The organism is Actinocatenispora rupis, from assembly GCF_016861975.1.
Taxonomy (GTDB): Bacteria; Actinomycetota; Actinomycetes; order Mycobacteriales; family Micromonosporaceae; genus Actinocatenispora; species Actinocatenispora rupis.
In genome coordinates, this window is the sequence record NZ_BOMB01000008.1 from 57272 (window position 1) to 113679 (window position 56408).

A 56408-nucleotide genomic window follows, 5' to 3' on the forward strand; every position below is an offset into this window, starting at 1 on the left:
AGTGCGGGCAGCGCTCCCGCATCAGGGCGGGATCGAGATTCGAGCCGTACGCGGCGTAGAGCGACACGGGAAAGCACGATAGTCGGGCGAAGCCCGCCGGCGCGGAAACTGGCCGCAACATCACCCGCACATCCCATCTTTCGGTACGTGGACGGGGCGTTCCGGGAACCCCGGCGTGGCTGTGGCACCCCTCGCAGGAGGAGAATGCGGAGGTCTTCCCACACGTCAGCGGATCGGAGTTCGTGGTGGCACGCATCGTCATCGTCGGGGGCGGCCCGGCCGGGTACGAGGCGGCCCTCGTCGCCGCGCAGCTCGGCGCCGACGTCACGCTGGTCGAGCGGGACGGCGTCGGCGGGGCGTGCGTACTGTCGGACTGCGTGCCCAGCAAGACGTTCATCGCCTCGTCGGACGTGGTGACCGCGTTCCGCGGGGCCGGCACGCTCGGCGTCCGGACCGAGGCCGCGCACGTGGACGCGCCGGCCGTGCACGGTCGGGTGAAGCGGCTGGCCGCGGCGCAGTCCGAGGACATCCACGACAAGGTGGCCAAGTCGGGCGTCGAGGTCGTCACCGGTACGGCCCGGCTCGCCGAGGACACCCTCGGCCACACCCACCGGGTACGGATCACGCCGCGGGACGGCGGGGAGTACTTCGTGGACACCGACGTGGTGCTGCTCGCCACCGGGGCCACCCCGCGGGTGCTGCCCGACGCGCGCCCCGACGGGGAACGGATCCTCACCTGGCGCCAGGTGTACGACCTGGACGAACTGCCCGAGAAGCTCATCGTCGTCGGCTCCGGCGTGACCGGCGCCGAGTTCGCCTCCGCGTACCTGGCGATGGGGGTGGACGTGACGCTCGTGTCCAGCCGCGACCGCGTGCTGCCGACCGAGGACGCCGACGCCGCCGCCGCCCTGGAGGCGGTGTGGCGGGAGCGCGGCATGACCGTGCTGAACCGGTCCCGCGCGGCGAGCGTGCGCCGCGACGGCGACGGCGTACGGGTGGAGCTGACCGACGGGCGCGTCGTACACGGCAGCCACGCGCTGATGACCGTCGGCTCGGTGCCGAACACCGCCGGCCTCGGGCTGGAGGAGTACGGGGTGGAGCTGGGGCGCGGCGGCTTCGTCGCCGTCGACCGCGTCTCCCGTACCAACGTGCCGGGGATCTACGCGGCGGGCGACTGCACCGGCCTGATGATGCTCGCCTCGGTCGCCGGCATGCAGGGCCGCATCGCCATGTGGCACGCGCTCGGCGAGGCCGTGCAGCCGCTGCGGATGTCCACCGTCTCGGCGAACGTGTTCACCGCCCCCGAGATCGCCACCGTCGGCGCCTCGCAGGCGGCCGTCGACTCCGGCAAGGTACCGGCGCGGACCGTCACGCTGCCGCTGCGTACGAACCCGCGGGCGAAGATGACAGGCATCCGGGACGGCTTCGTGAAGCTGTTCTGCCGGCCCGCGTCCGGCCTGGTCGTCGGCGGGGTGGTCGTCGCGCCGCAGGCCAGCGAACTGATCCTGCCGATCGCGCTGGCCATCGAGCACCACCTGTCCGTACAGCAGCTCGCGCAGACCATCACCATCTACCCGTCGCTGTCCGGCTCTCTCGCCGAGGCCGCCCGCCAGCTCATGCAGCACGAGTTCGACTGACCCACCGCCGAACCGTTGTCGCGCAACGGTTTCCCGCGTCGCCGATGCCGCGGCTCCCTGTTGGGCGTGTGCCGGTACCCGAGGTCGATGTCGTTGCCGCGCAACGATGTTGGCGTGCGGGTGTGTGATGTCCGCTCGGTGTGTGGCGTCGAGGTGGGCGCGTGGCGGTGGGTTCTTGGGGGTGACTGTCGAGGCGCACGGTGACCGTACGGTTCGGATTGTTGTCGTTGCGGAGCGTTCGATTGTCCCATTGTTGAACAGTTGGTGCCGTGCAACGGTTCCCCGGGGTACGCGGAAGGGCGCCGAACCGTTGGCGCGCAACGGTTTCCGGAAAGGGCGCACCGTAACGTCAGGTGTCGGCGCCCCACTGCCACATCGCGTGCAGGACGGGGACGAGGGCGGCGCCGCGGTCGGTGAGGTCGTAGCGCACGCGCGCCGGCCACCCGGGCGTACGGTGCCGGGAGAGTACGCCGGCGGCGGTGAGCTGGGCGAGCCGGTCGGCGAGGACCTTGTCGGACAGGGCCGGCAGTGCCGCCGCGACCTCGCCGAACGTACGCGGGCCGGCGCGGAACTGGTCGATCACCAGCGGCGTCCACCGCCCGCGGAGTACGCCGAGGGTGACCTCGACGGGGCAGTCGGGCTCGGGGCGCGGATCGGTGCCGGTGCACAGCATGTCACTGACCGTTTGGTGAGCCACGGGGGCGCCTCCTAGCGTCGGGATGCACGCGCCGGCACCGCTGTCGGGCCGTCCGCGCGTCCACTCCTACCAGGGGGAACCCATGCGCATCCACCATCTCGACTGCGGCACGATGCGGACGCTGCCGGCGCCCGCGGGGCTGGACCCGCTGCCGGCCGTCGCGCACTGCCTGCTCGTCGAGACCGACACCGACCTGGTACTCGTCGACACCGGGTTCGGTCTCCTCGACGTACGCGAGCCGGATGTGCTCGGCGCGGAGTTCCGCGGCTGGGCGCAGCCCCGGCTCGACCCCGACCGCACCGCGGTACGCCAGCTCGCGCGGCTCGGCCTCGACCCGGCCGACGTACGGCACGTGGTGCCGACGCATCTGCACGTGGACCACTCCGGCGGGCTGCCGGACTTCCCGTACGCGACCGTGCACGTGGCCGCCGCCGAACTCGCGTCCGCGGGTGAGCACCCGCACTGGGCGCACGGCCCGCGGTGGCAGCCGTACGAGGAGGGTGGTGAGCCCTGGTTCGGCTTCGCTACGGCGAAGCAGCCCGCGGGCCTGCCCGACGGGATCCGGCTGGTGCCGCTCGCCGGGCACACCCCGGGCCACACCGCCGTGGCGGTACGCGACGGCGACGGCTGGCTGCTGCACGCCGGCGACGCGTACTTCTTCCACGGGGAGCTGCGCCGGCCGGCCGTACCCGGACCGCCGGAACTGGACGCGCTCCAGTCCCGCGCCGAGCACGACCGGGCGCGGCGCCTCGCGTACAACGAGCGGCTGGCCGCGCTGGTCGCCGACGAGCCGGGCGTCACCGTGGTCTGCGCACACGACCCGTGGGAGTACGCGGGGCTCAGCGGTAGCCGGTGACGTCGGCGGGCTTGCCGGCCCACTCGACCTCCGCGATGTAGCGCCACGCGTCCGGCTGCGACCCGTCCACGTCGGTGAACCCGTACTCCCGGGCGAGCTGGCCGCTGGACAGCGATTGGCCGTGCCAGCGCGCCACGTCCGGGTCGGTGGCGAGCGCGGCGACGGCGCGCCCCACGTACCGGGGGGACTCGGAGATGGCGAAGTGCGGCTGGTCGACCGTCGCGTCCCGCCACGTCTCCTCGGTGACGCCGAACCCGGCGAGCATCGCCTCGGAGCGCAGCCAGCCCGGCGTCAACGCCACCACCGTCGTCGCGTACTCCCGCAGCTCGTACGCCTGGGCGACGGCGAGCCGGAGCACCGACCACTTGGCGAGGTCGTAGTAGAGGGAGGTGCCCCGGCGGAAGTCGGCGTTCGACTCGGCGGTGCCGTCGGTCATCTCGACGACGAGGCCGCCCGGGTGCCGGATCATCAGCGGCAGCGCGAAATGGCTGGTCACGATGTGCGTGTCGACGCCGTTGTGCAGCTGGCGCAGCCCGTCCGCCAGGGAGTGCTGCCACACCGGGGCGTCCCAGTCGAGGAGATGGTCGCCGCCCCAGACGTCGTTCACGAGTACGTCGAGGCGGCCGTGGTCGGCGTCGATGCGTTCGACGAGCGCACGTACCTGGTCGGGGTCGGTGTGGTCGACGCGGACCGGGATCCCGTGCCCGCCGGCCGCGTCGACCAGCGCGGCGGTCTCCTCGATCGTCTCCGGCCGGTCCACCTCGGAACGGTGCCCGCCGTCCCGCGCGCTGGACCGGCCGGTCACGTACACGGTGGCGCCGGTGGTGCCGAGTTCCGTCGCGATGCCCCGGCCCGCGCCCCGGGTCGCCCCCGCGACCAGCGCCACCCTGCCGGTGTTCTGCTCCGTTGTCATGCCGACCAGCGTGCCCGGCCGGCATGACAACCCGTGTCAGCTTCCGAAACCTTCCTTGACCTCGGTCAGCCGGAAGTGGTTGCCCGACGGGTCGCGGAACCCGGCGTCGATCCCGTACAACCGGTCCTCGGGCTTCTCGACGAACTCGACGCCCTTCGCGCTCAGCGCCTCGTACTCGGCGCGGCAGTCGTCGGTGGTGAGGAAGATCGTGCCGGCGAAGCCCTTCGCCATCAGCTCCTCCACCTTCGCCTTCGTGGCGGCGTCGAGTACCGGCTCGCCCGGGATCGCCATCAGCGTGATCGCGATCTCCGGCTGGCTCGGCGGTCCGACGGTCAGCCACCGGAAGTTGCCCATCTCCGGCACCGTCACGTCGGCGCGGACCTCCATCCCCAGCTTCCCGGTGTAGAAGTCCAGCGCGACGTCCTGGTCGTGCACCCACAGCTGCGCGTTCGCGATCTTGTACATGGCGTCCTCCGTACGGTCTCCGTCTCGCGATTCACGCTACGGAGCCGTCCGGTGCGCCGTCTTCTCGAAACGTGCGGTGTCGCGGCCGCCCGTACGCCCGGAGCAGGCAGGCCGGAATCGGCGCCATCGCCGCCGCCGGCGGGTACGCCGCGCGGTACGCCACCGGGGACCTGCCGTACATCCGGGTGAAGCTGGTCGTGAACGACCCCAGACTGGACAGGCCCACCGACAGGCAGATGTCCGCCACCGGATGATCCGTGTACCGCAGCATCGCCGCGGCCCGCTCCAGCCGCCGCGTCAACAGGTACGCGTGCGGCGACACCCCGAACGCCCGCCGGAACTCGCGGCTGAAGTGCGCCCGGGACAGCCCCGCCGCCCGCGCCAGGTCCGCGACACCGAGCGGCTCCGCGTACCGCGCGTCGGCGAGGTCACGGGCGCGCGTCAGGTGCCGCGCCACCGGTAGCGACGTCACCCGTCGAGTATCGCCCACTCGGGCGCCGCACCGTCCCGGCCCGGCCGAGCACCACCCTGACGGACGGGGGGCGCGTCGGCCGATCCGGTCCCGCCGAGCATCACCCCGACGGGGCGTCGACCGGTGAGCACCAGCCGACGGGGAGTGCCTCACCCGGCTCGGTACGGCCGAGCGTCGACGGGCCTCAGCCGGTTCGCTCGGGTCGGGCGTCGACGGGCCTCAGCTGCGTCCGGTCCGGGCGAGCGTCGACGGGCCTCAGCCGAGGAGTTCGGCGAGAGCGGCGCGGTGCTCGGCGACCCGTTCGCGGTGGTGCTCGTCGCTCGACCGGGTCGACCGGAACGCCTCGGTCTGCGCCTCCACCGACCGGTCCATGTCCGCCCGTTCCCGCGCCGACGCCGCCTTGTACTGCCCGGACTCGCGCCAGCCGACGATGGCCACGATGCCGCCGACCACCAGGACGATCAGCCCGACCACGGCCAGCCCGACGCCGACACCGGCGAACCCGGCGACCGTCGCCGCCAGGCCGACCACCGCCGTCACGAGGCCGCCGATCAGCTTCGCCGGGCGTACCTGGTAGCCGGCGTCGATGTCGTTGCGCAGCGCGGCCAGCCCGGCCGGGTCGGCGCCGTCCGCGGTGACCCGGATGTCCCGGCCGCGGACGCGTACCGACACGGACTCCGGCGGCGCGCTCAGATGCCCGGCGATCGTCTCCACGCAGGCGGACAGCCACGGCGCCGCCGCCCGTACGGCGACCGGCCGGGTGCCGGGGGTGTCGGTGCCGAAGATGTCCCCGCGTACCAGGTCGGCGACGGAGCCGACCGCCGCGTCCCACGACTGGAACTCCGGCCGCGGCAGCCCGGACTCGACCACCGAACGCAGCTGCTCCGCCTTACGCAGCAACGGACGCTCCGGCGCGTGCCCCTCGTCGACCAGCGCGCGCAGCAGGTCGCGCAGCGGCGTCAGTACGGGGTCGTCGCCGTCGTCCGCCGGTACGTCCGCGGGTGGCTCGGCCGGGGTCAGCCGCTGGCGCAACGAACCGAGTGTGGTCGCCGCGGCGGCCGGACGTACCGAGGTGACGCCGGCGGAACCGGTGATCGCGGCCAGCCACGGGTCGATCGGGTTGTCCACCCCGGGCTGCCCCAGCGCCGACTCCAGCGACGTGGCCAGCAACGCCTGCCCCGGGCGGCCGAACGCGCCGGCCGCGGTGGCGCGCCACAACGCCCGCGCCGCGTACGTGACGGGGCGGCCCTCGGTGGGCAGCAGGCCGGCCAACTGCACAGCGCTCAGGTCGACGGGGCCGGCCAGCCGCAGCGCCGCGGTCAGGAAGTACTTGGCGTGCCCGGCATCCAGCTCCGTCGCCTGCTCGGTGTGCTTCGCCGCGGCGGCGTGGTCGTCGACGAGCTGCGCGTACAGCGCGCGGGCCGCGGGGACCAGCCAGTAGCCGCCGACCTCCGGCAACTCGGGTGGGTCGACGGGACCGCCGCCGGTGACCGCGGCAAGCAGCAGTCGTACCTGATGGCGGACGATCGCCGGGTCGGTGTAGACGGCCAGCTCGGCGCGCACGTCGGACAGCTCGACGAACGCGTCGAACGCCGCGGCGATCCGGTTCACCTTGCTCTGCAGGTCGCCCTCGATGCGGGCGAGCCGGCTCCGCAGCTGCGACGACTGCCGGTAGGCGCCGTCGACCGCGGAGTTCAGCTCCTCGATCTGCGCCTTCTGCCGCCGGTCGTACCAGTCGCCGTCGCCGAGCCACCAGGCGAAGTCCTCGTTCACACGTACCTCCACGCGTCCCGGTGCATCGTGCCCGGCGGTGGCCGCCGCCGTCGACGTGGGTCAGTCGATCGGGCGGTACAGCCCGCGGGTGTGGTCCACGACGGCGGCGGAACGCAACGATGCGGTGATCGGCAGCGCGTCCAGGCAGAGCCCGACCGCGCGGGCCAGGCCGGCCCACGGTACCTGCTGGGACACGGTGCAGTGGGGCACCCACACGCCGGGCCGGTACACCCCGGCCACCTCGACACCCGCCGCCGACAACCGTTCGTGCACGGCCAGGTGCAGCGCGAGCAGATCCGGCCGTACCGTCGGGCCCAGCCACAACACCCGCCCCGGGAACTGCCCGACCGTGGTGAACTCCACGGTCAGCCCGTCCGGCGGCAGCAGCCCGCGTACGGCGTCGGCGACCGGCTCCGGGTCGAGCCGGCGGGCCACCGCCAGCGACAGGTGCGGGCGGTGCCGGCGGTGCGTGTGTTCGCGCAGGCTCGGCACGCCCGCCGACTCCAGCGCGTCCCACAGCCGCCGGAGCCGGGCCTGCGCGTCACCGTCGAAGTACAGCTCGATGGCGGCGACCATGGCCGGTCAGTCGGTGATCTCGCAGATGACGGAGCCGGCGGTGAGGACGGCGCCGACCGCCGCGGACAGCCCGGCGACCGTACCGGCGCGGTGCGCGGTGATCGGCTGCTCCATCTTCATCGCTTCGAGTACGAGCACCAGGTCGCCCGCCGCGACGGTGTCGCCGTCGGCCACGGCGAGCTTCACCACGGTGCCCTGCATCGGACTGGCCAGCGCGGTACCGCCGGCGGTGGCGGCGTGTTGCGCGCGGGACCGCTTCGGCGCGGCGGCGCGTTTCGCCGGGGCCGCGACCGCGCCGAGCGAACCGGGCAGGCTGACCTCCAGCCGCTTGCCGCCGACCTCCACCACGACCGTCTGCCGCTCCTCGGGCTCGGCCACGTCCGCGGCCGCCTGGTACGGCTCGACGGTGTTGGTCCACTCCGTCTCGATCCACCGGGTGTGCACGGTGAACGGTGCGCCCACCTCCGCCGGCCGGAACGCCGGATCGCGTACCACCGCACGGTGGAACGGCAGCGCCGTGGCCATGCCCTCCACGACCATCTCGTCCAGCGCCCGCGCCGCCCGTTCCAGCGCCTCCTCGCGGGTCTCGCCGGTGACGACCAGCTTCGCCAGCAGCGAGTCGAAGTTGCCGCCGACCACGGAACCGGCCTCGACCCCGGCATCCAGTCGTACTCCCGGGCCGGCCGGCGCGACGAAGCGGGTGACAGTACCGGGGGCGGGGAGGAAGTTGCGCCCCGGGTCCTCGCCGTTGATGCGGAACTCGATGGAGTGCCCGCGCGGTACCGGATCCTCCTGGTGCCGCAGCTTCCCGCCGTCCGCGATCCGGAACTGCTCGCGGACCAGGTCGATGCCGGCGGTCTCCTCGGTGACCGGGTGCTCGACCTGCAGCCGGGTGTTGACCTCCAGGAACGAGATCGTCCCGTCCTGCCCGACCAGGAACTCGACCGTGCCGGCGCCGTGGTAGCCGGCCTCCCGGCAGATCGCCTTCGCGGACTCGTGGATCGTGCGCCGCTGCTCGTCCGTCAGGTACGGCGCGGGCGCCTCCTCGACGAGCTTTTGGTGCCGGCGCTGGAGCGAGCAGTCGCGCGTGCCGACGACGATCACGTTGCCGTGGGTGTCGGCGAGGACCTGCGCCTCCACGTGCCGCGGCCGGTCCAGGTACCGCTCGACGAAGCACTCGCCGCGGCCGAAGCTGGACTCCGCCTCGCGGACGGCGCTGGCGTACAGCTCGGGGATCTCGGCCAGGGTGCGGGCCACCTTGAGGCCGCGCCCGCCACCGCCGAACGCGGCCTTGATCGCCACCGGCAGCCCGTACTCCTCGGCGAACGCGACGACCTCGTCCGGGCCGTCCACCGGGTCGGGCGTACCGGGGGTCATGGGGGCTCCGGCGCGGCCGGCGATGTGCCGGGCGGTGACCTTGTCGCCGAGGTCGCGGATTGCCTGCGGGGTCGGCCCGATCCAGGTCAGCCCGGCGGCGAGGACCGCCTCGGCGAAGTCGCCGTTCTCCGACAGGAACCCGTACCCGGGGTGCACGGCGTCCGCGCCCGACCGGGCCGCCACGTCCAGCAACGCCGGGATCGACAGGTACGTCTCCGCGGCGGTCACCCCGCCCAGCGCGTACGCCTCGTCGGCGAGGCGCGCGTGCGGCGCGTCCCGGTCCTCGTCGGCGTACACGGCGACGCTGGCCAGGCCGGCGTCCCGGCAGGCCCGTACCACCCGGACGGCGATCTCACCGCGGTTCGCGATCAGTACCTTGCGCACTGGACGGCTCCCTCCGACATCCACCGCGGAGTCTATGTCCGCCGCCCCCGGCCGCCCGGTGCCCGCCCGGCCCGCGGGGTGGGGTTGTCCCCAGGCCGCCGGCTGACGGCACCGCCAGGCGGATGATGCCGGGCCGCCGGATTCTGGCCGGGCCGTCCGGCGGCGAGGCTGGGGCGGTACCCCTTCCCAGCGCCGGAGGCAGCCGTGACCACGCTCGTAACCCCCGCCGTGCCGCGGCAGGCGACCCGCCGCGGGGCCCCGCGTACCGCCGGCTCGCCCGTCGCGGGCCGGGACCGCTTCGTGGACGCGGTACGCGCCTTCGGCACCCTCGCCGTCCTCGTCCTGCACTGGCTGATCCCGGTCGTGGCCTGGGACGGGCACCGGCTCGACATCGGCAACGCCCTGTCCGGCGGGTACGGCTGGGTGGTGACCTGGCCGCTCCAGGTGATCCCGCTGATGTTCTTCGCGGCCGGCGCCGGCGCCTGGTGGTCCCGGCGGCACGCGACGGAGGTGGTGCCGTTCCTGCGGCGCCGGCTGGGCCGGCTGATGCCGCCGGTCGTGGTGTTCCTGGCGACCTGGGCGGTGGTAATCGCGCCGGCCTGCCTGGCCCTCGGCGTACCGCTGGACGCGGTGCGGCGGGCCGCCGGGCTGGCGCCGCAGCTGCTCTGGTTCGTCGCCGTGTACCTGCTGCTGCTCGTGGTCACGCCGGCGCTGCTGCGGGCGTACTCCCGGTGGGGGCTGCGGGTGGCGGTGGTGCTGGCCGGCGCGGCGGTCGCGGTGGACCTGGCCCGGTTCGCGGTCGGCGGGCCGTCCTGGCTCGGGTACCTGAACGTGCTGTGCGTGTGGCTGGTGCCGTACCTGCTGGGTTTCGCGTACGCGGACGGCACGCTGGGCACGCTGCGCCGCCGTACGTTGGCGCTCGTCGGTGCGGGCGCGGTGGCCACGCTGGCCGCGCTCGTCGCCGCCGGCCCGTACCCGCCGAGCATGGTGGGGTTGCCCGGTGACGCCATGTCCAACATGAACCCGCCGACCGTGTGCCTGCTGCTCGTCACGGTGTACCAGGTGGCGGCGGTGCTGCTGCTGCGCGGTGCGGTGCTGCGGGCGCTGGACCGGCCGGTCGTGTCGCGGGTCGTCGGGTACGTCCAGGCCCGCAGCATGACGCTCTACCTGTGGCACCTGACCGCGATGTTCGTGGTCGTCGGGGTGGTGCTGTTCGGGCTGCACCGGGCGCTGCCGGCGGCGTGGACGGCGCAGTGGTGGCTGACCCGCCCCCTCTGGTACGCCGGGCTGCTCGCGGTGCTCGCCGTCCTGGTACGGCTGTTCGCCCGGGTCGAGACCGTCGGCGTACCGGCGCGGCTGGCCGTGCACGCCCGCACCGCCGCCGGGTACGCCGGGGTGGCGTGCCTGCTCGCCGCGGTGCTGATCGCGATCACCAAGGGCACGCTGGCGACCGCCACGTTCGGCCCGCAGGCGCTGGCGGCCGCGCTGCTCGCCCTGGGCCTGGCCCTCACCGCGCTGTCCCGTACCGGCCGGGCCGCGGTCGCCGCACGCGACGCCGCCTGACGCGACACGCCCCGGGAACCGTCTCCCGGGGCGTGTCGCGCGTACGTCAGGCGAGGAAGCGTTCGGTCTCGGTGGTGAGCGCCAGCGGCGTCTCGTCCATCGGGTAGTGGCCGGCGTTGGCGAGTACCGTCAGCTCCGCCTTCGGGTACCACTGCTGGAACGTGGCGCGCATGACGTCGGCGGACAGCGCCGGGTCGTGCTCGCCGACGATCACCTTGACCGGTACGTCCGCGCCCGCGATGTCCGCGTGGAAGTCCTCGTACGCCCACGACCGCAGGTATCCGGCGAACGCCTCCGGGGTGGACGTGGCGACCGAGCGGGCCACCATCGCGTCCAGCCACGTGCCGGTGAGCCGGCCGCCGGTGGTGAAGTCGATGATGGCGCGGCGGTTCGCCGGATCGGCCGCGGCGCCGGTGAACAGCGCCTCCGTCGGCTCGTCGAACGGCACGCCGGACGCCGGCACCGGGCAGACGCCGACGAGGGCGCGCACCCGCTCCGGCGCCAGCGCGTACACCCGCTGCACGGCCTTGCCGCCCATCGAGTGCCCCACCAGCGAGAACGTGTCCCAGCCGAGCTCGTCGGCCAGCGCGAGGACGTCCGCCGCGATCTCGTCCACCGTGTACGCGCCGGCCTCGTCGCGGCGCGTCCCGTACCCGCGGTAGTCGGGGAACGCGTAGCTGAACGTGGCGGTGTCGAGGTGCGGCCACACCGGCGACCAGGACTCGGCCGGGCCGAGCCAGCCGTGCAGCGCGATCACGTGGTGCTCGCCAGTACCGATGCGGTGCGTCATGTCCGGCCTCCGTCTGTCCGTTGTGGACGGTCGGGCACCATGCTGGCACACCGGGCCCGGCGGTACGAAACGGCGTCGGCACCGACAAACGACCGTCAGGGCGCATCCGGGTACGGACCGGATCAGTACACTGCGGGCGGCAGATTCCTTCCAGTAGTGGAGCTGCGATGAAGGTTCTCGCGCGGTATCTGGCGGCTCTCGCAGTCGCCGCCTCCGTCCTGGTCGGCACGGCGCCCGCGCACGCCGCCGTCACCACCCAGGCAATCTTCAACGACCCCACCGGTACCGCGGCGCAGCAGGCCGCGATCGTCACGAAGATCGTCGAGCTGATCGACGGCGCCCCGGCCGGTTCCCGGATCCGGATGTCGATGTTCTACGCCGACGACAGCACGATCCCCGACGCGCTCGTCGCCGCCAAGAACCGCGGCGTGAACGTGCAGGTCGTCTTCTCGTACAAGGAGACCGGCGAGGCGCTGTGGCCCGGCCTCACCGCGGCACTCGGTACCGACAGGACCAAGGCGTCGTACGCGATCACGTGTCCGGCGGCGCGCGGCTGCGTCGGCAACCGGCAGCTGTCGAGCGTGGAATCCATCAACCACAACAAGTTCTTCCTGTTCTCCGCCACCGGCGGCACCTCGAACGTGGTGGTCCAGTCGTCCGCCAACCTGCACAACGGCCGCGACGGTACGAAGGGCTGGAACAACGCGCTCGTCCTCACCGGCAACGACGGCATCTACGCCGCCTACTCGGGCTACTTCGACGACCTCGTCGCGATGGTCACGAACAACAACTACTACGTGACCGGCCGCGCGCCCGTCACCTCCGGCGACGCCAAGGTGCACTTCTTCCCGCGGCAGGAGGCCAGCGGCGCCAACGTCTACCGCGACCCCACCACCGACACCGTCGAGACCGTACTCGACCACGTGGACTGCTTCGGCAACACGAAGGTCGGCACCAGCGACAACCACCGGACCATCATCCGGGTCAACACCAACATCTTCAGCCGTCCGTACCTGGCGGCCAAGCTCGTCGCGCTGGACGCCGCCGGCTGCTACGTCGAGGTCGTCGAGAACTACGCCAGCGGCGACACCGGCCTCGCGCACGAGTCGCTGAGCGACCTGCTCGCCAAGACCAGCAGCGCGTACAACGGCGTCGTGGTGCGGTACTACTGCGACACCGACCCCGTCTGGACGCACTCGAAGTACCTGGAGGTGGAGGGCAAGTACTACGGCGGGGCCGACCGGGAGATCCTCTGGACCGGCAGCGCCAACCTGTCCACCAACTCGCTGCGCCAGTCGGACGAGACGATCCTGCAGATCGAGGACCCGACCGTGTTCGCCGCGTACCGGGACAACTTCCGGGCGGCCCGCGACGGCGCCGCGCACCAGCCCGCGAACGGTGCCGCCATCACCTGCTGATTCGGGGCGGGCGGGCCGGCTCCGTCCGTGCCCGCCCGCCAGAACCAACCGCAGTTGGGTAGCGTCGGCGGCGAGGGCCGGCGATGGCGGGGGCGCGAACGGTGACCACGCCACGGCGCCCGGAGGTACCCAGCCGCTCCGGGCACCGCTCTGTCCACAGTGGACTGTGCGCTACCTGCCGTCACACCGGCCGCCGTGTTGGTGTCGCGGCCCCGGTTCGTCGGCTGCGTCGCGAACGCGCCGCGCGGTACCCAGCCATCCCCCGGCGCCACCCGGTCCGGTTCAGTCGGACCAGGCGGCGTCCAGGTCGGCGAGTACGCGGAGGCTCGGAAGGTCCCGGACCAGCGTGCGCCGATAGCCGGTGGCCACGAGATTGCCGGCGCGGAGTTCGCGGAGCGCGCGCTGCACCGTCGCCTCGGACGCGCCGCACAACGTGGCCAGTTCGGGCTGGGTGAGGCTGACACCGATCTCGACGCCGTCCGGCACCCGCCGTCCGTACGTGCCGGCCATCTCGCACAGGATCCGGGCCAGCCGCACCTGTACCGGATATGCGGTGAACTCGACGCGGCGCCGGTTCGCCCACTCCAGGCGGTCCGCCATCATCGCGGTGAGATGGAGGAACGCATCCGGGTGCTGCTGAAGGTACTCGCGGAGCTGGTGCTGCCGCACGACGGTGTAACGGCACGGGCCGCACGTCGTCACGGTCGCCGAGCGCGTCCGGTTGTTCAGCGCAGCCATCTCCCCGACGACGTCGCCCGGCACCCGCACCGCGAGCAGCGCCTCCCGACCGTCCGCGGTGCCGACCGTGATCTTGACGAATCCGCCGAGCAACAGGATGACATGGGTACCGGGCTCGCCGTGTCGGAGCAGGCGGGTGCCCGCGCTGGCAGTACGCGGGCTGCCCAGGTGTATCAGTGCTCGCTCGTCCGTGCGGTTGATCCGGCCGAGCAGTGTCTCGGCCGGCCATCGATCGGTGACCGGGGATGTCCGCGCCATGGTCCGCCTCCCTCGCCGTGACCGCCGGCGGTCACTCTCGTCGCACGCCAGGTGACCCGGAGCTGTTCTGTCGCCTTTCTGACGGCTAGCCGGTCCATCCGGTCAGGAACAGCCAGCCGAACGCGCCGGCCGCGCACGTCGCCAGCCACGGAACGGCGCGAGCCACCCGGCCGTACTTGGCCAGCGCGATGCCGGCCAGCGTGGCCACCAGCGCCGACGCCTCCGCCATGCCGTCCGCCCGGTCCCATCGCACCGAACCGGTGGCCACGGCAGGGAAGCTGAACCTGTTCGACCGTGCCGGCGGCGTCAGCCGCGGGCGTACCGCAGTCGCAAGATGCCAGCCCGCGATCGCGGCACCGACCAGGTACACGACGAAGGCCGTCACCATCGCCGCGGTCAGCCAACCGGGTTGCCCGGACAGCGTGCGGGGCGATCGTGCGACCACGGCCGCAGCCAGGCCGCCCTCCACCGACAACAACGCGGCCACCTTCGCGTCGGCGTGCCGGATCGACGCCTGGAACGACTCGGCCGTACGCAGCGCGACATCGAGGGTGTCTGCACGTCGGCCCTGGACCCGGGGTGCGATGAACTCCGCCATGTCCACATGGCACACCCGGCCGGACAACGGAACCAGGTCGTACGACGGGTTCTGCCGATCCCGTCATTTGACGTGGTGTGCGCCGACTTCCGCCCGTAGACCTGACAGCCGACACGGTCGACACAGTGGAGGAGCACATGGACACCCCGTACCGGCGGCTGGTCGTCAGCATCGACATGCAGCGCTACAGCCGACGCCGCAACGTCGAACAGTTCCATGCACAGCAACGGTTCCGGCGGGTCATGACGGAATCGGTCGAGGCGATCGGACTCGACCACGCCCAGTGGACCACGCAACAGGGCGGTGACAGCGAACTCGCCATCCTCCCCGCTGAGACACCCGAACCGCTGCTCGTCGGCCGCCTGCCGGTACTGCTCGACGAGAAGCTCCGCGACATCAACCGTGAACTGCGGCCGGAATCGCGGATCCGGCTGCGCATGGCCGTACACGAGGGGCTCGTCCACCTCGACGGGCCGAACGGATTCCCCAGCGACGCCGTCATCCAGACCTGCCGCCTCTGCGACGCCGACGCCGTCAAACAGGCGCTCGACCGGTTCCCCGACGCCAACGTGGCCCTCGTCGTCTCCGACTCCATCCACCGCGACATCGTCGTCCAGGAGTACGAGGCGATCCGTGCGGACCGGTTCCACCGCATCGTCGTCCACAACAAGGAATACACCGGCGAAGCCTGGCTGCACGTCCTGGGCGAAGTCGTCGCGTGCGTCCCCCTCGACGCTGCGGCCGCAGCGGTTCAGGCCACGGAAGCACCGGTACAGCGCTCGGCGGAGACGAGCGCTGCGTCCAAGTACTCCTTCGGCCCTATGGCGAATCACGGCCCCACCGCCATCGGCGACAACGCCAACGCGTACATCCGTCCCACCGAGTTGCCGTAGTCAGGAGGTGGCAATGGGCGCCGAAGACCAAAGTGGATCGCCGGCCGACAAGGATGACCCCAGGCCGGCCGATGACCACGGCACAGATGATGGCGGGGTCGGTGCGGGAAGAGACGACGGGCCCGACAAGGCAGGTGACGCTGGTTTCCAGGAGCCCTTGAGTCGAGCCGAGCGTTCGGTCGACGATCAGGTCGTCCGCGCACTCGGCGCCAGCTACGGGTTCCGCAAGCTGGCGAACCGCGGTGCAACGGCGATCGGGGACAACTCCTCCGCCATCCAGGTCTCTGCGGCCATGCCGGAGCCGTTCACGACCAATCGAGTCGACGCCACGGTGCTGGCCGCGGAGCGGGCACGCTACGTACCCACCAGCCGGGACGGCTGGATCGATCGAGCACTCCGTGCCCGACACCTGGTGTACCTGTCTGGCTCGCCCGGGACTGGTCGTGGCATGACCGCCCGCGCCGCGCTCCATCGTGCGCGCCCGGAAGCGGGGATTGCAGAGGTGTACCTCCGAGACGGCGGAACACTCGGTGACCTTGCCACCCTGGCTGAGGACAGCAGGCAATCGGATGTCGAAGGACTCCTGATCCATTGCCCGGTGGGTGTCGTCGACTCTGCGCATCTGGGCAGCCTGGCCCGCGTCGCGCAAAGCCACAGCGTGTATGTGGCAGTGGTCGGGGAGCAGGACGAGTCTCGTCGAGACGGTGCGCACTACCAGGTACCGCACGACCCGCCGGCGCCCATGGCGGTGTTCGAGCGGGTACTCCGCCATGCGGCCAGGGCGGCCGGAGCCGAGGTCGTGATCGGTCTGTGCGTGAACGACGAGGTTCTCAGTACGAGAGTGGCTGCACTCCGACGCACCGGTGAGATCAGTGCCTTGGTCGAACGGATCGTCGACCAACGACCATCGACTCCCGTCGAGCTGAGGAAGGTTCTGCGGGATGAAGCTCCCCTGTCACTACGGAGAACGGCGCATGATCTGCTGACTGACGCACGGCCGAGCTCGTCCACCGAGCCCGGAACTCGTACGTCCCATCCGGACCAGGGGCTGACCTACCGGCGATGCTTTCGCCTCGCGTACGCGCTGATGAACGGATGCCGGATCAGTGTGGCGGCCGACGCGGCGCGGACGTTGTGCGCAACGATGCAGGTGCCTGATCCCGCGCCAATGGACCCCGAGAGCTCCCATCGTTCATGGGACGGATTCGGCCTCTGCCTGGCCGATCTGGTTCCTGACACCTTGGGGCTGACCGGTGAAGAGGTCCGTATCGGTAGCGGGCGCAAGTGTCAGCTGACGGATGACGGCTTGTTGCCGGCGCTTCTTGACGTGGCCTGGAATGACTACCCGGACAGCCAGGAGAACTTGTTGTCCTGGCTCAAGGCGATGGTCGTCGAACTTGACGACAAGTTGATCCGGCAACGCGTCTCGGTGGCGGCGGCGATGTTCGCGCTGTTCGACTACGACCGCGTCTTCCCGCTGCTCAACGACTGGGCGAGCTCCGCGTTCCCGCAACGTCGCCAGGTAGCAGGACTGACCCTTGCGCTGCTTGCACGCAACAGCGATCGAGCCGCCACAGTTCGGCGGCTGATCCATGACTGGGTGCACAGTCGGTTCTCCCGACTACGAGACACCGCATTGCGGACGTACGTTGCGGGGCTGACGACAGTTGTGTCGGTCGAACGGGTCGTGGCCGATCTGGGAGTGATCGCTGGTCACGCCAGCCACCGGAACAGTCCGGTGATCGCCATGGTGGCCGATCAGACGGCACAGCCGTCGACGATGCACACCATCCTCTCGGCGCTGCACACGTGGCAACGGCGAGGAGGGGACGCTGCTGTACACGCGGTCCGAACCGCTCTGCGACTGGCGGGGGAGCGTGACGACGAGAGCGAGCGAGGTCTGCCGGTCGTTGTGAGATGGATCGGTACCGACCCGGATCGTCGGGCGGCATTCGTCAGCGTGTTCGGACCGACCCTCGCTCATATCAAGACGGCCCATGACGGTTGGCGCCGTGTCGGCTCCTGGCTTTCGGCCGCCGACGGTGACGAGGATGGTGCCAGGGTGGTGCTGGAAGTGCTGCGTGATCTGGTTTCGATCGATGCGCTCAGGGGGCGGGCGGAGTTCCATCTGCGCCACGCCTGGCGCACCTCGATGCCGTTCAACCCGTTGCTCGACGAGGTCGCCGCCATGGTGGGGGTGCAGGCATGAAGAGACTCCTGACAGGTATCGCGTCCCGCTTTCGCGGTGCTGGGCGGTCCATGTGGTGGATCGTCTGCCGGATCACGGGGATCGGATGTGGGCCGCTCGCAGTCCACGACGCGGTTTCCCGAGAGATCGAGGCACTCGCCGAACAGGGCGTGTTCAGCTTTCGGGCAACCGTGACCTTCACGTGGCGGTCGCGCGGGCTCACCGAACAGAAGCTCGACGAAGCGATCGCCCGGTATCGACGTGACGCCTGTATCTATGTCTCGCAACGTTTGTCCGCGTGCGCCCACCGATATCCTGCTACCCAGCCGGTGAGCCTGGAACATCAGATCAACGCGGAACTCGCCAGGCAACCCAAGCTGTACACGTGGTGGGGCGTCCCGGTTTCCTGCCACCCGGAGCTGATGATCCGGATGGATCCGCGCGTCTCCGCGGAGATCAGCGGACCGATACTCGGCTCGCTGCGACAGGAGTACGAGCACGACCAACAGATGCGGTGGGCCGACATCGTTGACGAGCGCAGCCGCCACTGGTCGGTGTTGCTGGAGAAGCTGAGCGAGCAGCCGCTGATTGCCGAAGCAGCACAGCTCACGAACGACGGCAAGCTCGCCGGGGTGCTGACCGAATCGGCGAAACTCCGTCGCACTGAGCTGGTCGAGGTGCAACGACTGCTCAGCCAGTTGCTCGACAACACCGCCAAGTGGGGGTACGGCGGGTTCGAGTGGGTCGTGAATGCGGAGCGAGCGGTACGGCATCAGCTTCACGAGCTCGACATCGCCCTTGAGGACGGGGATGCGGACGGTCCTGACGGTGAGTCCCAGCAGGCGTCATGAGGGGGCACAGGCCGTTCGGGCTCGGGTCCGATGTTGGGCCCGCTACTCGGCGAGGGCGGCGCGGAGCGTGGTGAGGGTACGGGTGAGCAGGCGGGACACCTGTACCTGGGAGATGCCGAGTTCGGCGGCGATCTCGGACTGGGTGCGGTGCGCGAAGAACCGGAGTACCAGGATGCGCTTGTCGCGTGGGGGAAGGCGGTCGAGCAGGGGCCGGAGCGCCGCCCGGTACTCGACGCCGTCGAGCGCGTCGGCGGTGTCGTGGGACTCGCCGGGGTCGGTGGTGTCGAGGGGGACGGTGGTGTGCGCCTGCGCGCTTTCCAGCGCTTCGAGCACCTGCTCGTCGGTGGTGCCGGTTTCGACGGCGAGCTCGTGCACGGTGGGGGAGCGGCCGAGCCGCTGGTACAGGTGGACGGAGGCGCGGGAGACGGCGGCGTGGCGTTCCTGCAACCGCCGGGGTACGCGGACGGTGCCGGCCCGGTCGCGGAGGTGGCGTTTGAGTTCGCCGACGATGGTGGGTGTCGCGTACGTGGTGAACTCGGCGCCGCGGCCGGGGTCGAACCGGTCGATGGCGTGCAGCAGGCCGAGCGTGCCGACCTGTACGAGGTCGTCGAGGTCCTCGCCGCGGTCGCGGAACCGCCAGGCGAGTGCGCGGACGAGCGACAGGTGCCGGCGGACGATCTCGGCGCGCAGCGCGGACCAGTGCCCGTCGCCGTGCGGCAGCCGGCCGAGCCGGTGGAGGAGTTCCGCGGTGGGCGCCTGTTCCGCGTACGCCGGGGCGGGGCGCGGGATGGTGGCCAGGGTCGGCCGCGGCCGTCGGGCCGCGGCCGTGGGGCGGGTCACGCCCCGTCCCGTTGCTTGGTGAGCCAGATCGTCGCGTACCCGTCGGAGACGGAGGACGAGACGGTGCCGGCCAGCGCCGTCAGTACCATCCAGGCGAACGTCTCGGTGCCGGGCAGCCGCTGCCCCGTGTTCGGCACGCTGACGGCGATCGTGAGGGTGCCCTGGGTGACCTCGAACCGGCAGGTCAGCTCGGTGCCTGCGGGCGCGCCGGCGAGCAGCATGGCGCACGCCTCGTCGACCGCGATGCGCAGGTCCTCGATCTCGTCGAGGGTGAAGTGCAGGCGGGCGGCCAGCCCGGCGGTCGCGGTACGCAGCACCGACAGGTACGCCCCGTCGGCGGGCACCGTGAGGACGACCAGGTCCTCGTCCGTCGCAAGCTCCGCCACGCTTGCACTGTAAGCGTTGGGATGCCCTCCTGCCCATGGCTTGCGGCGTGGCCGGGCGGGGATCGCTACCGCGCGGTGATCCCTTCGTGACCCGCGAGCGCGGCGAGGGCCGGCCCGGTCACCCGGTACGGCAGCCACTCGGCCTGGTGTTCGGCGCCGATCGCGTGGTAGAAGTCGCGCGCCGGGTTCCAGTCGAGGACGGACCAGTCGAGTCGCGGGTAGCCGCGCTCGACGCAGATCCGGGCGAGCGTGGCGAGCAGCGCCCGGCCGAGGCCGGTGCCGCGCGCGGCGGCGCGGACGTACAGGTCCTCCAGGTAGATGCCGTGGCTGCCTTCCCAGGTGCTGAAGTTCAGGAACCACACCATGCACCCGGCCGGTACGCCGTCGACCGTCGCGACGTGCGCGAACACCGCGGGGTCCGGGGCGAACAGGCACTCGTGCAGCCGTTCGACGGTGAGCGTGCACGACTCGGGCGCCTTCTCGTACGCGGCGAGCTCGTGCACCATCTCGACCACGGCGGGCAGATCGTCCGGCGTCACCGGCCGGATCACCACATCGGACATGCCCCCAGCATGCCGCCCGCGCGTCGGCGCGCCCCGGCCGCCCCGGGTACGGACACGGCGATGCCCCGGCGGTCGGTGACCACCGGGGCATCGGCGCGGGTCGCTCAGCCCTTCTTCGTCTCGGCGAAGATGGTCGCGATCTCGTCGATCTTGTCGAGGAGCTTCTGCGCGACCTCCGGGTCGACCGAGCCCTTGGTACCGGTGGCGCCGGCGAGCTTGGTCGCCTCGTTCACGAGCTGGTGGAGCTGCGGGTACTTCTCGAAGTGCGGCGGCTTGAAGTAGTCGGTCCACAGCACCCACAGGTGGTGCTTGACCAGCTCGGAGCGCTGCTCCTTGATGATCAGCGCGCGGGTCCGGAACTCGGGGTCCTCGTTCGCCTGGTACTTCTCCGCAATGGCCTTGATCGACTCGGCCTCGATCCGCGCCTGAGCCGGGTCGTACACACCGCAGGGCAGATCGCAGTGCGCACGGGCGACAAGGCGAGGAGCGAGGAAACGCGGCAGTCGCATTCGATCCTCCGTCAACGCAAACATCGGGTGAGAGCGGCGCGGGTGGTCATTCCGCGCACGCGGGGAGACACGTGGTGTTCGTTTTCGATCTCCCTCCTGGCGACCCTACCCCCGGGCACAGCGGCCAAACCGCCGAAGTCCCCGAGCGACGTTCGTCACCCCCCGTCCCGGCGCCAGATCGCCTCCCACTGGCACCCGCATGGCTCTGACCTGCGACGATCATGCGCGCATGCACTCTGACGTGCGGAAACACTTCTCTGCACGGCTTGGAGATCATCAGTGTTTCGCGATGTGATGTGCGACGGATGTGCGACGGATGATCTTGAAACGGGTGATCTTGACCGAGGGTCGCAGGCCGGCTGCCGACGTCTCGAATACGGCCGACCTCCGCGCCGGCTGGCAGCGGTAGCGGCGCTCTCCGTCGGGGGTACTCGTGGTCAATCTCCGCGAGGTCGTCACTCACCCGAGCATGTACAACAGCAGGTCCGGTCCCCGCCGCATGGCCGTCGCGCCGGACTGCCGGCATCGTGCTCGGCCTCGGCGTCGCCGCCGCGTTCCGCGCCCGACAGATCGGCCGGGCCCTACGCCGGGACCACCGATGAGCGCCGACACCGTCGCCCTCCTCACCGGGCTACTCGGCGCCGTCGGTGGGCTCGGCGGCGTCGCCGGGCTGCTGGTCGTGCCGTACACCCGCCGCAACCTCACCTCGCAGGCCCAACGCAACACCGCCGAGGCACACCAACTCCAGGCCGCCTCCGCCGCCAACACCGTCGAGGTCCTGCTCCGCCAGATCGACAAGGTCGAGGCGATGCAGGTCCAGCTCACCAACATGCGCACCCAACTCACCGACGCCGAGACCCGCACCCGGGAACTGATCAAGCAACTGGACGAGGCAAACATGCGCGCCCGGATCGCCGAGGCGGAATCCGCCCGACTCCGCGACGAACTCGCCGCGCACCGGGCCCGACGCCGGCCGCCCCGCCGGGACGAAGGGAGCGGCACAGCATGAGCGACTACCTGACCTCGATCATCCGCACGGCGATGCCGGTCGCGGTCGGCGCGCTCATCTCCTGGGCCGCCCTGCACGGCGTGAACGTCCCGGCGGGCGATCGGGAGACCGTCGCCGCCGCCACCACCGGCGTGCTGATCCTCGTGGACTACGCGGTGGTCCGCGCCGCTGAACGGCGCTGGCCGTCGGCCGGGCTGTTGCTCGGCACCGCCCGCACCCCCCGGTACGCCGAGGGCCGACACCGCGCCACCACTGCGGACACCTAGCCGCCCTCGACTCCGTCAGACGATGTCGAGGGCGGCTAGATCCGCACGCCTGGGTGATCTGGGAAGGGTGGGATGGCCGCAGCGCGGCGGGCCGTGGTGTCGTCTACAGCCGGGGCCGGCGGCGCGGCCGGTACCGCACCGGCTCGTCGTCGTCATCGTCAAGTGCATCGTCATCGTCGGGTGTCTCGATCGCATACCGGCGGCCACCGGTACGCACGTACACCGACATCCGCATAAGCGAGACGCAGGTCGCTACGAACAGGATGATCAACCCGAGCGACACGAGACCGGTCACAATGGGTGTCGGGGTCCACATACGCGCTGACCGTAGCGACACCACCGTTACCGCGATATCGGCTGAACGCCGGAACGGCTAGCGCAGTGGTGTCCATTCGGGTATTCACCGCCGACCAGAAAGCTGGGCAGACCAGCCCGTTGCTCCGATACCGGACACTCGGCGCTTACCTCACTCTGGTCTTCGCTGCCCGCGGTCCGCGCGCAGCGGCAGCCCTGGATGAAGGAACATGCACTCGATGCCCGAGATCCCACCCACCCCGCCGACCGGCTCGCCCTACGGTCAGCAGCCGCCCTATCCGCCCCGCCCGCCGTACGGTGGCGTGCCGATGCCCTCGCCATTCCCGCCCGTTCCGCCGAAGCCTCCGAAGAAGAAGCACACCACGGCGATCGTGCTGTCGGTTGTCGGTGGCGTCCTGGCGGTCTGCATCGGCGGCAGCATGGTCGCCGCCATCGCCGGCGGCAGCGACCCGACGCCGGAGGAGAAGGCCGCCGCGGCGACCGCCACTGACAAGGCGCAGCCAGCCGGCACCACGGCCGCCGCGCCAGCGAAGAAGAAGTCCAAGGCGGCGTCGCCGATTCCGACCAAGCCGAAGGCGAAGCCGAAGGTGACCTTCGAGGTCTCCGGATCGGCGCCGTCCGGGGTCGACACCATGTACGGCACCGACTCCGACAACCGGCAGGGCGGCGACAGCTCGCCGTGGTCGACGACCATGACCCGCGACGACTCCGGGAACGTGTCGTACTACTTCCTCACCGCCCAGCTTCAGGGCGGCGGGGACATCACTTGCAAGATCTTGGTGGACGGCAAGGCGATCGCCACCGGGCACGCCTCCGGCGGCTACAACATCTGCCAGGCGCAGATCGTCCAGGGCTGGACCGGCGGCTGGAAGAAGGTGTAGCCGGTACTGTCCATCAACCGTGACCCCCGGGGCCGTTGGCCTCGGGGGTCACTTCGTCATGTCCAAAGGAGTACTCAGTTCAACAACAGTCACGGGCGACGCGTCGCACTTGCCCAGTGGCAAGTGCGACAGGTGTGCGCTTTGATCTTGATCAGGGAGTGTTTCTGCACGTCAGGGCTTTGCGTTGCCAGATCGCCTCCCACTGGCACCACCGACCGTGCTCCGCCACGGCACGCGTCGTGTCGTCCCGCCGCATCGCCAGTACTTCCCGGAAGCCGTCGCCGACCGCCGCGCGCAGCTCGTCCGCCGCGAAGAAGTGCACCGCCAGCCCGCGCTTCGGCCCCGCCGTGTACCGCACGGTCAGGCCGTCGCCGCGCTCCAGCACCTCGTGCGCCGGCCACACGTCGGTGCCGACCGCGTTGACCCGCACGCACAACAGCCCACCTGGTACGACCCGGTCGGCGGCGGCGCGCACGTGGGCCCGGGTGGTCGCGGCGTCGCCGTGCTGGAAGACCTGGATGCCGACGACCAACGGGTATCCGCCGGGCGGCAGGGACGCCAGGTCGCCGTGGTGGAGCCGGGCGCCGGGTGCCCGCGCCGCGAGCTGGTCCAGCGCGGTACGCGACACGTCCAGGCCGGTGAGGTCGAGTCCGCCGGCGAGCAGCGGCAGGAAGTTGCGGCCGTTGCCGCACCCCACGTACAGCCCGGTGGTGTGGCCGTACCGGTGTGCCGTGGCCAGCACGTCCCGGACGAACGGTACGGGCGGCTCGTCGAGGTAGCGGCCCCGTGCGTACTCCGCGTCCCAGGCGGACGCCGGATCGTCGGTCATGCCGCGACGATAGGGTCCGGGTGTGACGGTGCTGGGGCGGGTCGGGCTCGCGGTGGCTGCCGCCGCGGCCGGCGCCGTGGTCGGCCGGCTGGTGGCGCGGACGCGCGCGGTCGCCGTGTCCGGCCCGTCGATGGTGCCGACGCTGCGCGACGGTGACGCGCTGCTGGCGTACCCGGTGGGGCGGGTGCGGCCGGGTGACGTGGTGATCGCGCGGTTCACCGCCCGGCCGGACCTGCTGGTGGTCAAGCGCGCGGTCCGGCCGTACGGCGGGGGCTGGTGGGTGGAGGGCGACAACCCGTTCGTCAGCGACGACTCCCGGACGTACGGCGAGGCCGCGGTGCTGGCGCGCGTGATCGTCCGGTACTGGCGCGCCGACGCCTGACCCGGCCTACCGCGCACGGTGGTGATCGCTGCGCCGCCACGGTTCCACCACGCGGAACGGCGTCCCGGTGTGGTCCCGCGGGCCAGCCGCGCGGGGGAATCGCGCATGACTGCTGCGCGGAACCTGGGTACACTCGACCGCCTCGGGCCCACCCGCCGCCCGTCCGCCACGTCCGGCCGATCGCCGAGCGTTCTTCCGTCGAGAGACGGCCTGCCCGTTCACCGCTGCACGGCAAGGAGACGCCCGTGACCGCACTGTCGATTCGTACTGATGATCCGGTTTTCACGTTGCACGAGGGCGGAAAGCTCGCCGTCGCCGCGACGATCCCGCTCACCTCGCCCGAGGACCTGTCCCGCGCGTACACGCCGGGGGTGGCCGAGGTGTCCCGCGCCATCGCCGACGACCCGTCCCTCGCCCGGCGGTACACCTGGGTGGCCAACACGGTCGCCGTGGTCACCGACGGCACGGCCGTGCTGGGGCTCGGCGACATCGGGCCGCGCGGCGCGATGCCCGTGATGGAGGGCAAGGCCGTGCTGTTCAAGCAGTTCGCCGGGGTCGACGCGGTGCCGATCTGCCTGGACACCACCGATCCGGACGAGATCGTCGAGACGGTGGCGCGGCTGGCGCCGTCGTTCGGCGGGATCAACCTGGAGGACATCAGCGCGCCGCGCTGCTTCGACATCGAACGCCGGCTCGACGCCCGGCTCGACATCCCGGTGTTCCACGACGACCAGCACGGCACCGCCGTCGTCGTACTGGCCGCGCTGCGCAACGCGGTCCGGCTGCTCGACCGCGACCTCGCCGGGCTGCGCGTGGTGGTGTCCGGTGCCGGTGCGGCCGGCGTCGCGGTGACCCGGATGCTCGCGGCGGCCGGCGTCGCCGACCTCGTCGTCTGCGACTCCCGCGGCGTACTGTCCGGCGACCGGTCCGGCCTGTCCCCGGTCAAGGCGACCCTCGCGGCGGAGACCAACCCGCGCGGCGTCACCGGGTCGATGGCCGACGCGCTGCGCGGCGCGGACGTACTGATCGGGGTGTCGGGCGGGCGGATCGACGAGGCCGCGGTGGCCGGCATGGCACCGGACCCGATCGTGTTCGCGCTGGCCAACCCGACGCCCGAGGTCCACCCCGACGTCGCCCACCGGTACGCGGCGGTCGTCGCCACCGGTCGCAGCGACTTCCCGAACCAGATCAACAACGTGCTGGCGTTCCCGGGGATCTTCCGTGGCGCGCTGGACGCGAACGCCCGCACGATCACCGCGGCGATGAAGCTGGCCGCGGCCGACGCGATCGCCGCGGTCGCCGCGGACGACCTGCGCCCGGACCGGATCGTGCCGAGCGCGCTCGACCCGCGCGTCGCCCCGGCGGTCGCCTCCGCGGTCGCCGCCGCGTCCGACTGACCGCACCGCCGACCGCCGCGTACCGTCGCCGATCCCGGCGGTACGCGGCGGCGCCGTGTCGGTGCAACGGTGCCGTCGGCGGCGCCGTCAGGGGACGAGCCGGCGGGTCCAGTCGGTGAGGCGCCGGCGCAACGTCGTCGGTGTCAGGTCGGTACGCCCCAGCTCGACGTAGTTCGGCGACCAGTCCTCGACGTCCCGCGCGGCCCTGCCCGCCGCGTACGTGTCCCACAGCGCCAGGTCGTCGACCGGGCCGTACGCGGTGGTGAAGGCGTCGGCGACGGCAGGGTCGTACAGGAGGACGAGGTCGAGGCGGCACCACGACACGTCGAACCCGCGGGGTGCGCGTGCCGCGCCGGACCAGTCGACGACCCCGGTGAGTTCGGCGCCGGTCCACAGCGTGTTGCCGGACCAGAAGTCGTGGTGCGTCAGGACTTCCGGCGCGCCGGCGAGCGTCGCCCACCCGTCGCGTACCGCGGCCGGCAGGTACGCGGCCGGCTCCGCCGGGATGACGCGGCGCCGTCCGGTGGGGTCGCCGGCGTGGATCCGGGCCAGGACGCGACCGAGCCGTTCCGCCCACCGGTACGGGTCGGCGGGCGTGATGTCCGGCCGCCCCGGCACCCGGGTGACGAGGATCGCGGGCCGGCCGGCGTGCGTACCGTCCGGGTCGGCGGCGACCAGCGCGGGGGCCAGCCCGTCGAGTCCGGCCAGTCGCGCCAGCACGTCCGCCTCCCGGTGTACGGCGGGGTCACCGGGCGGGAACGTCCGCAGTACGAGCTGCCGCCCGTCGCCGGTTCGTACCAGGGTGGTGGCGGCGTGCGTACCGCCGGGCAGTGGCCGTACGGGGTGCAGGTCGGTACCGCAGGCAGCGGCGGCCCAGGCGAGTGCGGCGGGTGCGGTCACCCGGGCATCCTCGCCGCACGTCGTGCCGGCCACCACCCGATTCCCCGGCGTCAGGCGACGAGCGGGGCGACGAGCAGCGCGGCGACCGCGAGCATGATCAGCGCGATGGCGCCGTCGAGGACGCGCCAGGTGGCCGGGCGGGAGAACAGCGGGCGGAGCAGACCCGCGCCGTACCCGAGGGCGACGAACCAGATCGTGCTCGCCACGACCGCCCCCGCCCCGAACCACCACCGGTACGCGCCGTGCGTCGCGGCCACCGATCCCAGCAGTACCACGGTGTCCAGGTAGACGTGCGGGTTGAGCCAGGTCAGCGCGAGGCTGGTGGCGAGGACGGCGGGCAGCGCGACTCGCCGGCCCGTGGTCTCGGCGGCGAGCACGCCGGGACGCAGCGCGCGCCGCGCCGCGAGCACCGCGTACCCGAGGAGGAAGGCGGCGCCGGCGATCCGGGCGGCGACGAGGACCTGCGGCAGGGCGCGGACGACGGCGCCGAGCCCGCCGACCCCCGCCGCGATGAGTACCACGTCGGACGCCGTGCACACCACGACCACCACCGCCACGTACTCCCGGCGCAGGCCCTGGCGCAGTACGAAAGCGTTCTGCGCGCCGATCGCGACGATCAGGGACAGGCCGAAGCCGAGGCCGGACAGGGCGGCGAGCAGCGTGGTCACGCGTACCAGCCTGGGTCCGGTACGGCCGATCGTCCAGCTAATGTTTCTGCACCCGCGTTAGAGTTGCTAACGATGGACCTGGACCTGCCGCAGCTCCACGCGCTCGCCGCGGCCGTCGACGAGGGATCGTTCGACGCCGCCGCCCGGGTGCTGTCCGTGACGCCGTCCGCGGTCAGCCAGCGCATCAAGGCACTGGAGGCCACCGCCGGACAGGTGCTGCTGCTGCGCGGCAAACCGGTGCAGATCACCGAGGTCGGCCAGGCGTACCTGCGGCTCGCCCGCCAGATCACCGCGCTCACCAGCGAGCTCGGCGCCACCACCGGACGCCCCGACGCCCGGCCCGTCGTCGCCCTAGCCGTCAACGGCGACTCCCTCGGCACCTGGGTACTCCCGGCACTCGCACCGCTCGCCGGCGAGACGTGCTTCGACATCCGGCGCGAGGACCAGGACCACTCCGCCGCACTGCTCCGCCAGGGCGTCGTGATGGCCGCGATCACCACCGCCGCCCGACCGGTACAGGGCTGCCGGGTCAGCCGCCTCGGCGTGATGCGCTACAGGCCCATGGCCAGCCCCGCGTACGTGGCGCGCTGGCTGCCCGACGGGCCCACCCTCGACGCGCTCGCCGCCGCGCCCCTGCTGGTGTTCGACCGCCGCGACGAGTTGCAGGACACGTACCTGCGGCGCCGCACCCGCCGGCGCCTCGACCCGCCACGCCACCACATCCCGTCCACCGCAGACTTCGGTACCGCGGTCCGGCTCGGCATGGGCTGGGGGATGCTGCCCGAGGAGCAGAGCGCCGACGCCGAACACGCCGGCGACCTCGTCGACATCGACCCCGGCCGGCACGTCGACGTCGCACTCAACTGGCAACAGTGGTCCCTGCGTACGGTCGCGCTCGACCGCACCGCCGACGCGATCCGCGCCGCCGCCCGCGTACACCTCCGCCGCCGGTGACCCCTCGCGTGCAGTCGGGTCAGTCGCAGGTGCCGTAGCGGCCGCGGTGGAACAGCAGCGGCGGGTGGGTCGAGTCGGCGGCGATCGCGCGTACCCGGGCGAGGGCGAAGTCGTGGTCGCCGGCCGGGGTGACCGACTCGATGGAGCAGTCCAGCCAGGCGACCGCGCCGACGAGGACGGGGGCGCCGGTGACCGGGGCCGGCCGCACCGGTACGTCCCGGAAACGGTCGGTGCCGGGCGAGGCGAACGTCCGCGCGAGCGCCTCCTGGTGGGCGCCGAGCACGTTCACGCAGAAGCCGCCGGCGTGCCGGATCACCGGCCACGAACCGGACGTGTGCGCCGGGAAGAACCCGACCAGCGGCGGACGCAGCGACACCGACGTGAACGAGTTGACGGCGAGGCCGACCGGGCCGTCCGGGCCGAGCGCCGTCACGATCGTCACCCCGGTCGGGAAGTGCCCGAGAACCCGCCGGTACTCCGCCGGCTCCGGTCCGGTGGCGGCGGTGAGCGAGACGCCCGGTTCGCTGTCTGACGGCACGACTGCCATTAGATCTCAAACATCCGGGCGTGGCACGTGACGATCCGCACTGCGGGAGGTCACCGGCGTTGCTAGCGTGCGGGCCATGCTCGCCGCCTACGCAGAACGTATCGATCCGGACGATCCGCTGTCGGGCCTCGCGGTCGGCCAGCGCCCAGAACCGGACGTACCGGATGGGTGGGTGACGGTCGACGTGACCGCCACCGCCCTCAACCACCACGACCTGTGGTCACTGCGCGGCGTCGGGCTGTCCGCCGAGGCGCTGCCGATGATCCTCGGCTGCGACGCCGCCGGTACCGACCCGGACGGCAACCCCGTCGTGGTGCACGCGGTCGTCGGCGACCCGGCGGCGGGCGACGGCGACGAGACGCTCGACCCGAAACGCAGCCTGCTGTCCGAGCGGTACCCGGGGACGCTCGCGGAACGGCTCGCCGTGCCGCGGCGCAATCTCGTACCGCTGCCGGCGGGGTTGACGCCGGCGGAGGCGGCGTGCCTGCCGACGTCCTGGCTCACCGCGTACCGGATGCTGACGACGCGCGGGCGGCTGCCCGAGGGCGGCAGCGTCCTGGTGCAGGGCGCCGGCGGCGGGGTGGCCACCGCGGCGGTGGTACTCGCCGGCGCGCTCGGCGCCCGGGTGTACGCGACGAGCCGCGACGCGACCAAGCGGGAACGGGTCGCCGCGCTCGGCGCCGAGGCGTACAAGCCGGGTGCCCGGCTGCCGGAACGCGTCGACGTGGTCATCGAAACCGTCGGCGAGGCGACGCTGGACCACTCGCTCAAGTGCGCGAAGCCGGGCGGCCGGATCGTCGTCGCCGGCGCGACCAGCGGCCACCTGCCGACCGTCGACCTGCGCCGGATCTTCTTCCTCCAGCTCGAACTCGTCGGCGCCACGATGGGCACCCGGGACGAACTCGCCGACCTGCTGGACCTGTTGGTACGGCGGGACATCCACCCGGTCATCGACTCGCACCACGCGCTGTCCGACGCGCGTGCCGCGTTCGCCCGGCTGGCGTCCGGCGACGCCTTCGGCAAGGTCGTCCTCACCCCCTGACCGGCGCCGCCCGATCGTCAGGTACGGGCGGGTGCCGTGGTGTCGGCCGGGCCGTCCGGGACGGCGTCGCCCACCGGTACGGCGGGGTCGGTCGTGTCGTCGGTCAGCCCGTCCTGGGCCTGGGTGAGCCGGCCGCGCAGGGTGAAGAACGCGCTGCCGCCGAGCACGCTGCCGCCGACGCACAGCACGACCCACCCGATGCCGTGCGCGCGCGACACCAGCAGTCCGGCCAGCGCGGGGCCGGCGATGCCCGAGATCGTCCACATCATGCCGGCGAGCGCGTTGTACCGGCCGCGGACGCGTTCGTCGGCGAGGCCGTTGACCAGGGCCGGCATGACCGGTGCCCAGATCGTCTCGCCGGCGCCGAACACCGCGAGCCCGAGTACGACGCAGCCGGCGGCGAGCCAGCGGTCGGTGAACGCGCCGGACGCCGCGACCACGGCCCACCCGGCCGCCCAGATCAGCCCCGCCATGCCCAACGCCGTCGTACGCCGGCGGCCGGTGACGAGCTTCAGCGTGACGAGCTGCCCGGCCACGATGACGGCGGTGTTCGCCGCGAACGCCCAGCCGAGGACCCGCGCCGGCACGTCCGCCTGGTTCACCGCGTACGCCGTGAAACCGGTCTCGACCTGCGCGTACGCACAGGTCATGAGGAGGGTGCCGACGCCGACGACGAGCAGCAGGGTGCGGTCGCGCAGCACGATCCGCCAGCCGGGCGGCTTCTCGTCGGCGGGGGTGTCCGGGTCGGCGACGAGCCGGCCGGTGCCGCGCGGCAGGAACAGCAGCACCACGATGAATCCCGCGTAGGTCAGCGCGTCGATCCGGTAGAGCCACTCGAAACTGGCCGGGTTGGACAGGTTCACGAGGGCGGAGGCGACGAGGCCGCCGATCCCGAACCCGGCGTTCATCAACATGAACTGCATCCCGTACGCCCGCTGGCGGGCCGGCGCGGGGACCATCCGGGTGATCAGCGCCGCGGTGCCGGGGAACGTCGCGCAGTTGAACACCGCGCACCAGGTCGCGACGAGTACGGCGGAGAGCTGGGAGTGGATGGTCGCCACCAGCGCCATCCCGACCGCCTCGCCGACCAGGCCGACGAGCAGCACGGTGCGCGGGCCGAACCGGTCGATCAGCGTGCCGACCAGCGGTGACACGCCGAGCATCACCACGCCCATCCACGACATCAGCAGACCCACGTTCGTCGGCGGCAGCCCGCGCACCTGCGTCAGGTAGACGAACAGGTACGGCATGGACATGCCGCTGCCGAGCGCGGAGAAGGCGATGCCGAGGAACAGCCGGCGGACCAGCGGCGGGATGCCGGGTCGGGCGGCCGTGTCGGACGGGGCGGCGGAAGCTGTCATGGCCCGCGCATCGTCGCACCGGGGTACGACGGCGCGGCAGCGAATAACGCCGCCACCCGCGCGCGCTGTCAGCAGCGTCACTCCGTACCGGGGGTCAGGTGGCGGGCTGGGCCTGGATGGCGGTGATGGCGACGGTGGTGACGATGTCGGTGACGGTCGCGCCGCGGGACAGGTCGTTGACCGGCCGCCGCAGCCCCTGTACGACGGGCCCGACGGCGACCGCGCCCGCCGACCGCTGCACCGCCTTGTACGTGTTGTTGCCGGTGTTGAGGTCCGGGAAGATCAGTACCGTCGCGCGGCCGGCGACGGGATCGCCGGGCAGCTTGGCGGCGGCGACCGACTCCGACACCGCCGTGTCGTACTGGACGGGGCCGGCGACGGGGAGGTCCGGCCGGCGGTCCCGGACGAGCGCGGTGGCCTCGGCGACCTTGGTGACGTCGGCGCCGTGCCCGGACGTACCGGTGGAGTAGGAGAGCATCGCGACGCGCGGCTCGACGCCGAACCGGGCGGCCGTACCGGCGGAGGAGATCGCGATGTCGGCGAGCTGCGTCGGGTCGGGGTCGGGGTTGACGGCGCAGTCGCCGTACACGAGGACGCGGTCGGCCAGGCACATGAAGAACACGCTGGACGCCACCGACACCCCGGGCACCGTCCGGATCAGCTGGAACGCGGGGCGCAGCGTGTCCGCCGTGGTGTGCGCGGCGCCGGACACCATCGCGTCCGCGCGGCCCGACTCGACCAGCAGCGTGCCGAACCACGTCGGGTCCGCCACCTGGTCGTACGCCAGCTCGCGGGTCGTGCCGCGGGCCCGGCGCCGGGCGTACAGGAGGTCGGCGAGGCCGGTACGCAGCGGATCGGTGGCCGGGTCGAGGATCCGGGCGCCGCGGACGTCGACGCCGAGTTCGCGGGCCCGGCGGGCGATGTCGTCGGGGTCGCCGAGCAGGGTCAGGTCGGCGACGCCGCGCCGCAGGAGTACCTCGGTGGCGGCGAGGACGCGGGCGTCGGTGCCCTCCGGCAGCACCACGTGCCGGCGGTCCGCGCGCGCCCGCTCGATCAGCTCGTACTCGAACATCAGCGGGGTGCGGCGGGTGGAGCGGGTGACGGCGATCCGGTCGGCGAGCGCGGTGCTGTCGACGGACCGTTCGAACGCGCCGAGCGCGGCGGTCACCGTACGCGGGTTGTCGGCGGTGATGCGGCCCTCCAGCCCGGCGAGCGTCGCCGCGGTGACGAAGCTGTCCGCGCCGACGCCGCTGACCGCGAGCCCGGTGCCGAGCCGTTCGGCGACCCGCAGGACCCGCGCGTCCGGCACCTCGCCGAGGGTGAGGACGACGCCGGCCAGCGACACCGTGCCGGACGCGTGCGCGGCGAACGCCGCCAGCAGCAGGTCCGCCCGGTCGCCCGGGGTGATCACCAGGTGCCCGGTACGCAGATGCGCCAGGAACACCGGTACGCCGGCGCCGCCCAGCACGTACCCGAGGACGTCGCGGGACGCGGCCGTGTCGTCGCCGAGCAGCAGCCGGCCGGACAGCGCGGCGGTCACCTCGGCGACGGTGGGCGCGGCGACGGCGGGCACCTCGGGCACCGCGTACACGGGGACGGGGAGGACGTCGGCGGCGAGCGCGGTGAGCAGCCGGTCCCGGTCGTCGGCGGGCACCCGGTTGGCGACGACGGCGAGAACGGTGCCGCCGAGCCGGATCACCGTGTGGTACCCGGACCGTACGGATGCGGCGGTGGCGGCGGCGCCGCGCCGGTGACCGTCCACCACGAGCAGCAGCGGTGCCCCGAACTCGGTCGCCAGCCGTACGTTGAGGCCCAGCTCGGCGGGCATCCCCGGGTCGTCGTGCGCCGCGGCCCGGTCACCGAAGTCCGAGCCGATCACGAGTACCGCGTCGCTGTCCCGCTCGACCCGGCGGTACCGGTCGACGACCGCCGCCACCAGGTCGTCGGTACGGCCCGCGCCGAGCAGCGCGTCCGACTCCGCCCGGCCCACGCCCGTCAGGTCGGCCGGATCGGCGTCCGGCCGGTACCGCCGGCGCAGCAGCTCGACGATCGGGTCCGCGCCCTCGTCGGCGACCAGCGGGCGGAACACGCCGACCCGTTCGACCCGCCGGGACAGCAGTTCCGCGACGCCGAGCGCCACCAGCGACTTGCCACCACCGGGCCCGAGCCCTGCCACGTACACGCTGCTGGTCACGGGTACACGCTAGGTGGCGTCGGGGCGGGGCCGCGGGAGATCGGCCCGGGTTGCGTCGTGCCGGGGCAGGTCCCGCGTGTCACCGCCGACAACGCCCACGGCGTACGTGTCGGGACCATCGGCGCGTTCCCGGCGCACGGGTGGGGCGCCGTAATCCGGTGCGTCCTGGGAACGCCCGGCCGGTACGATCGGCGGGCCATGAGCGCCACCCTGATCGCCAAGAACCTGACCGCCGGCCACGGTGACCGGATGCTGTTCACCGGACTCGACCTCATCGTCGCGCCGGGCGACGTCGTGGGCCTCGTCGGCGCCAACGGTGCCGGCAAGTCGACCCTGCTGCGCCTGCTCGCCGACCTGCCGGAGGGCGCGCCGTCCGCGGCGCTCGTACCGGGAGGCGCGTCGGCCGCGGCGCCGGAGACCGGCACCGTCCGGATCAACCCGCCGACCGCGACCGTCGGGTACCTGCCGCAGGAGCCGGAACCGCGCCCGGGCGAGACCGTCCGCGCCTTCGTCGCCCGGCGTACGGGGGTGGCGCGGGCGCAGCGCGTCCTGGACGAGACGACGGCGGCGCTCACCGACGGCCGGCCGGGCGCCGACGACGCGTACGCGGTGGCGCTGGACCGGTGGCTCGCGCTCGGCGGCGCGGACCTCGACGAGCGCGCCGATCAGGTCGCCGCGGAGCTGGGCCTCGACGTCGACCTGTCCGTCGAGATGACGTCGCTGTCCGGCGGGCAGGCGGCGCGGGCCGGGATGGCGTCGCTGCTGCTCTCCCGGTACGACGTGTTCCTGCTCGACGAGCCGACGAACAACCTGGACCTGGCCGGGCTGGACCGCCTGGAGCGGTTCGTACGGGAGCTGCGCGCGGGCACGGTGCTGGTCAGCCACGACCGCGAGTTCCTGGCCCGTACGGTGAACCGGGTGCTGGAGCTGGACCTCGCGCAGCACCAGGTCAAGCAGTACGGCGGGGGCTACGGCGACTACCTGCGCGAGCGGGCGCGGGCCCGGCAGGCGGCGCGCGACGCGTACGAGGCGTACGCGGGGAAGCGGGAGGCGCTGGCGGCGCGGGCCCGGACACAGCGGTCCTGGAGTGACAAGGGCGTCGCGAACGCGCGCAAGAAGGCCACCGACAACGACAAGAACATCATCAAGGCCCGCGCCGAGGCGAGCGAGAAGCAGGCGGCGAAGGCGCGGCAGACCGAGCGCGCGATCGAACGCCTGGAGGTCGTCGAGGAGCCGCGCAAGGAGTGGGAGCTGCGGATGGAGATCGCCGCCGCGCCCCGCGCCGGTGCGGTCGTCGCCACGCTGCGCGGCGCGACCGTCCATCGTGGACGGTTCACGCTCGGCCCGGTGGACCTGCAGATCGACTGGGCCGACCGGGTCGCCATCACCGGCGCGAACGGGTCGGGCAAGTCGACGCTGCTGGCCGCGATGCTCGGCCGGCTGCCGCTCGACGCCGGCAGCGCGACGCTCGGCCCCGGGGTCGTCGTGGGCGAGGTGGACCAGGCGCGCGAGTCGTTCGACCCGGACGTACCGCTGGTGGAGGCGTTCGCGTCGGCGTCCGGGCTGCTGCCGGCCGAGGCGCGGACGTTGCTGGCGAAGTTCGGGATGCGCGCCGACCACGTACTGCGACCGGCCGGCACGCTGTCGCCGGGGGAGCGTACCCGGGCCGCGCTGGCGCTGCTCCAGGCGCGCGGCGTCAACCTGCTCGTCCTCGACGAGCCGACGAACCACCTGGACCTGCCGGCGATCGAGCAGCTCGAATCGGCGCTGTCGACCTACCCGGGGACGTTGCTGCTGGTCAGCCACGACCGGCGGATGCTCGACGCGGTGCACACCACCCGCCGGATCACCGTCGCCGACGGCGCCGTCACCGAGTAGCGGCGTCAGCCGGGGGTGCCCTCGGCCAGTACCTCGACGACGTTCGCGGTCACCCGTAACAGGCTCGGCAGGTACTCGCCGGTCTGCTGCGGCGCCTCCGCCACCATCCGGGCCAGCGCCGGTACGCAGCCGCTGCCGGCGGCGGTGACGTACAGGTCGTCCGGGCACGGTACGGCGACGACCAGGTCGTCCGCGCCGAGCAGCCCGGACACGTACCGGTGGAAGTCGGGGAGGGCGACGGCGGATCCGGCGAGCCAGCCCTCGCGGCTCATCCGGATCAGGTCGCTGTCGTCGGCGCGCAGCCCGGTGACGGTCAGCCCGCGCTGCACCCCGGCGTACGCGGTGGCCAGCAGCGCGTCGAAGTCGTCCGCGCCGAGCTGCGCGTACGTCAGGTGGCTCATGCCGATCGTGCCGTGCGGGGTGGGCGCGACGCGGGCGAGCGTCACCGCCAGCCGCCCCGGTACGAGATGGCGGTGCGGCAGCACGTCGAGCGTCGCCGAGGCGCCGGGCAGCGTGGTGGTGCGCAGGATCGGCAGCAGCATGCCGTCGTCGTCCGCCGGGGGAGCGGCAGCGGGTCGGGCCTCGGCGGCGCGGGCCTCGATCGTCCGCCGGGCCGCCGCGTACGCCGCGTCCCAGTCGCCGTCCGCCGGCCGCGGGAACGCGTACCCGACGGGTACGCCTGGAAACGTCAGCTCCAGGAACGCGCCGTCCGCCGGCGACGGCTCCCACTCGGTGAACACCTCGCGCACCGTGTGGGCGACGACGCCGTGCTCGCGGACGGCGATCAGCCAGGCTTGCCGCAGCGCGTCGTCGGCCCGCGCCGGTACCTCGATCACCGGGCCCTCGCCGTCACTCACCGCAAACACCACGTGGTTGCGGCCGGGGTCCACGTCCACCGCTGTCCTCCTTGGTACACAGGTGATCCCACGGTACCCAAGTGGATCTTGTCGTACCGGCGCGGTGACTCGTGGTGATGGTCGGGCGCGCCGGGCGGGGGGCTGTGGCGTGCGACGCAGCCGGCTTGACTTGAAGTGAGCTTCATGTTCGAGGATGGCACCGACGGCGTACGGAGGAGGCGGCGATGCTCGTGGTTCAGGCGACCCGGTTCGGCGGGCCGGACGTGTTGGTGGCGCACCAGGTGCCGGCCCCGCCCGCCGCGCCCGGCACGGCGCTGGTCGGCGTCGCCGCGGTCGACACGCTGTTCGTGGAGACGCGCATCCGGGCCGGTACGGCGCGCGCCTGGTTCGACACCAGCCCGCCGTACGTGCCGGGCAACGGCGTCGCCGGCGCCGTGTGGGCCGTCGGCGAGGGCGTCGACCCCGCGCTCGTAGGCCGCCGCGTCGCCGCACTCCACGCCGGCGCGTACGCCGAGCAGGTCGTGGTGCCCGCCGACGCACTCGTTCCCGTACCGGACGCGTTGGAGTCGACCGAGGCCGCGGCGCTGCTGCACGACGGATCCACCGCGCTCGCCCTCGCCGACCTCGCCGAACCCAAACCCGACCACCGGGTACTCGTCGTCGGCGGTACGGGCGGCGCCGGCGTCCTGCTCGTCCAGCTCGCCCACGCGGCCGGCGCGTACGTGGTGGCCACCGCGCGCGGCGACGCCAAGCAGGACCTCGCCCGCCGGCTCGGCGCCGACGAGGTCGTGGACCCCGCCGCGGCCGACTGGGCGTCGTACCAGGCGGACATCGTCGTCGACGGGATCGGCGGGACGATCGGCACCGCGGCGTTCGCGGCCGTACGCGACGGCGGCACGTTCCTCGCGTACGGTGCGCCCACCGCGGACGGGTTCGCCGCGCCCGACCGTGCGGCCGCCGACCGGCGTGGCGTCACCATCCGCGGTATCGCCGACATCCAGCTCACCCCGGAACGGCACCGCGCGCTCGTCGCCCGCGCGTTCGCGCTCGCCACCGAGGGAACGATCGCGCCCGTCGTCGGCCAGACGTACCCGCTCCGCGAGGCCGCCGCCGCGCACGCCGCGATCGAGTCCCGCGCCGTCACCGGCAAAACCCTTCTCATCCCGTGACCTCCCGAGATCCGTTGCCCCACAACGGATCCGGCCACGCGGCTCGCCGGGTCGCGCAACCCGGCGAGCCGGCAGGAGGCCCGATCGTCGGCGCCGCAACGGATGTGGTGCCGGCGATCCGGAGTGGTCACATGCGGGTGACGGCGGTGACCGTGACCGCGGCGGTACCGGCCTCGTCGGAGGCGGCCAGGTCGATCTCGGCGTCGATGGACCAGTCGTGGTCGCCGGCCGGGTCGTCGAGTACCTGCCGGACCAGCCACCGGCCGGGCTGCTGGTCGATCTGGAGCAGCTTGGGGCCGCGGGCGTCGGGGCCGGTACCGATGTCGGCGTGCTCGTCGTAGTACGGCGCCAGGCCGTCGCGCCAGTCGTCGGCGTCGAAGCCGCGCTCCGCGTCCAGCTCGCCGAGCAGGTCGTACCGGCGCAGCGCGGCCAGTTCCACCCGGCGGAACAGCGCGTTGCGGACGAGTACCCGGAAGGCCCGGGGGTTGGCGGTGACCGCCGGCGGCCGATCGTCCACAGTGGACTCGGTGGGCAGCGCGCCGGGGTTGCGCAGCTTCTCCCACTCGTCGAGCAGGCTGGAGTCGACCTGCCGGACCAGCTCGCCGAGCCACTCGATCAGGTCCGTCAGCTCCTCGGTACGCGCGGTGTCCGGCACGGTCTGCCGCAACGCCTTGTACGCGTCGGCCAGGTAGCGCAGCACCAGCCCCTCGGAGCGCGCCAGCTTGTAGAGCCCGACGTACTCGGTGAACGTCATGGCCCGCTCGTACATGTCGCGGACGACCGACTTGGGCGACAGCGCGTGGTCGGTCACCCACGGATGCCCCTTCGCGTACGACGTGAAGGCGACGTCGAGCAGCTCCGCGAGCGGCTTCGGCCAGGTGATCTCCTCCAGCCGCTCCATCCGCTCGTCGTACTCCACGCCGTCGGACTTCATCGCGTTGACCGCCTCGCCGCGGGCCGCGAACTGTTGTGCCATCAGCACCTGGCGCGGATCGTCCAATGTGGACTCGATGACCGACACCACGTCCAGCGCGTACGTCGGGGACTCGGCGTCCAGCAACTCCAGCGCGGCGAGCGCGAACGGCGACAGCGGCTGGTTCAGCGCGAAGTCGTACTGCAGGTCCACGGTGACCCGGATGGTGTCCCCGTACTCGTCCGGCTCGGCCAGCTCCTCCACCACGCCGCCGGCCTTCAGCGCGCGGTAGATCGCGATCGTGCGGCGGATGTGCTTCCGTTGCGCCGCACGGTCCTCGTGGTTGTCCTCCAGCAGGTGCCGCATCGCCGCGAACGGGTCGCCGCCGCGGTCGATGACGTTGAGCAGCATCGCGTGGCTGACCCGGAACTGCGACGTCAGCGGCTCCGGGTCGGCCGCCACCAGCCGCTCGAACGTCGCCTTCGTCCACGACACGGTGCCCGGCGCCGGCTTCTTCCGCACCACCTTGCGCCGCTTCTTCTCGTCGTCGCCCGCCTTGCGCAGCGCCTTCTCGTTCTCGATGACGTGGTCCGGCGCCTCGACGACCACCGTGCCGACCGTGTCGTACCCGGCGCGGCCCGCGCGGCCGGCGATCTGGTGGAACTCGCGCGCCTTCAACTGCCGCGTGCGCACCCCGTCGTACTTGGTCAGCGCGGTGAACACGACCGTCCGGATCGGCACGTTGATGCCGACGCCGAGGGTGTCCGTACCGCAGATGACCTTCAGCAGCCCGGCCTGCGCCAGCAGTTCCACCAACCGCCGGTACTTCGGCAGCATCCCCGCGTGGTGCACGCCGATCCCGTGCCGTACCAACCGGGACAGGGTCTTGCCGAAGCCCGCGGTGAACCGGAAGTTGCCGATCAGCTCGGCGATCGCGTCCTTCTCCTGCCGCGTGCACATGTTCGTACTCATCAGCGCCTGCGCGCGTTCCAGCGCCGCGGCCTGGGTGAAGTGCACGACGTAGATCGGCGCCTGCTTCGTCTCCAGCAACTCTTCGAGCGTCTCGTGCAGCGGCGTCGTCACGTACTCGAAGAACAGCGGGACGGGACGCTCGGCCGAGCTGACCGTCGTCGTCGGCCGCCCGGTACGCCGGGTCAGGTCCGCCTCGAACCGCGTGACGTCGCCCAGCGTCGCCGACATCAGCAGGAACTGCGCGCGCGGCAGCTCCAGCAGCGGGATCTGCCACGCCCAGCCGCGCTCCGGCTCCGCGTAGAAGTGGAACTCGTCCATCACGACCTGGTCGACGTCGGCGTCCGCGCCCTCCCGCAGCGCCAGGTTCGCCAGGATCTCCGCGGTACAGCAGATGATCGGCGCCGACTCGTTGACGCTGGCGTCGCCGGTCAGCATGCCCACGTTCTCCGCGCCGAACGTGTCGCACAGCGCGAAGAACTTCTCGCTCACCAGCGCCTTGATCGGCGCCGTGTAGAACGTGCGCCCGCGCTTCGGCTCGCCCGACGTGTCCCTCGCGGCGGCGCCCGCCAGCGCGGCGAAGTGCGCGCCCACCGCCACCAGGCTCTTACCCGAGCCGGTCGGCGTGGACAGGATCACGTTCGAGCCGGACACCAGCTCGATCAGCGCCTCCTGCTGCGCCGGGTACAGCTCCAGCCCCTGCTCGCCGACCCACGCCTCGAACGCCTCGTACACCGCGTCCGGCTCGGCCGTCCCTGGTACCCGGTCCGCCAGCGTCACCGCCGTCACCGCCTTCCGCCGACCCGCGCCGGTGTCTCAACGCCCGCGGTGCGGGCGGCATTCCGCTCAGTCCTCGTCCGGGTCGTCGAGCCGGGCAAGCCACGTGGCCAGCCGCTCCACCGGCGTCTCGAACTCCGGGTTGATGTCGACGAACTCGCGCAGCCGGTCCGCCAGCCAGTCGAGACTCACCGTCTCCTCGCCGCGCCGCTCGGCCAACTCCTCGATGCCGCGATCCGTGAAGTACATCGGTCTGGTCCTCTACATGGCGGCTCCCGCCACCCGATGCGGGTGGCGGGAGCCGACGGTCGATCGGGTTACTTCGGGGTGGGCAGCGCCGCTTCCAGCAGCGCCTGCTGCTCCCAGCCGTGCACCTTGTTCGACCCGGCGGCCGGGGCCGCCGCGGCCGGGCGCGAGATGCGGCGCAGCCGCACCCCGTCCAGGTGCTCCAGCAGGTTCAGCGCGATGTGCGACCAGGCGCCCTGGTTCGCCGGCTCGTCCTGCACCCAGACGAAGTCCTCCGCGTTCGGGTACGCGGCGAGCGCGGCGCGCGTCTCCTCGACGGGCAGCGGGTACAGCTGCTCGATCCGGACGATCGCCACGTCGGTCAGGCCGCGCGCCTCCCGCGCCTCCAGCAGGTCGTAGAACACCTTGCCGGAGCAGAGCAGGACGCGCTTCACACCGGCGCTGTCCAGCGGCTGACCCTTGATGCCCGGGTCGGCCAGTACCGGCTGGAACGTGCCGGTGGTGAAGTCCTCCACCGCGGAGACGGCGAGCTTGTGCCGGAGCAGCGACTTCGGCGTGAACACGACCAGCGGCTTGCGCTTCGGGCTCAGGCCCTGGCGGCGCAGCAGGTGGAAGTAGTTCGCCGGGGTCGTCGGCACGGTGACCCGCATGTTGTCCTCGGCGCAGAGCTGGAGATACCGCTCGATCCGGCCGGACGAGTGGTCCGGGCCCTGGCCCTCCAGGCCGTGCGGCAGCAGCAGCGTGACGCTGGTCTGCTGCCCCCACTTCGCCTCGCCGGACGAGATGAACTCGTCCACCACGGACTGCGCGCCGTTGGCGAAGTCGCCGAACTGCGCCTCCCACAGCACCAGCGCGTCCGGCGTCTCCACCGAGTAGCCGTACTCGAAGCCCATCGCCGCGTACTCGCTGAGCAGCGAGTCCTGGACGAAGAAGCGGGCCTGCTCCGGGGAGAGGTTCGCCAGCGGCGTGTACTCCCGGCCGGTGTTGTGGTCGACGATCACCGAGTGCCGCTGCACGAACGTGCCGCGCCGCGAGTCCTGCCCGGACAGCCGTACGCCGACGCCCTCGGTGAGCAGCGCGCCGAACGCGATCAGCTCGCCCATCGCCCAGTCGATGCCGCCCTCGACGGTCATCTTCGCCCGCCGCTCCAGCAGCTTGCCGACCCGCGGGTGCGGCACGAAGCCCTCCGGCAGCCGGGTCTGCGCCTCGCCGACCAGCCGCACCACGTCCGCGGACGCGGCGGTCGCGACGATCGGCTCGGGCTCCGGCTCGCTCTTGCGCGGCAGCTGCTTGGTGGTCTTGGCGGCCTCCTTCGTCGCCTTGAACACCGTGTCGAGCTGGTCGTGGAAGTCCTTCAGGGCCTCCTCGGCCTCGGCCAGGGTGAAGTCACCGCGGCCGATCAGCTCCTCCGTGTAGAGCTTCCGGACCGAGCGCTTGTTGTCGATGATCTTGTACATCAGCGGCTGGGTCATCGCCGGGTCGTCGCCCTCGTTGTGCCCGCGCCGCCGGTAGCAGACCATGTCGATCACGACGTCCTTGTTGAACGCCTGCCGGTACTCGAAGGCCAGCCGCGCCACCCGTACGCACGCCTCCGGGTCGTCCCCGTTCACGTGGAAGATCGGCGCCTGGATCATCCGGGCCACGTCGGTCGAGTAGAGCGAGGACCGCGAGTACTCCGGGGAGGTCGTGAAGCCGACCTGGTTGTTGACCACCACGTGCACCGTGCCGCCGGTACGGTACCCGCGCAGCTGCGACAGGTTCAGCGTCTCGGCGACCACGCCCTGCCCGGCGAACGCCGCGTCACCGTGCACCATCACCGGCAGCACGGTGTAGCCCTCAAGCTTGAGGTCGATCCGGTCCTGCTTGGCCCGGACGATGCCCTCCAGCACCGGGTCGACGGCCTCCAGGTGGCTCGGGTTCGCCGCGACCGAGACTGTCGTCGAGTGCTGACCGTCCGGCGTGGTGAACTTGCCGACCATGCCGAGGTGGTACTTGACGTCGCCGGAGCCCTGCGTGGACTTCGGGTCGACGTTGCCCTCGAACTCGCTGAAGATCTTCTCGTACGGCTTGCCGACGATGTTGGCCAGCACGTTCAGCCGGCCGCGGTGCGCCATGCCGATGACGACCTCGTCCATGCCGGCGTTCGCCGAGTCGCGCAGGATCCCGTCCAGCAACGGGATCAGCGTCTCGCCGCCCTCCAGGCTGAACCGCTTCTGCCCCACGTACTTCGTGGCGAGGAACGTCTCGAACGCCTCCGCCACGTTCAGCCGGCCGAGGATGTGCTTCTGCTCGTCCGTGCTCGGCGCCGGCTGCTTCACCTCGGCCCGGTCCTGGAGCCAGCGGCGCTCCTCCGGGTCCTGGATGTGCATGTACTCGACGCCGACGCGCCGACAGTACGAGTCGCGCAGCACGCCGAGGATGTCGCGCAGCTTCATCTTCTGCTTGCCGGCGAACCCGCCCACCGGGAACGTCCGGTCCAGGTCCCACAACGTCAACCCGTGCTGGAGGATGTCCAGGTTCGGGTTCTTCCGGATGTGGTACTCCAGCGGATCGGTGTCGGCCATCAGGTGCCCGTGCACCCGGTACGCCTCGATCAGCTCGATGACCCGCGCGTTCTTCTCGATCTGGCCGTCGGCGGTGCGGGCGGTGTCCCGCATCCAGCGCACCGGCTCGGTCGGCACCTTCAGCGCGGTGAACACCTGGTCGTAGAAGCCGTTGCCGCCGAGCAGCAGCTCGTGCACCCGCTTCAGGAACTCGCCGGACACCGCGCCCTGGATGATCCGGTGGTCGTACGTCGAGGTCAGCGTGATGATCTTGCTGATCGCGAGCTTCGACAGGTCCTCGTCGGACATCCCCGCGTACTCCGCCGGGTACTCCATCGCGCCGACGCCGATGATCGTGCCCTGGCCGTTGGTCAGCCGCGGCACCGAGTGCACCGTGCCGATGCCGCCCGGGTTGGTCAGCGAGATCGTCGCGCCGGCGTGGTCCTCCATCGTCAGCTCGTTCTTCCGGGCCCGCCGCACGAGGTCCTCGTACGCCGTCCAGAACTGCCGGAAGTCCATTTCCTCGGTGTGCTTGATGCTCGGCACGATCAGCGTGCGCGAGCCGTCCGGCCGGGCCAGGTCGATCGCCAGCCCGAGGTTCACGTGCTCGGGGGTGACCAGCGTCGGCTTGCCGTCGACCACCGAGTACGCGTTGTTCATCTCGGGGTAGTCGGCCAGCGCGCGGACGACCGCGAACCCGATCAGGTGGGTGAAGCTCACCTTGCCGCCGCGGCCGCGGGCCAGGTGGTTGTTGATGACGATCCGGTTGTCGGCGAGCAGCTTGGCCGGGACGGCCCGGACGCTGGTCGCGGTCGGGATGGTCAGCGACGCGTCCATGTTGCTGGCGATCTTGGCGGCGATGCCGCGCAGCGTCGTGGTGTCCGCGCCGTCGGCGGGCTTCGCGGCGGCCGGGGACTTCGCGGCGGGCGCCGGCTTGGCGGCGGCGGGCGCGGACGCGGCCGGGGCGGCGGGCTTCGCCGGGGCCGGCTGCGCGGGGGCGGGCTGCCCCGGCGGGGCCGCGGGCGCGGCCGGCGGAGCGCTCGCCGCGGCGGGTGCGGCGGCCGGCTCGGCGACGGCCGTGCCCGCCGGCTTGGCCGTCGGAGTGGTCGTCGGCTTGTAGTCGGCGAAGAACTCGTGCCACGCGGGATCGACGCTCGACGGATCCGCGAGGTACTGCTGGTACATGTCCTCGACGATCCACTCGTTGGGCCCGAATCCCGCGAGCAGGCTGGTCTCCGACCCGCCGGACGCGGTGCTTGTTTCTCCGTTGCTCTGGCTCGACACGGCCGTTATCGCCTCTTCCGACGCTATTGCGATCCTCGACCACCCGTGGGCGCGGGCGGCCGCCACGCTGAACACCCGGCGTTCCAGGCTACGCGCCCGCCTCGACCGCGTGCAGTGACGGGACCGACGGGCCGGGGGCTTTGTCCACAGGGGTGGTGTGTTTCACATATTCGGAAACGACGGCCGTGACAGGCCAGTTACGAGACGTGACTCGGCCCACCGCCCGCAGGGTCGCAGACGGTGGGCCGAGGCCGTGCGCGGCAGTACTCAGGAGATGTCGCGCTGGCGCGTGATCACGGTGCCGATCACCGCCGCGACCGCCCCGTACGCCAGAAGGATCAGTGCGCCGGCCCACCACTCGAAGCCGTCCGCGCCGTGCGGCGACGTCATGATCGACGACGCGCTGCTCGGCAGGTAGTACGCGATCTTCATCAGCCACTTGACGTGGAAGTACGAGGAGAGCAGGGCCAGGACGACCTGGACCACCGTCTGGCCGATCAGCATCGCGACCAGGCCGAGGATCACCGACAGGATCTGGCTGCGCAGCAGCGCGCCGATGCCCAGGCCGAACACCGCCCAGATCGCGAACGCCAGCCAGTTCAGCCCGATGGACTTCAGCACCTCGGCGTTGCCCAGGTAGAGGTCGGCGTGCTGGGTGCTGAGGAAGATCAGGCCGGAACCCACCGCCAGCACCGTCGTGATCAGCGCGATCACCACGCCCACGATGACCGCGACGATCAGCTTCGCGCCGATCACCAGGGTCCGCTTCGGCGTCGCCAGGAACGTCGCCGTCGCCGTCTGGTGGAAGAACTCGTTCGTGAAGATCAGGATGCCGAAGACCATCGCCAGCAGCGTCCCGGCGTACTGCCCGGACGTGTACAGGCCGGTCACCGAGGTCAGCAGGCTGTCCGGGCCGCCCTGCTGCGGGCCGACCGTGCCCGGGTGGATCGTCACGTACGTCGCGAGCATGTTGAACGCGATCGCCACCGCGGTGAACGCGACGACCCCGATGAGGATCAGCCACCACAGGCTCGTCGTACGGACCTTGAGCAGCTCGCTCCGGATCGCCCGGATCATCGGATACCCGCCTTCCCGCTGGTGAGCTCCAGGAACACCTTCTCCAGGTCGGCGCGCTGCGGCGCCAGCTCGTGCAGCTCGACACCCGCGGCCAGCGCCGCCTTGCCGATCTGCGGCCCGGTCACGCCGGTGACCAGGAAGCCGCCGTTCTCGTCCTTGGCGACGGCGGTACGCGGGAGTTCCAGTGCGCCGAACAGCTTGTCGGGCTCGGGGGTGACCACCCGGATCTGCCGGGCGGCACCGTCCAGGTTGGTCAGCTCCTCGACCGGGCCCTGCCGGATCAGCTTGCCGGCCGCGATGATGACCACGTCGTCGGCGAACAGCTGCACCTCGGACAGCAGGTGGCTGGAGACCAGGACGGTACGGCCCTGGTCGGCGAAGCTGGACAGCAACGTACGCATCCAGCGGATGCCCTCGGGGTCGAGCCCGTTCGCCGGCTCGTCGAAGATCAGCACCTGCGGGTCGCCGAGCATGCCGGCGGCGATGCCGAGGCGCTGCTTCATGCCGAGGGAGTAGCCCTTGACCTTGCGCTTCGCGGCCGGAGTGAGCCCGACCATCTCCAGCGCGTGGTCGGCCCGGTTCGCCGGCAGGCCCGCCGCCGCGCACAGTACGCGGAGGTGGTCGCGGCCGGTGCGGCCCTTGTGGAAGCTGGACGCCTCCAGGCCCGCGCCCACGATCCGCAGCGGGTCCGGCAGGTCCACGTACCGCCGGCCGCCGATGGTCGCGGTGCCGGAGGTGGCGGTGACCAGGCCCAGCAACATGCGCAGGGTGGTGGTCTTGCCGGCCCCGTTGGGTCCGAGGAACCCGGTCACCCGGCCGGGCTGGACCGTGAACGAGAGGTTGTCGACGGCTCTGACCTTGCGGAACTGCTTGGTCAGGCCGGTGACGACGATCTGGCCGTCAGCCATGGAGTTGCGTGCCTCCCCTTCGAAAGGATGTCGCGCCGTCCGGCGCGGGTCGATCACGGGTAAAGAACACCGAGTGTGACATGGGCCGTCCCGCGTCGCAGCTCGGCGAACGTTCAGCGGCGACGCGCGGCGACCCGGTTGGCCACCATCCAGACCGCCGCCAGCGCCAGCAGCTGACCGAGCGACCACGGCGCCAACCCGGGCCGCATCACCAGCACCACCACGTACTCCACGGCGGTGAGCGCCAGCGCCGTCGCACCCACCGCGGCGAGGCCGTCCCGGGCGATCGCCCGGTCCCGCTCGTCCCGGTACTCGAAGGCGTCGACGCGCTCGACGTCGCTGGCACCCGGCCGGCGCGCCCGGCGGACCATGACCACGGTGGCCACGGCGCCGACGGCGACGACGATCGCCTGCTGCCAGTGGCCCACGGCCGCCGTGGCCACCGCCACGACCACCATGACGGTGCAGATGACGAGGTTGGCGGGGGAGAGGGGCAGCCGGCGCTCAGTCGACGTCGACATGGAAGACCTCCTCGATCAGCAGCCCGAAGTAGTGGGCGAGGCGTGCCGCCAGGCCGAGCGACGGGTCGTAGCGTCCGACCTCGATCGCGTTGATGGTCTGCCGGGACACGCCGACCGCGGTCGCCAGGTCGCCCTGCGACAGGCCGCGTTCGGTACGCAGCCGGCGCACCTCGCTCTCCACGCTGTCAAGGATGCTTGACAGCTCCCGTGGTGTCAAGTGCGCTTGACACCACGGCGGGTGCCGGAGGCCCTCGGACGGTGCGTGTGCCGGGGCTCAGCCGGTGAGTACGGTGCGGACCTGGGCGGCGATCTCCAGGTCCTCGCGCGCCTCGACGACGAGAGTACGGACCGGGGCCGGGTCGGCGGTGACGTCCGCGTCCGGTACCGGTGCGGCGTTGCGGTCGGGGTCGACGGCGAGGCCGAGGAAGGCCAGCCCGGCCACGGCGCCGGCGCGTACCTCGGGGGCGTGCTCTCCGATGCCGCCGGTGAACACGAGCGCGTCGAGGCCGCCGAGCGCGGCGGTCATCGCGCCGATGCCGGCGCGCAGCCGGTGCTGGTACACGTCGAGGGTGCGGCGGGCGGCGCGGTCGCCGGCGCGGTACCGGGAGAGGATCGTGGCCATGTCCTGGGTGCCGGCCAGGGCGAGCAGGCCGGAGTGCGCCTCCAGCGCGCGGGACACCTCGGCGGCGGACAGCCCGGCGGTGGTCTGGAGCCACAGCACGAGCCCGGGGTCGACGGTGCCGGAGCGGGTACCCATCACGATGCCTTCGAGCGGCGTGAAGCCCATCGTGGTGTCGACCGACCGGCCCCCGCGTACGGCGGCGAGCGAGGCGCCGGAGCCGAGGTGGCAGGTGACGACGCGGGCGGTGCTGGCGTCGAGGCCGGCGAGTTCGGCGGCCCGGCGCGCCGCGTACGCGTGGGACAGGCCGTGGAACCCGTACCGGCGGATGGCGTAGCGCTCGCGCCACTCGGCGGGGACCGGGTAGGTGGCCGCCGCGTACGGGAGGTCGGTGTGGAAGGCGGTGTCGAAGCAGGCGACGGCCGGGACGTCGGGCAGCAGCTCGCCGACCGCGCGGATCCCGGCCAGCCCGAACGACTGGTGCAGTGGCGCCAGGTCGCGCAGTTCGGCGATGCCGGCGACGACGTCCGGGTCGAGCCGTACCGGTCCGCGGAACTCGCGGCCGCCGTGCACGATCCGGTGCCCGACCGCGTCCGCCGGCCCCAGCCCGGTCAGCGCCTGCCGCAGCGACGCCAGCGAGAACTCCCCGGCGACCGCGGCCAGGTCCGCGTGCCCGGTGACCGTGTCCGTACCGTCCAGCATCCGTAGCTTGACGCTGGACGAGCCGCAGTTGACGACCAGGACCCGCATCGTGTCGGCGCGCGCCCAGGTCAGTACGGCCACGTCCAGTCGCGGACCTCGGGCGTGTCCAGCCCGTGCTCCCGGGTGTACGCGCGCGCCGCGAGCCGGGCGTCCGCCATGTGCTGGCGCAGCGCCGCGGCCCGGCTGCCCAGCGACGGCACCCGGTCGACCACGTCCATGACCAGGTGGTACCGGTCGAGGTCGTTGAGCATCACCATGTCGAACGGCGTCGTCGTCGTGCCGTTCTCCTTGTACCCGCGGACGTGGAAGTTCGTGTGGTTGCGCCGCCGGTACGTGAGGCGGTGGATCAGCCACGGGTAGCCGTGGTACGCGAAGATCACCGGCTTGTCGGGCGTGAACAGCGTGTCGAACTCGGCCTCCGGCAGGCCGTGCGGGTGCTCCCGCTCGTCCTGCAGCCGCATCAGGTCGACCACGTTGACCACCCGTACCTTCAGGTCGGGCAGGTGCTGCCGGAGCAGGTCGACGGCGGCGAGCACCTCCAGGGTCGGTACGTCGCCGCAGCAGCCGAACACCACGTCCGGGTCGCCGTCGTCGTTCGAGGCCCAGTCCCAGATGCCGAGCCCGCGGGTGCAGTGCGCGACCGCCTGCTCCATCGTCAGGAACTGCGGCGCCGGCTGCTTGCCCGCCACCACCACGTTCACGTACTGCCGGGAGCGCAGGCAGTGGTCGGCCACGGACAGCAGGGTGTTCGCGTCCGGCGGCAGGTACACCCGGATGACCTCGGCCTTCTTGTTGGCGACGTGGTCGATGAAGCCGGGGTCCTGGTGCGAGAAGCCGTTGTGGTCCTGCCGCCACACGTGGCTGGACAGCAGGTAGTTGAGCGACGCGACCGGGCGCCGCCACGGGATCCCGTTCGTCGTACGCAGCCACTTGGCGTGCTGGTTGAACATCGAGTCGACGATGTGGATGAACGCCTCGTAGCAGTTGAACAGGCCGTGCCGCCCGGTCAGCAGGTAGCCCTCCAGGAAGCCCTGGCACTGGTGCTCGCTCAGCACCTCGATGACCCGGCCGTGCGGGGCGAGCGTGTCGTCGGACGGGTAGATCTCCGCCTGCCACGCCTTGTCCGTCACCTCGTACACGGCGTCGAGCCGGTTCGAGGCGGTCTCGTCCGGGCCGACGAGCCGGAAGTTGTCCGGGTTGCGGGCGATCACGTCGCGCAGCCAGGCACCGAGTACCCGGGTGGCCTCGGCGCTGGTGGTCGCCGGCTTGTCCACCGCCACCGCGTACTCCCGGAAGTCGGGGAGGCGCAGGTCGCGCAGCAGGAGGCCGCCGTTGGCGTGCGGGCTGGCGCTCATCCGCAGGTCGCCGCGCGGCGCGAGCAGCCCCAGGTCCGGTTGCAGCCGGCCGGCCTCGTCGAACAGCTCGTCCGGCCGGTACGAGCGCAGCCACGTTTCGAGCTGCGCCCGGTGCGCGTCGTTGGTACGGCACTCGGAGATCGGCACCTGGTGCGCCCGGTACGAGCCCTCGACCTGCCTGCCGTCGACCGTCGCCGGCCCGGTCCAGCCCTTCGGCGTACGCAGCACGATCATCGGCCACGGCAGCCGTTCCGTGCCCGCCCCGGTACGCGCGGCCCGCTGGATCGCCGCGATCTCGTCGAAGACCAGGTCCAGCGTGGCGGCCATCAGCTGGTGCATGGCCGCCGGATCGTCGCCCGCCACCAGGTACGGGTGGTAGCCGTACCCGGTGAGCAGCGCGGTCAGCTCGTCGTCGGGGATGCGGGCGAGGATCGTCGGGTTCGCGATCTTGTACCCGTTGAGGTGCAGGATCGGCAGCACCGCCCCGTCGGTCGCCGGATCCAGGAACTTGTTGCCGTGCCAGCCGGTCGCCAGCGGCCCGGTCTCGGCCTCGCCGTCCCCGACCACCGCCGCGACCACCAGGTCCGGGTTGTCGAACGCCGCACCGTACGCGTGGCTCAGCACGTATCCCAGCTCGCCGCCCTCGTGGATCGAGCCGGGCACCTCCGGCGCCGCGTGGCTCGGGATCCCGCCCGGGAACGAGAACTGCCGGAACAGCGCCCGCAGCCCGTCGACGTCCTGCCCCACGTTCGGCACCAGCTCCGAGTACGTGCCCTCCAGGTACGCCTGGGCGACGACCGCGGGGCCGCCGTGCCCCGGACCGGCCATGAAGATCATCTTCCGCTCGCGGTCGCGGATCACCCGGTTCAGGTGCGTCCAGCAGAAGTTCAGGCCCGGTGTCGTACCCCAGTGACCGAGCAGCCGCGGCTTGATGTGCTCGGCCGCGAGCGGCTCCCGCAGCAGCGGGTTGTCCATCAGGTAGATCTGGCCGACCGCCAGGTAGTTCGCCGCCCGCCAGTACGCGTCGAGGGCGCGCAGGTCCTGCTCGCCCAACGGTTCGGTCGCGGTGCGCACAGCAGCCACTGGTACCTCCGCCGCAGCAGTGGACAGTCCCTCCCGCGACACTAGGTGCCACTCCGCCCACGTGCCGGCTGTTCGCCGGTACCGGTGCCCGCGTCACCCGCCGCCGCCCGTACGGCCAGGGCGAGCCACTGCTCCGGTGTCACCGTGCCGGCCGCCGCCGGTGGCGAGATCCCGGTACTCCGGGCCAACCGGTGCGCCCGTCCCCGCGGTACCACCGCGTCCAGCGTCGCCGCGACCGTCCCGCCCGGCCGCCGGTACGCGGCGGTCAGCATCGCGCGCAGCGGACGCAGCGCCCGCCGGTCCACGGCGCGCGGCCGGATCCGCAGGTGCGCCGCCGCCACCCGGGGCGCCGGCGAGAACGCCGCGGGCGCCACCCGGCGCACGATGCGCAGCTCGTACCGGGCGGCCCACCACGCCGTTCCGGCGTCCCGCGGTACGGCCGCGGTCAGCCGCCGCGCGAACCCCCACTCGACGAGCAGGTCGGCGCCGAGCAGCGGCGCGTCCCCGTCGAGCAGCCGGCGCAGCGCCGCCGTACCCACCGCGAACGGCAGGTTCGCCACCACCGCGTACGGCCGGCGTGGCAGCGGTACCCGCCGCAGATCCTCCTGTACGACCCGGACCGGGCCATCGGCGAACCGTCGGCGCAACCGCCGTACGAACGCCTCGTCCCGCTCGACGGCCAGCACCCGCGCACCGGTACCGGCGAGCGCGGCGGTGATGCCCCCCGGCCCGGCGCCGAACTCGACGACCAGGTCGCCGGGGCCGACCCCGGCCGACCGGACGAGCCCGGCGATGACGGACCGGTCGCGCAGAAAGTGCACCCCGGACGGATTTTCCCTCGTACGTTCCCGCACGTGTACTCCCGGAAGACTGGTCCCGGGCGCGCGCGGTCACGAGGCGGCTGGTGGCCGGTGGAACGGAAGGGAGCACCAGCGTGCGGCGCACGGGACGGTGTCGGACGACAACCGTTCGCGAGCACGACCGCGCGCCGGGTCGGGCCGGGCGGCGCACTCGGCGCGGCCCTCGGCCCGGATCACCCTGCGGTCGCGCTCAGCGCAGCCGCAGCCTCATGAAGAAAGCTCCCACGGCGGGCAGCGTACCGGGGTGCCCGGGCCGCCGCGAGCCATTTCAGCCCAGGTCGGCGAGTACGGCGCGGGCCGCGTTGTGCCCGGCGCACCCGATCACCGAACCGGCCGGGTGGCAGCCCGCGGCGCCCGCGTACAGGCCGGAGACGCCCGTCCGGTACGGCATCCGGTCGGTGAAGCTGATCGCGTTGTCCACGTGGAAGATGTTGCCGTTGGTGATGCCGAAGTGCGCCTCGATGTCCGGCGGTGCCAACGCGTACACGTCGTCGACCAGCGCGGTGATGCCCGGCGCGAACGTCTCCACGAACGCGAGCAGCCGGTCCACGTACCCGGACTTCTGGGCGGCCCAGGTGGATCCGGCCGGCTCGTGCGGCACGCCCTGCACGAACAGCGCCGAGGAGTGCCGGCCCGCGTCGTCCGACAGCGACGCGTCCAGCGTCGAGTGCAGGTACCACTCGACCGGGGGCAGCGGGTCGAGCCGGCCCTCGGCGGCGGCGTCGAAGCCGGCCTGTACCGCGGTGAGGACGCTGCCGTCGGCGGCCGGCTCGGGCAGCAGGTGCACGGTGGTGCCGTGCTGGCCGACCGGTTCGGGCAGGGCAGCGAACCGCGGCAGCCCGGACATGGCCAGGTTGACCTTCATGGTGCGCCCGGCCGAGCGCGCCGCGTACGAGTCGATGCGGGTGGCGAGCGCCGGCGGGCAGGCGTCCCCGAGCAACGCCGGCAGCCGGTACGGGTCGGTCGCGGCGAGCACCACCCGGGCCGGGACCTCCTCGTCGCCGACCCGTACGCCGGTGACGGTGCCGCCGCTGGTGGTCACCGCGTCGACCGTCACCCCGGTACGGATCGTCGCGTGCGCGTCGGTCGCCGCCCGCGCCAGCGTGCGGGTGACCGTACCCATGCCGCCGCGTACGACCATCCACGTACCGCCCGCGCCCGGCAGCCGGCACATGTTGTGTACCAACAGGTTGTGGCCGCTGCCCGGGGTCCACGGGGAGCCGGTCAGGCCGGGCATCCCGTCGGTCACCGCGTACATCGCGGTCACCAGTTCGCTGGCGAAGCCGAACGTGCCCAGGTAGTCCATCGCCGAGCCGCGGACCAGCGACACGAAGCGCTCCCGCAGCTCCGGCCGGACGTACGCTTCGGCGGTCTCCTCGACCGGCAGCGGCTCGGCCAGCCAGGCCGGCGCCAGGTCCGACGCCAGCGCCGACAGTTCGGTCCGCAGCGCCTCGTCGGCCACCGCGTCCCGTTCGGTGAAGAACTCGGCGAACTGCCGGCGCGCCGCGTCCCGGTCCCCGCCGAGCAGCAGGTACCGGCCGTCGACGGTGGGCAGGAAGTAGTGCGGGTCGCGGCGGACCAGCGGCAGGTCCACGCCGAGCGTCGCGATCAGCTCCGGCGGCATCAACCCCAGCAGGTACGCCCCGCTCGACACCCGCACCCCGGGCACCTTCGCGAACGGCGCCTCGGTACGGCACGCGCCGCCCACCACGTCGTCGCGCTCCAGTACCTCGACCGCGAGGCCCGCGCGCGCCAACAGGATCGCCGCGACCAGCCCGTTGTGGCCGGCACCGACCACCACCACGTCCGCCATGCCGTACTGCCTACCACGCGCGGCCGGTCCCGTGTGGTGCCCGCGTACGTCAGCGGCGGACCGCGGCCGCCAGCGCGCTGCAGACCGCGAGGGCCAGCGCGCACAGCGCCGCCGTCACCGGCGGTACCACGGTCGGCGCGGTGAACAGCGCGGCGAGCACCGTGGCCGCCCCGTACAGGGTGGCGATTCCGGTCAGGGTGGCCAGGAACGCCCCGGTCCGCGGCGTACGCCCGCCGAGCGCGCCGACCTGCCCCGCCGCCGCGAGCAGCAGCACGACCACCACCAGCACCCCGACCACCTGGTACGTCCCGATGCGCAGCACCGTGGACAGCGCGGCCAGGGTGCCGAAGCCCAACCCGGCCAGCAGGTTCCCCCCGGCGAGCCCCAGGTACGCCGCGCGCCGCGGGACGGTCGCCGGCTCGTCGGCGCGGGCCGCCCAGCGGGCGGTGACGTGGCCCGCGACGTACCCGGCGAGGGCGACGCACAGGTCGATGCGCAGCCCGAGCGTGCTGCCGGCGAGCCCCGCGCCGAGCGTGCCGAGCGCGGCCAGCGCACCGAGCACCCCGCTCACCCCGAACCCGACCCGGAACCCGCCGCCTGGGGGCAGGTGCCCCCGCGCCTGCCGGGTGCCCGCCAGCAGCGCGCCGGCCACCAGCAGCAGGCCACCGCCCGCCACCCCGGCCACGATCGGGTACCAGACGGTCGTGCCGGACGGTCGCAGTACGGCCAGCATCGCGGCGACCGCGGCGGCCAGCGCGGACTGGACGGCGAGCGCGTTGCCCAGCCGTACCGCCGGGCGGTGGTCCGGAACCTCCGGGGGAACCGGCGCCAGCAGCGTCGTCGGCGCTTCCAGCCGGTGGTGCAGCTCGGCCAGCTTGCGGGTGACCAGCCCGTTGCCGGGCGCGCGGTCCAGCGCGTCGGCGTACCCCGCGGCGGCCTTGTCCAGGTCGCCGGCACGCATCGCCAGATCACCCAGCATCAGGTACGGCTCGGCCCGGTCCGGCGCCAGGCCCGCCGCACGCTTCGCCATCCGCCACGCCTCGGCACCGCCGCCCGGCTGGTCCACCAGCGCGGACGCCAGGTCGAGGTGGGTCACCCAGCTGTCCGGCGCGGCCCGGACCGCGGCCCGCATCGCCGACAGCGCGGCGTCCCGGTCGCCGAGCCGCAGCGCCGCCTCCGTCAGCATCCGGTACCCGATGGCGCTCGCCGGGTCGAGGGCGACGCCGCGCTCGGCCGCGACCTTCGCCTCGGCGTCGGCCTGCGCACCGCCGTCACCGGCGAGCAGCGCGGCGGCCAGCCGCTGCCAGGCCCAGCCGTCCGCCGGGTGCTCGATGGTCAACGCGCGCAGCAGTACCGCCGCCTCGTCGGCGCGGTGCGCCGCGAGCAGCTCGTCCGCCTCGTCGCGCAGGGACCGGGCGCTGTCCGGACCGTTCACGGCTGTCGTCACGATCGCTGTGAATACCACATCCGGGACGGAAACCCCAACCGTCCAGCGCGTCCGTCACCGGCCCGCCACGGTACGGGGTCGAGTCAGGTCAGGCCGGTGATCGTGCCGTCGAGCCCGTCGTACAGCACGACGGCGCCGGGTGCGGCGACCACCGCGGTCACGTGGCCCGTCACGTTCACCGAGCCGAGCCGCTTGCGGTCCGGCAACGACCAGGTCACCGCCGTGTACCGGCCGTCGCGGGCGTGCGCCTCCAGTACGGACTGGCCGTCGCCCAGCAGCGTCGCGTTCACCCCGGTGAACGCCCGCCACGCGGTCGCCTTCCCGTTCGCCGGTGCGCGCACGGTCGCGGGGACCGCGGTGCTCTGCGAGATGTGCGCCGCGTACACGTCGACGTCGGGGGTGAGGCCGATGGTGAGCTGCGTGTTCGGCAGCCCCCACGTCGGCGTCGGCAGCTTGTACGTCGGCTGGCCGTCCGCCGCGGACACCACCCCCGCGAACTGCGGCCCGCCCACGACACCCGCCGAGAACCACAGCCGCGACGGATCCTGCGGGTACGCGTCGACCCGCGCCATCGCCTGCGTGCCCGGCCCCAGCGGCTGCCCGTCGGTCACGAAGTCGTGCCGCCAGGTCGGCCCGCCGGTCTTGTCGTCCAACGACACCAGCTCGATCGTCGACGACTCCGCGTCGGCCCGGAGTACCGGGATGAGGACCGCGTCCGCCGTGACGTCCTGGTCCGTGCCCACCATCTCGTACTGCTTCGTGCCGCCGCCCGGGTACCAGTGCCACAGGTGCTTGCCGGAGTTGATGTCGTACCCGTCGAGCCGGAACATGCCGTCCGTGGTGCGCGGCGAGTACGTGACGAGGGCGTGGTCGGTGGCCCAGAACCGGTCCACGCTCTGGTATCCGTCGGTCGGCGCGTCGAGCGCCCGGTGCCACACCACGACCCCGGTCATCGCGTCGAACATGACCAGCAGCTGCTGGCTGTCCCGCTCGAACCAGGCCGCCACCCGCTTGCCGTCCGGCGACGCCACCAGCCGCACCAGGCTGCTGTGCTTGCCCTGGCGCGCGTAGTGCCACCGCTCCTTGCCGGTACTGCCGTCGATCGCGACGACCCGGTCCGGCAACCCCTTCGACTCCGAGTACGTGCCGTAGACGAGGCCGCCGCCGGCCGCGATCGGCGTGGTGCCGGAGTTCAGCCGCGCGTGCAACGTCCACCCGGTACGCGTGGGCTGCGTGACGAGCTGCGGCGGCTCGGTGCGGTGCGCCGTGGCCTCGTCGATGACCAGGTCGGAGCCACATCCGGCCAGCACGGCCAGCAGTCCGGTCAGGACGAGCACCACGCCGGCCATGCGTGCGCGCACCACTACCTCCGCGTGTCGAGTACGACGGCCGCAGATGGTACCGGCGGCGGTTAGGTGCCCGCTGCGTGGGCTCACGCCGCGGACGTCAGTCGCGCAGTGTCAGCCAGGTCGCCAGGGCCTGACCGAGGATCGCGCCGTCCGGACCGTAGATCGTGGTCGCCACGTACGTCTTGCGACCGTCCGACCCGAGGCTACGTCCCATGATCACGCAGTGCTCGCCCGGTTTCGGCACGTCCCGCACCCGGCCGGCGATCCGGCCCAGTACGCGGGCCTCGCGCTCCATGTCGGCGGTCCAGCCGCCCGGGCAGTCCAGCGCCGCCCACACGATCTCCGGCGGTACGTGCCCGGACGCGTCGGTCGCCGACTCGTCCGGCACCCACGGGCACGCCGTGCGTCCGGTGCCGTCGTCCAGCCGGCCCGGGAACAGCCGCAGGCCGTCGCCCTTCTCCCGCTCGTGTCCGCAGACGAAGCAGCCCGGGAACGGGTGGCTGGTGAAGCCCGGGTAACCCGCCGACGCCAGCTCCGCCACCTCGAAC

At 72.5% G+C, this 56408-nt stretch carries 53 protein-coding genes (2 of these 53 running past the window's edge); 16 read left to right on the forward strand and 37 right to left on the reverse strand.

Going from position 1 to position 56408, the window contains the following annotated elements:
* Positions 1-67 carry the beginning of a gamma-glutamylcyclotransferase family protein gene (locus Aru02nite_RS06905; protein WP_203655822.1) on the reverse strand. 377 nt of this gene lie to the left of the window's left edge, so 67 of the gene's 444 nt are visible here — the first part of the coding sequence; its start codon is at positions 65-67; its stop codon lies off the left edge, out of view.
* Between the two features lie 178 nt (positions 68-245).
* Here Aru02nite_RS06905 and Aru02nite_RS06910 point away from each other — a divergent pair, with 178 nt between their 5' ends.
* The gene (locus Aru02nite_RS06910; RefSeq protein ID WP_203655823.1) at positions 246-1637 is read left to right on the forward strand and encodes an NAD(P)H-quinone dehydrogenase; all 1392 of its coding nucleotides are present in this window, start codon (positions 246-248) and stop codon (positions 1635-1637) included.
* 349 nt (positions 1638-1986) lie between these two features.
* Here Aru02nite_RS06910 and Aru02nite_RS06915 read toward each other — a convergent pair whose 3' ends face one another.
* Positions 1987-2310, reverse strand: a complete 324-nt coding sequence (locus Aru02nite_RS06915; RefSeq protein ID WP_203655824.1) for a winged helix-turn-helix transcriptional regulator — start codon at positions 2308-2310, stop codon at positions 1987-1989.
* A gap of 106 nt (positions 2311-2416) precedes the next feature.
* On the opposite strand from Aru02nite_RS06915, the gene Aru02nite_RS06920 reads away from it, so the two are divergent.
* Positions 2417-3190: an MBL fold metallo-hydrolase gene (locus Aru02nite_RS06920; protein ID WP_203655826.1), complete on the forward strand. Its 774-nt coding sequence runs from the start codon at positions 2417-2419 to the stop codon at positions 3188-3190.
* On the opposite strand, the gene Aru02nite_RS06925 is transcribed toward Aru02nite_RS06920, so the two are convergent.
* From Aru02nite_RS06925 to Aru02nite_RS06950, 6 genes are all read right to left on the reverse strand, one after another.
* Positions 3174-4103: an SDR family oxidoreductase gene (locus Aru02nite_RS06925; RefSeq protein WP_203655827.1), complete on the reverse strand. Its 930-nt coding sequence runs from the start codon at positions 4101-4103 to the stop codon at positions 3174-3176. The two genes, Aru02nite_RS06920 and Aru02nite_RS06925, sit on opposite strands and share 17 nt — an antisense overlap.
* Before the next feature lie 36 nt (positions 4104-4139).
* Positions 4140-4568: a VOC family protein gene (locus Aru02nite_RS06930; RefSeq protein ID WP_203655828.1), complete on the reverse strand. Its 429-nt coding sequence runs from the start codon at positions 4566-4568 to the stop codon at positions 4140-4142.
* Between the two features lie 31 nt (positions 4569-4599).
* Complete coding sequence (locus tag Aru02nite_RS06935; protein ID WP_239076467.1) at positions 4600-5040, reverse strand: helix-turn-helix domain-containing protein; 441 nt, start codon at positions 5038-5040, stop codon at positions 4600-4602.
* Positions 5041-5295: 255 nt separating this feature from the next.
* The gene (locus Aru02nite_RS06940; RefSeq protein WP_203655829.1) at positions 5296-6813 is read right to left on the reverse strand and encodes a hypothetical protein; all 1518 of its coding nucleotides are present in this window, start codon (positions 6811-6813) and stop codon (positions 5296-5298) included.
* 60 nt (positions 6814-6873) lie between these two features.
* A complete protein-coding gene (locus Aru02nite_RS06945; RefSeq protein ID WP_203655830.1) occupies positions 6874-7389 on the reverse strand; it encodes a 2'-5' RNA ligase family protein in 516 nt (171 codons plus the stop codon).
* 6 nt (positions 7390-7395) lie between these two features.
* The gene (locus tag Aru02nite_RS06950) at positions 7396-9150 is read right to left on the reverse strand and encodes an acetyl/propionyl/methylcrotonyl-CoA carboxylase subunit alpha (protein ID WP_203655831.1); all 1755 of its coding nucleotides are present in this window, start codon (positions 9148-9150) and stop codon (positions 7396-7398) included.
* Between the two features lie 204 nt (positions 9151-9354).
* Here Aru02nite_RS06950 and Aru02nite_RS06955 point away from each other — a divergent pair, with 204 nt between their 5' ends.
* The gene (locus Aru02nite_RS06955) at positions 9355-10713 is read left to right on the forward strand and encodes an acyltransferase family protein (protein WP_203655833.1); all 1359 of its coding nucleotides are present in this window, start codon (positions 9355-9357) and stop codon (positions 10711-10713) included.
* Positions 10714-10759: 46 nt separating this feature from the next.
* On the opposite strand, the gene Aru02nite_RS06960 is transcribed toward Aru02nite_RS06955, so the two are convergent.
* Entirely contained in the window at positions 10760-11503 is a 744-nt protein-coding gene (locus tag Aru02nite_RS06960; RefSeq protein WP_203655834.1) for an alpha/beta fold hydrolase, read from the reverse strand.
* Between the two features lie 167 nt (positions 11504-11670).
* On the opposite strand from Aru02nite_RS06960, the gene Aru02nite_RS06965 reads away from it, so the two are divergent.
* Positions 11671-12921, forward strand: coding sequence for a phospholipase D-like domain-containing protein (locus Aru02nite_RS06965; protein WP_203655835.1), 1251 nt, complete (start codon positions 11671-11673; stop codon positions 12919-12921).
* Between the two features lie 282 nt (positions 12922-13203).
* Here Aru02nite_RS06965 and Aru02nite_RS06970 read toward each other — a convergent pair whose 3' ends face one another.
* Together Aru02nite_RS06970 and Aru02nite_RS06975 are read right to left on the reverse strand one after the other, a co-directional pair.
* Positions 13204-13917, reverse strand: a complete 714-nt coding sequence (locus Aru02nite_RS06970) for a Crp/Fnr family transcriptional regulator (RefSeq protein ID WP_203655836.1) — start codon at positions 13915-13917, stop codon at positions 13204-13206.
* A gap of 85 nt (positions 13918-14002) precedes the next feature.
* Complete coding sequence (locus Aru02nite_RS06975) at positions 14003-14515, reverse strand: Pycsar system effector family protein (RefSeq protein WP_203655837.1); 513 nt, start codon at positions 14513-14515, stop codon at positions 14003-14005.
* Between the two features lie 125 nt (positions 14516-14640).
* Between Aru02nite_RS06975 and Aru02nite_RS06980 the strand changes: the two genes are divergently transcribed.
* From Aru02nite_RS06980 to Aru02nite_RS06990, 3 genes are read left to right on the forward strand one after another with little or no spacing between them, the layout of a single operon-like run.
* Positions 14641-15408 carry a hypothetical protein gene (locus Aru02nite_RS06980; RefSeq protein WP_203655838.1) on the forward strand — a complete coding sequence of 256 codons (768 nt, stop codon included), beginning with the start codon at positions 14641-14643 and terminating at the stop codon, positions 15406-15408.
* Between the two features lie 13 nt (positions 15409-15421).
* A complete protein-coding gene (locus tag Aru02nite_RS06985; protein ID WP_203655839.1) occupies positions 15422-17617 on the forward strand; it encodes a hypothetical protein in 2196 nt (731 codons plus the stop codon).
* A complete protein-coding gene (locus Aru02nite_RS06990) occupies positions 17614-18447 on the forward strand; it encodes a hypothetical protein (RefSeq protein ID WP_203655840.1) in 834 nt (277 codons plus the stop codon). The genes Aru02nite_RS06985 and Aru02nite_RS06990 overlap by 4 nt, the downstream gene beginning before the upstream one ends.
* A gap of 42 nt (positions 18448-18489) precedes the next feature.
* On the opposite strand, the gene Aru02nite_RS06995 is transcribed toward Aru02nite_RS06990, so the two are convergent.
* The 4 genes from Aru02nite_RS06995 to sodN all read right to left on the reverse strand — a co-directional run bounded on the left by Aru02nite_RS06995 (position 18490) and on the right by sodN (position 20745).
* Positions 18490-19287: a SigB/SigF/SigG family RNA polymerase sigma factor gene (locus Aru02nite_RS06995; RefSeq protein ID WP_239076469.1), complete on the reverse strand. Its 798-nt coding sequence runs from the start codon at positions 19285-19287 to the stop codon at positions 18490-18492.
* Entirely contained in the window at positions 19284-19673 is a 390-nt protein-coding gene (locus Aru02nite_RS07000) for an ATP-binding protein (RefSeq protein WP_203655842.1), read from the reverse strand. Before Aru02nite_RS07000 ends, Aru02nite_RS06995 begins: the two co-directional genes overlap by 4 nt.
* A 65-nt stretch (positions 19674-19738) precedes the next feature.
* The gene (locus Aru02nite_RS07005) at positions 19739-20236 is read right to left on the reverse strand and encodes a GNAT family N-acetyltransferase (RefSeq protein WP_203655844.1); all 498 of its coding nucleotides are present in this window, start codon (positions 20234-20236) and stop codon (positions 19739-19741) included.
* A 104-nt stretch (positions 20237-20340) separates the two neighbouring features.
* Complete coding sequence (sodN, locus tag Aru02nite_RS07010; protein ID WP_203655846.1) at positions 20341-20745, reverse strand: superoxide dismutase, Ni; 405 nt, start codon at positions 20743-20745, stop codon at positions 20341-20343.
* Positions 20746-21343: 598 nt separating this feature from the next.
* Between sodN and Aru02nite_RS07015 the strand changes: the two genes are divergently transcribed.
* Complete coding sequence (locus Aru02nite_RS07015; RefSeq protein WP_203655847.1) at positions 21344-21754, forward strand: hypothetical protein; 411 nt, start codon at positions 21344-21346, stop codon at positions 21752-21754.
* Positions 21751-22020: a hypothetical protein gene (locus tag Aru02nite_RS07020; RefSeq protein WP_203655848.1), complete on the forward strand. Its 270-nt coding sequence runs from the start codon at positions 21751-21753 to the stop codon at positions 22018-22020. Before Aru02nite_RS07015 ends, Aru02nite_RS07020 begins: the two co-directional genes overlap by 4 nt.
* 103 nt (positions 22021-22123) lie before the next feature.
* On the opposite strand, the gene Aru02nite_RS07025 is transcribed toward Aru02nite_RS07020, so the two are convergent.
* Positions 22124-22336, reverse strand: coding sequence for a hypothetical protein (locus Aru02nite_RS07025; protein ID WP_203655849.1), 213 nt, complete (start codon positions 22334-22336; stop codon positions 22124-22126).
* Between the two features lie 217 nt (positions 22337-22553).
* Here Aru02nite_RS07025 and Aru02nite_RS07030 point away from each other — a divergent pair, with 217 nt between their 5' ends.
* On the forward strand, positions 22554-23216 hold the full coding sequence (locus Aru02nite_RS07030) for an MmpS family transport accessory protein (protein WP_203655850.1): 663 nt from the start codon (positions 22554-22556) through the stop codon (positions 23214-23216).
* Positions 23217-23367: 151 nt separating this feature from the next.
* Here the strand turns inward: Aru02nite_RS07030 and Aru02nite_RS07035 are convergent, their stop codons facing one another.
* On the reverse strand, positions 23368-24045 hold the full coding sequence (locus Aru02nite_RS07035; RefSeq protein ID WP_203655851.1) for a methyltransferase domain-containing protein: 678 nt from the start codon (positions 24043-24045) through the stop codon (positions 23368-23370).
* Between the two features lie 52 nt (positions 24046-24097).
* Between Aru02nite_RS07035 and Aru02nite_RS07040 the strand changes: the two genes are divergently transcribed.
* A complete protein-coding gene (locus Aru02nite_RS07040; RefSeq protein WP_275408602.1) occupies positions 24098-24427 on the forward strand; it encodes a S26 family signal peptidase in 330 nt (109 codons plus the stop codon).
* A 260-nt stretch (positions 24428-24687) separates the two neighbouring features.
* Complete coding sequence (locus Aru02nite_RS07045) at positions 24688-25824, forward strand: NAD(P)-dependent malic enzyme (protein WP_203656064.1); 1137 nt, start codon at positions 24688-24690, stop codon at positions 25822-25824.
* An 87-nt stretch (positions 25825-25911) separates the two neighbouring features.
* Here the strand turns inward: Aru02nite_RS07045 and Aru02nite_RS07050 are convergent, their stop codons facing one another.
* Both Aru02nite_RS07050 and Aru02nite_RS07055 read right to left on the reverse strand, forming a co-directional pair.
* Complete coding sequence (locus Aru02nite_RS07050) at positions 25912-26724, reverse strand: phosphotransferase family protein (protein WP_203655852.1); 813 nt, start codon at positions 26722-26724, stop codon at positions 25912-25914.
* Between the two features lie 50 nt (positions 26725-26774).
* Complete coding sequence (locus Aru02nite_RS07055; RefSeq protein WP_239076470.1) at positions 26775-27392, reverse strand: LysE/ArgO family amino acid transporter; 618 nt, start codon at positions 27390-27392, stop codon at positions 26775-26777.
* Between the two features lie 72 nt (positions 27393-27464).
* Here Aru02nite_RS07055 and Aru02nite_RS07060 point away from each other — a divergent pair, with 72 nt between their 5' ends.
* Positions 27465-28346: a LysR family transcriptional regulator ArgP gene (locus Aru02nite_RS07060; RefSeq protein WP_203655853.1), complete on the forward strand. Its 882-nt coding sequence runs from the start codon at positions 27465-27467 to the stop codon at positions 28344-28346.
* Positions 28347-28365: 19 nt separating this feature from the next.
* Here Aru02nite_RS07060 and Aru02nite_RS07065 read toward each other — a convergent pair whose 3' ends face one another.
* Positions 28366-28884 (reverse strand): flavin reductase family protein, encoded by a 519-nt coding sequence (locus Aru02nite_RS07065; protein ID WP_239076471.1) that lies wholly within the window; start codon positions 28882-28884, stop codon positions 28366-28368.
* Between the two features lie 85 nt (positions 28885-28969).
* Here Aru02nite_RS07065 and Aru02nite_RS07070 point away from each other — a divergent pair, with 85 nt between their 5' ends.
* Positions 28970-29935: a zinc-binding dehydrogenase gene (locus Aru02nite_RS07070; RefSeq protein WP_203655857.1), complete on the forward strand. Its 966-nt coding sequence runs from the start codon at positions 28970-28972 to the stop codon at positions 29933-29935.
* Positions 29936-29952: 17 nt separating this feature from the next.
* Here Aru02nite_RS07070 and Aru02nite_RS07075 read toward each other — a convergent pair whose 3' ends face one another.
* Both Aru02nite_RS07075 and pta read right to left on the reverse strand, forming a co-directional pair.
* On the reverse strand, positions 29953-31296 hold the full coding sequence (locus Aru02nite_RS07075) for an MFS transporter (protein ID WP_203655859.1): 1344 nt from the start codon (positions 31294-31296) through the stop codon (positions 29953-29955).
* Positions 31297-31390: 94 nt separating this feature from the next.
* Positions 31391-33490, reverse strand: coding sequence for a phosphate acetyltransferase (gene pta / locus Aru02nite_RS07080; protein ID WP_203655860.1), 2100 nt, complete (start codon positions 33488-33490; stop codon positions 31391-31393).
* A gap of 198 nt (positions 33491-33688) precedes the next feature.
* Here pta and Aru02nite_RS07085 point away from each other — a divergent pair, with 198 nt between their 5' ends.
* A complete protein-coding gene (locus Aru02nite_RS07085) occupies positions 33689-35368 on the forward strand; it encodes an ABC-F family ATP-binding cassette domain-containing protein (RefSeq protein ID WP_203655862.1) in 1680 nt (559 codons plus the stop codon).
* A 5-nt stretch (positions 35369-35373) separates the two neighbouring features.
* Here Aru02nite_RS07085 and Aru02nite_RS07090 read toward each other — a convergent pair whose 3' ends face one another.
* Entirely contained in the window at positions 35374-36264 is an 891-nt protein-coding gene (locus tag Aru02nite_RS07090) for a hypothetical protein (RefSeq protein ID WP_203655864.1), read from the reverse strand.
* A 185-nt stretch (positions 36265-36449) separates the two neighbouring features.
* On the opposite strand from Aru02nite_RS07090, the gene Aru02nite_RS07095 reads away from it, so the two are divergent.
* Complete coding sequence (locus Aru02nite_RS07095) at positions 36450-37394, forward strand: zinc-binding dehydrogenase (protein WP_203655866.1); 945 nt, start codon at positions 36450-36452, stop codon at positions 37392-37394.
* 127 nt (positions 37395-37521) lie between these two features.
* Here the strand turns inward: Aru02nite_RS07095 and Aru02nite_RS07100 are convergent, their stop codons facing one another.
* The 14 genes from Aru02nite_RS07100 to Aru02nite_RS07165 all read right to left on the reverse strand — a co-directional run.
* Positions 37522-40056 (reverse strand): DEAD/DEAH box helicase, encoded by a 2535-nt coding sequence (locus Aru02nite_RS07100; protein WP_203655868.1) that lies wholly within the window; start codon positions 40054-40056, stop codon positions 37522-37524.
* A 66-nt stretch (positions 40057-40122) separates the two neighbouring features.
* Entirely contained in the window at positions 40123-40302 is a 180-nt protein-coding gene (locus tag Aru02nite_RS07105; RefSeq protein WP_203655870.1) for a DUF6104 family protein, read from the reverse strand.
* Between the two features lie 68 nt (positions 40303-40370).
* Positions 40371-44126, reverse strand: coding sequence for a multifunctional oxoglutarate decarboxylase/oxoglutarate dehydrogenase thiamine pyrophosphate-binding subunit/dihydrolipoyllysine-residue succinyltransferase subunit (locus tag Aru02nite_RS07110; protein WP_203655872.1), 3756 nt, complete (start codon positions 44124-44126; stop codon positions 40371-40373).
* Positions 44127-44393: 267 nt separating this feature from the next.
* Positions 44394-45203, reverse strand: a complete 810-nt coding sequence (locus tag Aru02nite_RS07115) for an ABC transporter permease (RefSeq protein WP_203655874.1) — start codon at positions 45201-45203, stop codon at positions 44394-44396.
* Entirely contained in the window at positions 45200-46111 is a 912-nt protein-coding gene (locus Aru02nite_RS07120) for an ABC transporter ATP-binding protein (RefSeq protein WP_203655876.1), read from the reverse strand. The genes Aru02nite_RS07115 and Aru02nite_RS07120 overlap by 4 nt, the downstream gene beginning before the upstream one ends.
* Positions 46112-46224: 113 nt before the next feature.
* Positions 46225-46632: a hypothetical protein gene (locus Aru02nite_RS07125; RefSeq protein WP_203655878.1), complete on the reverse strand. Its 408-nt coding sequence runs from the start codon at positions 46630-46632 to the stop codon at positions 46225-46227.
* A complete protein-coding gene (locus tag Aru02nite_RS07130; RefSeq protein ID WP_203655880.1) occupies positions 46616-46813 on the reverse strand; it encodes a helix-turn-helix transcriptional regulator in 198 nt (65 codons plus the stop codon). Before Aru02nite_RS07130 ends, Aru02nite_RS07125 begins: the two co-directional genes overlap by 17 nt.
* A gap of 93 nt (positions 46814-46906) precedes the next feature.
* Positions 46907-48001 (reverse strand): acetate/propionate family kinase, encoded by a 1095-nt coding sequence (locus Aru02nite_RS07135; RefSeq protein WP_203656068.1) that lies wholly within the window; start codon positions 47999-48001, stop codon positions 46907-46909.
* Between the two features lie 20 nt (positions 48002-48021).
* A complete protein-coding gene (locus Aru02nite_RS07140; RefSeq protein WP_203655882.1) occupies positions 48022-50391 on the reverse strand; it encodes a phosphoketolase family protein in 2370 nt (789 codons plus the stop codon).
* A 41-nt stretch (positions 50392-50432) separates the two neighbouring features.
* Positions 50433-51245 carry a ribosomal RNA small subunit methyltransferase A gene (locus tag Aru02nite_RS07145; protein ID WP_203655884.1) on the reverse strand — a complete coding sequence of 271 codons (813 nt, stop codon included), beginning with the start codon at positions 51243-51245 and terminating at the stop codon, positions 50433-50435.
* Positions 51246-51519: 274 nt separating this feature from the next.
* On the reverse strand, positions 51520-53064 hold the full coding sequence (locus Aru02nite_RS07150; RefSeq protein WP_203655886.1) for a phytoene desaturase family protein: 1545 nt from the start codon (positions 53062-53064) through the stop codon (positions 51520-51522).
* Between the two features lie 49 nt (positions 53065-53113).
* Positions 53114-54511 (reverse strand): tetratricopeptide repeat protein, encoded by a 1398-nt coding sequence (locus Aru02nite_RS07155; protein ID WP_203655887.1) that lies wholly within the window; start codon positions 54509-54511, stop codon positions 53114-53116.
* Between the two features lie 83 nt (positions 54512-54594).
* On the reverse strand, positions 54595-55872 hold the full coding sequence (locus tag Aru02nite_RS07160; RefSeq protein WP_203655889.1) for an outer membrane protein assembly factor BamB family protein: 1278 nt from the start codon (positions 55870-55872) through the stop codon (positions 54595-54597).
* Positions 55873-55957: 85 nt separating this feature from the next.
* A protein-coding gene (locus Aru02nite_RS07165; RefSeq protein WP_239076473.1) for a hypothetical protein crosses the window boundary here: on the reverse strand, positions 55958-56408 show its 3' portion. 266 nt of this gene lie beyond the right edge of the window; only the last 451 of its 717 coding nucleotides appear in the window; its start codon lies beyond the right edge, outside the window; it ends in the stop codon at positions 55958-55960.

Excerpts from the sequence above, each read along its gene's own strand:
- Aru02nite_RS06915 (WP_203655824.1), bottom strand. The coding sequence starts at position 2,310 with ATGCTGTGCACCGGCACCGATCCGCGCCCCGAGCCCGACTGCCCCGTC.
- Aru02nite_RS06920 (WP_203655826.1), top strand. The coding sequence starts at position 2,417 with ATGCGCATCCACCATCTCGACTGCGGCACGATGCGGACGCTGCCGGCG.
- Aru02nite_RS06925 (WP_203655827.1), bottom strand. The coding sequence starts at position 4,103 with ATGACAACGGAGCAGAACACCGGCAGGGTGGCGCTGGTCGCGGGGGCG.
- Aru02nite_RS06930 (WP_203655828.1), bottom strand. The coding sequence starts at position 4,568 with ATGTACAAGATCGCGAACGCGCAGCTGTGGGTGCACGACCAGGACGTC.
- Aru02nite_RS06945 (WP_203655830.1), bottom strand. The coding sequence starts at position 7,389 with ATGGTCGCCGCCATCGAGCTGTACTTCGACGGTGACGCGCAGGCCCGG.
- Aru02nite_RS06960 (WP_203655834.1), bottom strand. The coding sequence starts at position 11,503 with ATGACGCACCGCATCGGTACTGGCGAGCACCACGTGATCGCGCTGCAC.
- Aru02nite_RS06965 (WP_203655835.1), top strand. The coding sequence starts at position 11,671 with ATGAAGGTTCTCGCGCGGTATCTGGCGGCTCTCGCAGTCGCCGCCTCC.
- Aru02nite_RS06970 (WP_203655836.1), bottom strand. The coding sequence starts at position 13,917 with ATGGCGCGGACATCCCCGGTCACCGATCGATGGCCGGCCGAGACACTG.
- Aru02nite_RS06975 (WP_203655837.1), bottom strand. The coding sequence starts at position 14,515 with ATGGCGGAGTTCATCGCACCCCGGGTCCAGGGCCGACGTGCAGACACC.
- Aru02nite_RS06985 (WP_203655839.1), top strand. The coding sequence starts at position 15,422 with ATGGGCGCCGAAGACCAAAGTGGATCGCCGGCCGACAAGGATGACCCC.
- Aru02nite_RS06990 (WP_203655840.1), top strand. The coding sequence starts at position 17,614 with ATGAAGAGACTCCTGACAGGTATCGCGTCCCGCTTTCGCGGTGCTGGG.
- Aru02nite_RS07005 (WP_203655844.1), bottom strand. The coding sequence starts at position 20,236 with ATGTCCGATGTGGTGATCCGGCCGGTGACGCCGGACGATCTGCCCGCC.
- sodN (WP_203655846.1), bottom strand. The coding sequence starts at position 20,745 with ATGCGACTGCCGCGTTTCCTCGCTCCTCGCCTTGTCGCCCGTGCGCAC.
- Aru02nite_RS07015 (WP_203655847.1), top strand. The coding sequence starts at position 21,344 with ATGAGCGCCGACACCGTCGCCCTCCTCACCGGGCTACTCGGCGCCGTC.
- Aru02nite_RS07020 (WP_203655848.1), top strand. The coding sequence starts at position 21,751 with ATGAGCGACTACCTGACCTCGATCATCCGCACGGCGATGCCGGTCGCG.
- Aru02nite_RS07025 (WP_203655849.1), bottom strand. The coding sequence starts at position 22,336 with ATGTGGACCCCGACACCCATTGTGACCGGTCTCGTGTCGCTCGGGTTG.
- Aru02nite_RS07030 (WP_203655850.1), top strand. The coding sequence starts at position 22,554 with ATGCCCGAGATCCCACCCACCCCGCCGACCGGCTCGCCCTACGGTCAG.
- Aru02nite_RS07035 (WP_203655851.1), bottom strand. The coding sequence starts at position 24,045 with ATGACCGACGATCCGGCGTCCGCCTGGGACGCGGAGTACGCACGGGGC.
- Aru02nite_RS07060 (WP_203655853.1), top strand. The coding sequence starts at position 27,465 with ATGGACCTGGACCTGCCGCAGCTCCACGCGCTCGCCGCGGCCGTCGAC.
- Aru02nite_RS07070 (WP_203655857.1), top strand. The coding sequence starts at position 28,970 with ATGCTCGCCGCCTACGCAGAACGTATCGATCCGGACGATCCGCTGTCG.
- Aru02nite_RS07075 (WP_203655859.1), bottom strand. The coding sequence starts at position 31,296 with ATGACAGCTTCCGCCGCCCCGTCCGACACGGCCGCCCGACCCGGCATC.
- Aru02nite_RS07085 (WP_203655862.1), top strand. The coding sequence starts at position 33,689 with ATGAGCGCCACCCTGATCGCCAAGAACCTGACCGCCGGCCACGGTGAC.
- Aru02nite_RS07095 (WP_203655866.1), top strand. The coding sequence starts at position 36,450 with ATGCTCGTGGTTCAGGCGACCCGGTTCGGCGGGCCGGACGTGTTGGTG.
- Aru02nite_RS07105 (WP_203655870.1), bottom strand. The coding sequence starts at position 40,302 with ATGTACTTCACGGATCGCGGCATCGAGGAGTTGGCCGAGCGGCGCGGC.
- Aru02nite_RS07115 (WP_203655874.1), bottom strand. The coding sequence starts at position 45,203 with ATGATCCGGGCGATCCGGAGCGAGCTGCTCAAGGTCCGTACGACGAGC.
- Aru02nite_RS07120 (WP_203655876.1), bottom strand. The coding sequence starts at position 46,111 with ATGGCTGACGGCCAGATCGTCGTCACCGGCCTGACCAAGCAGTTCCGC.
- Aru02nite_RS07125 (WP_203655878.1), bottom strand. The coding sequence starts at position 46,632 with ATGTCGACGTCGACTGAGCGCCGGCTGCCCCTCTCCCCCGCCAACCTC.
- Aru02nite_RS07135 (WP_203656068.1), bottom strand. The coding sequence starts at position 48,001 with ATGCGGGTCCTGGTCGTCAACTGCGGCTCGTCCAGCGTCAAGCTACGG.
- Aru02nite_RS07150 (WP_203655886.1), bottom strand. The coding sequence starts at position 53,064 with ATGGCGGACGTGGTGGTGGTCGGTGCCGGCCACAACGGGCTGGTCGCG.